This is a genomic window from Kitasatospora sp. NPDC059812 (assembly GCF_042732075.1).
GTDB lineage: Bacteria > Actinomycetota > Actinomycetes > Streptomycetales > Streptomycetaceae > Kitasatospora.
In genome coordinates, this window is sequence record NZ_JBHWIO010000001.1 from 1 (window position 1) to 52,682 (window position 52,682).

Genomic DNA, 52,682 nt, shown 5'->3' on the forward strand with positions numbered 1-52,682 from the left:
CCACACCCCCCCCGGCTCTCGCGCCCCCCCAGCGCCCCCGCCCCCCCCGCGCGTTCCGGCAGCGTCCGGAGGCCGGGCGGGCGAGCGCGGGGCGGCTCCCGCGCAGCGCCGTTTCCCCCGCGCGCATGCCTGTGACCTGCGCGTCAATCGGACATTGATTCACTTTTGATCGACTGTGAGCACCTTGGATGGGGCCGCTCCACCGGCTGGCCCCGCCCGCCCCACGACGTCGTGAAGAGAGTCCCATGCCGATCCATCTACTGCCCCAGCCGTCCCCCTCCGTGCCCGAGCAGGCGGCGTCCGGGGTCGACACCCGGGGCGCGGCCGTGCCCGTGCGGGCCGTCGGTGAGGAGCCGGTGACGGCCCGCTTCGCCGGACTGCGGCTGGTGCACGCCGCGCTGCGCCGGGACCTCGCCCGGCTGCCCAACGCCCTGCGGCTGCTCCAGCCCGGCGAGGACGACGCCGGCGAGGCGCTGCTGCGGCACTGGAGCTTCGTGACCGCGATGCTGACCTGCCACCACGAGCAGCAGGACAGCCGGATCTGGCCGATCGTGCGCCGCTTCGCCCCCGAGCTGCGGCTGCTGCTCAACTGGCTGGAGGCGGACCACCACAACCTCGACCACTCGTTCACCCGGGTCACCACGCTGGTGCGGATCGCCAGCCGGGACACCGGCAGCGCCTGGCCGGTGGCGTACGCGATGGAGGACCTGGCGGCCCGGCTGGAGACGCACCTGCGGATCGAGGAGCGCCAGTTGCTGCCCCGGATGGAGCGGGTGGTCCCGGAGGGCTCCCGGCTCGGCGGCCTGGGCGAGCTGATGGACCTGCTGCGCTCGGCGGACGGCCCGGGGACGGCGGACGCGCTGGCCTGGCTGCTGGAGGGCGTGGAACCGGCGCTGGTGGAGCGGCTGTTGGCCGAGTGCGACGACGACGTGGCCCGCAACTGGCCGCACTGGCAGGCCACCTACCAGCGCTGCATGGCGCCGCTGTGGGGCCCGGCCGGTGCGCTGGGCAGCGACCTGGGCGGTGTCGCCGACTGACCGCCGGTCCTTTTCGCGGCCCGTCGATCTACGCGCGTGGCATACCCCTGAGGCATATGCCGAGCCTCTCCGGAATCCGCTACCCGCAGTTCCAACTCCCCTCGCCCCCTAGGGGATTGGACCCATCACCCTCGGGGTTGCGGCTGTTCGGGCGCTCCGGGGCCGGCCAGGGGGTGCGTACCGCCGACGGCCGATGGCGGGGCGCGTCCGGGCGCCTACCGTCGACGCCATGACCACAGCGAGCACCCCGAACTCCCACCGAACCCCTGCCCGGCGCCGTTTCGGGCCCGCCGTCCACCGCCGGGCGCTCCTCGCCGCCGGCGCCGTCCTGGCCCTCGGCGCCGGACTGACCGCCTGCGACGGCGGTGTCGCGCTCTGCCTCGACGACGACAGCTGCGACGTCGTCGTCCGCACCGACGGCACCGACGCCTTCAAGGCCCTCCAGGTCTTCGGCGGCGACCGCACCGTGAAGATGACGGTCGGCCACATCACCGACAGCACGGTCGAGGTGGCGGTCGGCGACGAACGGAAGACCGTCGGCAAGGACACCGAGACCGCCGTCGGCACGGCGAAGGTCACCCTGCGCAAGGCGGACAAGGGCGACCGCTACGCCGAACTGCACGTCACCCACGGCTGACACCGCCCGCCCGCCTGCCTGCCCGCCCGCCCGACGCCTCCCCGGCGCCCGCTCAGGCCGTACCGACCGGCCGGGGGTGCGGCTCAGTCAGAGGCGAGCCGGAACTCCAGGTTCCCGAACCGGACCTGGTCGCCCGGCCGGACCCGCACCCCGCCCGCGATCCGGCGCCCGTTCACATGCGTGCCGTTGGTCGAGCCCAGGTCGTACAGCACCCAGCCGCCGCCCTCGCGCCGCAGTTCGGCGTGCCGTCGGGAGACCGAGGCGTCGTGCAGCCGCAGCCCCGAGCCGGGAAACCGACCGATCGTCAACTGCCCTGCCCCGGTCTCCGGCAGGCTCAGCCCGGGCAGCCGTTCGGTGCGCCAGGCCCGGCGCAGCCGGTCTCCGAACGCGGAGACCCGGCCGACCGTCCGCAACAGGAAGCGCTCGACCGGGCTCCCGGTCGGCAGCCCGGTCATCGCCTCGTCCAACTCGCCCCGGCTGGTGGCGTGCAGGACGATCTCCATCCGGCCGAGGAAGGTGTCGTGCGACAGCCGTCCGCTGCCCGCTCCGTCCTTGAGCACCCCGAGCGCCTGGTCCCGTTCGGCGTCCGAGGGACGGACCGCGCCGGAGGGCCGGACGGCGCCGGTGCGGAACTCAGGAGACGTCATGGCCCGATTGTCGGCTCGGCCGGCTCGGACTGTCCAGATCACGCCGGGTGCCGGCGCACGGTGAGTACGTCACTGCACTCCAGACGCCCGGTGCGCCACCGCGGTTCCGGGCGGCCGGGTGCCTGGGTGCCGGGGTGGGCAGAGCGGGGGGGCAGGGGGTCAGCCCTTCCGGGCGGCCGCCAGGATCTTCTCGGTGGTGTGCAGGAACCGGGAGGTGACCGCACCTCGGTAGGCCTTGCCGAACAGTTCCCCGGTGACCCACTTGCCGTCCCGCAGGTGGACCACCACGTACGCGGCGCCCGGGTCGGCGCCGACCACCTCGTGGTCGCCCTTCGGCGAGAGACGGGGGACGGCGAGGTCGGCGGGCAGCGGCTCGGAGAGGAAGGCCACGACCAGCCGGACGTCGGGCGTCACCTCGACGCCCTTGAACGGCTCGGCGGCCAGCAGCGCGGCCACCTCGTCGACCGTCCGCAGCAGCGCGGGCACCGGGTAGCCGAGGGACCGCTCCAGGTGCTCCTCGATGCGCCGGGTGAGGGCGGCGCGGTCCGGCTCGTCGGTGGTGAAGAAGACGTTGCCGCTCTGGATGTAGGAGCGCACGCCCCCGAGCCCCAACTCGGCGAAGAGCGCCCGCAGTCGCTCCATCCGCACCGTCCGGCCGCCGACGTTGATCGCCCGCAGGAACGCGATGTACGTGGTCGTGGTGGTCACCCCGCCAGTCTGGCACCGGCCCCTGACACCCGGAGGTCGCCCCTGGCGCCCGGCGGTTGTCGGTGCCCGGTGCCAGACTGGCGCGATGGTCACCTGGCAGGATTTCGAGCAGCAGGCACCCGAGCTGGCCCCCCTCGTGCGGGCCCGGTTCGAAGCCGAGAAGCACCACGTCCTGGCGACGCTGCGCAAGGACGGTTCGCCCCGGGTGAGCGGTACGGAGGTCGGCTTCGTCGGCGCCGACCTGATGCTCGGGTCGATGTACGGCTCGGCCAAGGCGCGCGACCTCCAGCGGGACGCCCGCTTCGCGCTGCACGCCCACCCGGGGGACGAGACGATGGCCGGCGGGGACTCCAAGGTCTCCGGCCGCGCGGTCGAGATCACCGACGAGGCCGAACTGTCCGCCTACGCGGCCGATCTGCCCGAGCCGCCGCCGACCGCCTTTCACGCCTTCCGGCTGGACCTGGAGCAGGTGGTGCACACCGCCGTGGGGGAGGGCCACCTGTGGGTCCTCAACTGGCACCCGGGCCGGCCGGTGCAGCGGATCCAACTGCACTGACCGGCCCCGGACGTCTCGGACACGTCGGAGGCTCCGGACGCGGCGCTGCTACGGCAGGACGGACTTGACCGCCTCGGGGGTCCGGGCCACGACGGCGTGGCCGTCGTCCGCGGTGATGATCGGGCGCTGGATCAGGATCGGGTGCTCGGCCATCGCCGCGATCCAGCGATCCCGGTCCGCCGGCTCCCGGGTCCACTTCCGCATCCCCAGGTCCTTGGCGACCTGCTCGTCGATGCGGGTGATGTCCCACGGCTCCAGGCCCAGCCGCTCCAGTACCTGCTCCAGCTCGGCCGAGGTCGGCGGGTCCTCCAGGTAGCGCCGCACGGTGTACTCGGCCCCGACGGCCTCCAGCGCGCCGAGCGCCGACCGACACTTGCCGCAGCGCGGGTTGATCCAGATCTCCATATCGGCAACCCTACCGAGCCGCCCGACGGCCGGGCGCCAACCCGCCCGGCCCGGCGCCCCCGCCGGACGCGCACCCGGGCCGACGCCGGGCGAGCCCCCGGCCCGGCCCGGTACCCCCGCCGGACGGGAACTCCGCTGCACCCTCCGGTGGTTCACGCAGCAGGAACGTGGCCTCTGGGAGGGGAGCACCGGATGGACGGCGCGGCGATCATCGAGGAACTGCTGACCAGCGAGGGCCGGGCCGACCCGTACCCGCTGTACGCGCGGGCACATGCGCTGGGCGCGGCGGTGCCCGCCGGGCCGGACACCTTCCTGGTGACCGGACACACCGCGGCCGACAAGGTGCTGCGCACCCCCGCCTTCGCCGTCGCGACCGCCGACATGATGGCCGAGCTGACCCCGGAATTCGCCGAGCACCCGTCGATGGCGCTGTTCGGCCGCTCGATCCTGCAGCGCAACGCGCCCGACCACCCCCGGGTCCGCTCGCTGATCGCCTCGGTCTTCACCGCCCGTCGGGTGGCCGCGCTGCGCCCGGCGGTGGAGGCGGCGGTCGCCGGGCTGCTGGACGAGATGGCCGAGCAGGGCGCCGACGGCTCGCCGGTGGACTTCATGGACGCCTTCGCCTTCCGGCTGCCGGTCGGGGTGATCTGCGAACTGCTCGGCGTCCCCGCGCGGGACCGCTACCGCTTCCGCGACCTCGCCTCCGACCTCACCGTCGCCCTGGAGTTCATCGACGACCGCTCCGAGCTCACCAAGGCTGACCAGGCCGCCGACGAACTGGCCGGCTACTTCACCGAGCTGGCCGCCGAGCGCCTCGCCCGCCCGCAGGACGACCTGGTCACCGACCTGGCCCGGATCGCCGCCGACGACCCGGAGCGGCTGCCCGCCCGAGAGCTGCTGGCCAACCTGGTGCTGCTGCTGGTGGCCGGCTTCGAGACCACCACCAACCTGCTCGGCAACGGCCTGGCCCTGCTGTTCCGCCACCCGGAGGCGGCCGCCGGGCTGCGCAGCGGCGCGATCACCCCGGCAGGCTTCACCGACGAGGTGCTGCGCTTCGACTCCCCGGTCCAGCTCACCTCCCGGGTGGCGCTGGCCGAGGGGCTGGCCGTCGACGGGCTGCCCGTGCCGGTCGGCAACGTGGCGCTTCTGCTGCTCGGCGCGGCCAACCACGACCCGGCCCGGTACGACCGCCCGGAGGTGTTCGACCCGACCCGGCGGGACAGCCAGCCGCTGAGCTTCGGCGGCGGCCCGCACTACTGCCTGGGCGCCCAGCTGGCCCGGCTGGAGGCCGAGGTCGCGGTGCCCGCCCTGCTCGACCGCTTCCCCCGGCTGGCCCAAGGCGGCGTGCCGGTCCGGCGGGACCGCCTGGTCCTGCGCGGCTTCGAGACCCTGCCGGTGATCGTCCGCTGACGACCGTCTCGCCGCTGACCGCCCACCGACCCGCCCGCCCGTCGGCCGGGGCGGGGCGGGTTCCGTCACCGTCCGTCGACCGGCCCTGACGCCCCGCTTCCGGGCCCGGTCGGCCCCGGAAACCGGGACGTTCGGCCATTCGTGGCCGGGTCCTCCGTAGGAGAGCATGGAGGGACGAACCGGTCATACCGGACCGGTCGGGCAGGAGGACTCCACCGTGCCCGTAGCACCCCGCCCGGAGCATCCGGCGGCCGTGGAACCCCGGGCACCGCGCTGGGTGCCCTGGCTGCCGGTGCTCCTGTTGCTGCTCGACCTGGCCGCCGAGGCGATCGTCCCGGACGCGGTCGCGGCCGGCTTCCTGCTGACCGCGCTGCCCGTGGTGGCGGCGTTCAGCTACGGCCCGGCGCTGACCGCCACCACCACGGTCGGCGCCCTGGCGCTGCAACTGGTGCTGGCCGTGCGGGCGGGCCACATCAACGAGCAGCACCACGTCTGGGTCTACATCGCCACGCTGCTCTCCGGGGTGATGGGCACCGCCCTGTCCTGGCAGCGGACCCGGCAGAACCGCACCCTGCTGCACGCCCGTACCGTCGCCGAGACCCTGCAGCGCACCGTGCTGCGCCCGGTGCCCGAGCGGGCGGGCGGCCTGCGGGTGGCCGGCCTCTACCGCCCGGCCCAGGCCGAGGTCCTGGTCGGCGGGGACCTGTACGAGGTGTGCGACACCCGCTTCGGCGTCCGGGTGCTGCTCGGCGACGTCCGCGGCAAGGGCCTCGGCGCCGTCCGTACGGTGGCCGACGTGCTCGGCGCCTTCCGGGCGACCGCACACGACACCCCCGACCTGGTCGACCTCGCCGACCAGCTGGACCGTGCCGTCCTGCGCGACGCCGCCGACCGGGGCGACGACGAGCTGTTCGTCACCGCCGTCCTGCTGCAGTACCGGCCGGGCTCCGACTGCGTGGAGATCGTCAACCGGGGCCACACCACCCCGCTGCTGCTCGCCGAGCACACCATCACCCCGGTGTCCTGCGCGGACGAGCTCCCGCTCGGCCTCGCCCACCTCGGGCCCCCCGACGAGCGCGGCAAGCCGACCGCCGTCGCCCTGCCCCCGGGCCACACCGTCCTGCTCTACACCGACGGCGTGAGCGAGGCCCGCGACGCCACCGGCGCCTTCTACCCGCTGGCCCCCCGGCTGGCCGCCCTCGGCACCACCTCGCCCGACCGGCTGGTCTCCTTCCTGGCCCAGGACGTCCACGAGTACGCCGGCCTGCTCGCCGACGACCTCGCCGTCCTGGCGCTCACCCCGGAGCGCCCGTAGGCCTTCCCCGGGTGAACTCCCGCAGCCCGAGCCCCCGGTTCCAGCCCTGCCCGCCTGCCTGCCCGCCTCCGACAACGCGCCAGTGGCGCCGCTGGGGGCGGCGCCACTGGTGTCGGTCGGGTGTTCAGTTGCCCGTCGTCGGTGTCAGCTGTGTCGTCCGGGTCGGCGGTAGACCATCGCGCACAGCGCCACACCGCCCAGGACGGCGAGGGCGCCGAGGGCTGAGATCAACGCGTCGGGCGCCGAGCCGCCGGTGTTGGGCAGCGTCCCGCCGCTCGCCGACGGACTCGCGCTGTGGGTCGGGCCGGCGGTCGGGGTCGTACTGCCGGACGGGGTCGCGGTCGGCGAGGGAGACGTCGACGCGGTCGGCGACGGCGTCGGCGACGGCGAGGACGTCGGCGACGGGGAGGAGGTCGGGGAAGGGGACGGCGACGGGGACGGCGACCCGGTGGGGGTGGTCGGCAGGATCACGCCCATGTCGAGGTCGAGGTCGCGCTGCCCTCCGCTGAGCGTGACGGTCTGGGTGATGCCGGTGGCCGGGTCGGCGTCCGAGTCCTTGGCCGGATCGGTGCCGACGCCCCGCTTGGTGACGGTGGCGCCGTCGGGCAGGGTGGACAGGTCGAACTGCACCGCGTAGCTGCCGTCGGGCAGGTGGTCGAAGAGGTAGTGGCCGTTCTGGTCGGTCACCGTGGTGACCGGCTTGCCGTTCTTGTCGCGGACGGGCTGGCCGTTGCCGTCGAGCAGCTTCACCGTGACGCCGGCGATGCCCGGGTCGCCGGGCTTCTGGATGCCGGAGCCGTCCATGTCCTGCCAGACGAAGTCGCCGAGCGCGTTGTCGGAGGGCTTGGTCTGCTTGACGGCGACGCCGACCTTGGCCGGCTCGGCGGGCAGCAGCTGGCGGCCGCCGGCGTCGGTGGCGGTGAAGGCGAAGCTGTTCCAGGCGTACTCACCGTCGGGGGCGTCCACCGAGGCGACCATGGGCCAGGTCAGGGTGAAGGCCTCGCCGGAGGGCAGGCTGCCGGGGCGGCGGACCCGGAACCAGGTGGCCGTTCCCGGGCCGGGGAAGGTGCTGCTCCAGGTGGCGCTGCTGTTGCAGCCGGTCCGGTTGACCAGGGCGGCGTCGACGCACGGGTTGGGGTCGGTGGTGTACTCGATCACCACGGTCGGGTCGCTGGTGGTGATCGGCTGGCTCAGCGACGGCGTCCAGGCACTGCCGCGCGGAGCGTCCTGGGTGAGGACGTAGTTGTCGCCCGGGGTGGGGAGCTTGTCGTAGGCGATGAAGTCGGTGACCGGGTCGGGCGAGTCGTTGCGGACGGTCATCCGGTAGGAGATCCGGCCGCCGGGAGTGGCGCTGCCGATGCTGACGTAGTCGGCGTCCAGGTCGCCCATGACCTCCTTGTACGAGCGCAGCACGCTCGGCACGTCCACCTGGATCCGGGAGGAGTCGTGGCACATGAGCTCGGAGGTGTCGCCGTTGCCGTTGAGGTCCAGCAGGTCCGGGACGCCGCTGTCGGAGCCGGAGAACATGCAGGCGACCGGCGCGGTCGGCCGGTCGACGGTCACGTAGATGTCGTTGGTCAGCTCGCCGGAGCGGATGCTGCTGGCGACCTGGACGTCGAAGAGCATCCGGTAGGCCAGCGCGTCGTGCAGGTACATCATGTCGGGCGCGCCGGGCGGCCATTCCATCCGGACGATCTGGCGGCCGTCCGGGCCGGGGGTGACGGTGATCGACTGGGGGGCCTTGGCATCCGGGTAGGCCGGGTCGGGCCGGGCCGAGCCCTCGACGTAGACGACACCGGCCGGGAGCACGTCGTACAGCACGAGCGGGCGGGTCAGGTCGCGACCGCTGCGGTTGTACGGGATCACCTGGAAGGTCGCCATGCCGCCGGGTGCGGACAGCTCGCCGGCGACGGTGGTCTTGGCCGCGCCGAGGTTGGTCGCGGCGGTGACGGTGGTCGAGGCGCAGGCGTTGGCGGCGGAGGTGCTGGTGCCGTCGCCGGCGGTGGTGTCCAGACAGTTGGTCAGCGGGCTGGGGGCCGGGCGCCCGTCGTGGCCGGGGGTGACGACCTGGGCGATCACCTGCACCGAGTTGCCCGGGCTCCAACCGGTCGGGATGGGGCCGTCCCAGGTGAACCTGAGGCCGTCGAGCCGGCGGCCGGCCGGGATGCCCAGCTCGTCGCGGGCCGGGTCGCCGGCGCCCTGGACGAAGGTGATCCGGCGGGTGCTGGAGCCGTCCAACGGGCTGGACGGGCTGAAGGTCAGCCAGGTCGGGTCGCCGTCGAGGCGGTACTGCAGGGTGAGCCCGATGCTGGTCGGGTTCCACGGCTCCAGCTGGAGGGACTGCGGGAAGAGCCAGTTGTACAGGCCGTCGGTGGTGCCGGCGCCGGGGTCGGTCATGGTCAGGCTGGTGGCCGGGCCGGAGGTGTTGGTGGCCGACAGGCTGAAGGAGTTGATGTCACCGGAGGTGACGCCGTCGCGCCACACCTTGCTGGCGGTCACCATCACACCGGTGGCCGGGGGCCGGAACTGGCCGGTGGTGGTGCCGGCGGTGTCGAGCTTGCGCTCGGCGTCCGGCCCGATCGGGTCGCCGTACAGGTCCACGGTGTTGTCGGAGGTCGTCCCGTCCGGGAAGTCGGCCTCCGGGTAGTTGACGACCAGCACGCCCGGCAGCCGGCAGCCGCCGCGGCCGTTGCCGGAGCGGAACTCCCCGATGTCGTAGCCCCAGGTGTTGGGGCCGGGCGCGACCTGGCTCCAGCCGGGCGAGCGGCCGGTGTCCACCACGGCGCCGGGCGGCAGGGTGTCCAGCAGCCGGCTGGTGTCCAGGTCGACGTTGGGCACCAGGTCGGTGGCGCAGGCGCTGAACTGGTAGGTGACGGTGCGCCCGTCGCCGCTGGAGGTCTGGATGCCCTTGGTCACCGTGTACTGCGGCTGCACCTGGGCCTTGGTGTCGGCGGAGGCGGTCTGGCTGGGCTCACCGGTGGCCGTCATGGTGGCCGAGTTGGTGGAGGCCGCCCCGTCGGGGGTGGTGAAGTTCGGGTACTTCATCGTCACCGTGATGGTGGCGGTGGTGCCCGGACTGAGGTCCTTGAGCCTGATGTCCATGGCGCCGCCCATCGCCCCCGCGGCGGGCACGGTGGAGGCGGCCTGGTCCACCGACGAGGGGTCGGGCGTCCAGCCGACGAACTGCATGTTCGACGGCAGGGTGTCGGCGATCCGCCCGTTGGTGCACTCGGTGATGGAGCAGGTGTACCGGAGGGTGTAGGTGACGTTCTCCCCCGGGGAGGCGGTCGCCTTGTCGACGGTTTTGGTGAAAGAGATCGCGGCCTGGGCCGGCGGCGCCAGCACGCTGCTGCCGAGCAGCGAACCGGCCAGCAGGGCCAGCACCGAGGCGATCCGCCCGGTCCGGAAGTGAATGCGCATCTGGGAAGTTCATCCGACCGCCCGACCGTCCTTCCCCCGACGCAACGCACACCCCCCCACTTCCACCCGATCGGCCGCACCCGCCGACAGGGCCCCGCCGCGCCCGAGAAGAGCGCGACGGGGCCCTGAACAGGCTCCATGCCCGCACCGGCAACCGCGATTTAGAGGTCGCAGTTCTGATCGAACATGCCTCTGGCCTGCGGAAACAGTGGCCGCATGGAAGATCATTTCACAACCAGTGCACACGCGGGGGCTTCGACGGATGAGATGAGTCGAGAAGTGCGGGGCAGTGACGAGGGATCGCGTTGGCTGGTCGCTGCAGGGCGCTACGCAGTGCTACCGAACTTCGAACCGGCTCGTATGCGCCGTCCACATTGCTCGCGTCATCCAGTGCCTCTGTGTTGAGGCGAAACGCCGGAATGCCGACCTCTCGAGGGTGTCAACCGGGGGAGGTCGGCATCGGCGTTCTTGCCGCGGCGACCAGCGGCTCTGCTCGGTCCTGCTCGGTCCTACTCGGTCCGCAGCGCGGTGGCGGTCCGCGACCGGGCCGCCCAGCCGGCCGGCAGCAGTGCCCCGAGCAGGGCGATCACGATCCCGCCGGCCAGCAGGGGGATGAGCAGCCCGGCGGTGTAGGTGTGGGTCACGTTCGGCGGCAGGTGTCGGCCGATCGCGTTCCCCATCGGGTTCAGCGTCGCCTTCTCCACCGCGACCCCGAGCGGGACCCCGATCAGCCCGGCGATCAGGCCGGTGAGTGTCACCGAGGTCAGGACCATCGCGATGGTCTGCTTGGGTGTCATCCCGAGGGCCTTGAGGATCCCCAGGTCATGGACCCGCTCCCGGGTGTCCTGCACCACCATGCTCAGCACCCCGAGCGCGGCGACCGCGATCATCATCAGCGTGAGCGTGGCCACCAGGGCGCTCATGGTGAGCACCACGATGTTTTTGCCCGAGCTCGAGTTCGACTGGACCGAGGCGTTCAGCGGGGTCAGCGCGGCGGCGGCCGAGGTGGACCAGTCCGATCCGTTGACGTTGTCGGTCAGCTCGACGTTGAACTGGTCGATGTGCGGGGGCAGACCGGCGGCGGTGAAGGTGGCCGCATCCGTCATGACGGTGTAGTCGCCCTGGTTGGTGTCGAAGTTGATGCCGACGACCTTCAGCGGCAGTTGCTTGTTCTGCTGCGTCACGGTGACGTCGTCACCGACGTGGATCCCCGCCGTCGTGGCCAGCTTGTCGCCGACCACGGCCTCGCCGGGCGCCGAGTACCAGCGGCCGGACACCAGCTCCAGGTGCGTCCAGGAGAAGTCGCCGGTGACCGTGAACACCTTCGGCGGTTCGCCGCCGGGCGGAGCGCCGACCATGGCCGCGCCGCTTTCGCCCCAGCCGAACGCGGCCTTCGTGCCCGGGATTCCGGCGAGCGCGGCGGCCACCTTGGCGGCGTCCAGGTGCGGGGTGCGCGGGTCGTTGGGGCCGTAGAGACCCCAGGGCACGCCCACGTCGGCTGTGGGTATCGCGATCTCCGACGCGACGTTGAAGCCTGAGGTGCTGGCGTCCAGGTACTTGTTGAACCCGGTCCCCAGCCCCACCGCGAACGTGGCACTCACCACGCCGAACAGCACCGCCGTACCGACCAGGACGGCCCGGGCCGGCCGGGCGAACGGCTGGGCCAGCCCCAGCGACATGGCCCGGGGCAGCGGCAGCCGCGAGGCCAGACGCTGCGCCGCCTGACCGCCCCCGGCCTTGGGGGCGCGGCCGACCACCAGGGCCCGCACCGTCGACATCCGGCCGGCTCGCAGTGCCGGGATCAAAGCTGTGACGCCGACGGTCAGCAGGGTGCCCAGCGATACCACGGCGCTGACCCACAACGGAATCGTGGTACGGGCCGCGCCGAGCTGCTTGGTGGCCCCGTCCAGGATCGGCACAGCCAGGAGGTTGCCGAAAACCGTGCCGAGCACCACGCCGAGTGTCGCCGGGATCATGGCCTGCGCGGTGTAGGCGCGGGCCACCTGCGAAGGGGTGAAGCCCAACGACTTCAGAATCCCGATGCGCCGGATTCCCGAGGCCACAGCCCCGCTGACCACGATCGAGATGATCAGCACCGACATGAACAGCCCGAGGATCCCGAAGCCGATCAGGAACGGCACGTAGGCCTTGGCGTTGCCGGTCGTCTGCTGCTCCGTGGTCAGGTACGACTGTCCGCCCTCGACCGCACCGGCCGGCGCGGCGGCGGCCACCGCCTGCTTGTCGGTGGCGATGTCGGTGGCGGTCCCGGCCTCGGCGAACCGGTAGAGCATCTGCTCGTCGGACTTGGCACCGGCGGCGGTGAGCCGCGCGAAACCGTCGGCGGTGGCGAAGGCGGTCGCGCTGTCGGTCACCGAGCCGCCGAAGCCGACGACCTTGAACGACGGCTTGCCCGGCAGGGAGGAGAACACCACTGAACTGCCGAAGCAGTCGGTGGCATAGTGCTGCCACGGCAGGGCGATCTCGTCCGGGCTCGTCGGCCAGCGCCCCTGGGTCAGCGCCAGTTGGTCCATCCCGGAGGTGCTGCCCAGGTCGGGCCGGGTGGTGACGGTGATCGGATGGTTGTCAGTACCGGCGAAATCGTTCTTGGGGCAGTCCGTGCCGATGGTTGTGTCCAGGGCGGCGGCGACCGGGTACGGCCCGGCCGCCTCGGTGACGCCGGCGGCGTGCGCGGTGGCGGCGGCCTGCGCGGCCGTGACCTTCGAACTGTCGAACTGGACCGCCAGGTGCGCCCCGTTCCGGGCACTGAAAGCGTGCTCGAACGGGGCCTGCACGACAGTCAGCAGACCGAGGGAGAGTACTGAGGACGTCACCGCGGCGAACGTGGTCAGGGCCATGACGATGGACTGGACCCGACGGCGGCCCACGCCGGAACGTACGACCTTGCCCAGGGCGCTCACCGGACCGCTCCCGCCGAGCTGTTGACGGTGGCGCCGCCGGCGGTGTTGACCACGTCCCGCTCGACCGCGCCGTCCACCAACTCGATCGTGCGGCGCGCGGTGCTCGCGGCCAACTGCACGTCGTGGGTGACCAGCAGGATGGTCTGGCCATCGCTGTTCAGCTCCAGCAGCAGCTGGCGCACGTCCTCGGCCGAGCTCGAGTCCAGGGCGCCGGTCGGCTCATCGGCCAGCAGCAGCGCCGGCTCGTTCATCAGGGCCCTGGCCATCGCCACCCGCTGCCGTTGCCCGCCGGACAGCCGCTGCGGATAGGCATTGACATGCCGGTCGATGTCCAGCGAGCCGAGCAGCTCGACGGCCCGCCGCTGCGCTTCGCGCTTGCCCATCCCGGCCAGCTGTGCCGGAACCATGATGTTGTCCAATACGGTCAGGTCGTCCAGCAGGTTGAAGAACTGGAAGATCATGCCGATGGAGGCCCGGCGGTACTTCGCCGAACCGGCCTCGCCGAGCTGGTCGACGCGGGTGCCGTCGACGGTCACGGTGCCACTGGAAGGCTTGTCCAGACCCGCGATCAGGTTCAGCAGCGTGGACTTGCCACTGCCGGAATGGCCGAGGATCGCCACGCACTCACCAGCCGCCACGGACAAGGTGACGCCGGCCAGTGCGGGCGGGCCGTCGTCGTACTTCTTCGTCGCGTCGCGGAGGTCGATCATCGGTGCATTCGTCATGACCATGAACCTAGGAACGGACCACGATCCACCGCGTCGGCCGGCGGATGTCACCTCTTCCCAGGTCATCGGCCCGGGGGCGTATCCGGCGTACATCCCCGGGGCGACGCGCAGAGCCGATGCCACTGAATACGATCTCCGTATGGAACAGCTTCTCCAGCGTCTCTCGGCATCGAAGCGCGTGACCTGGCTGACGTCACAGGCCGTGGTACTCGCCACTGCCTGCTTGTACGCGCTGATGCTCCCCTTGACGATGCCGACCCCTGAGAACGGCCTGTTCCGGTTCCCCGACCTCGAGCCCGCCCAGATGATCGGTCTGTACATCGTGCTCGCCCTGCCGGTTCTGCTGGTGCGCCGCCTGCCGGCGGCGGTCTTCGCGGCGGTCCTGGGCGAAACAGTCCTCGGCGACGCCTTCGGCGCGCGGCCCTCGATCGTGTTCGTCCTGCTCGTCGGCTTGGGCGGGTACCTCGCCGTCCGGCGGCCGAAGGCTGCCGCCGTCGGCTCCGTCGCGGGCGTCGCGGCCGCGCTCGTCAACGACATCCACACCCGCGAGCAGTCCGTCAGCGACGCGGTCCAGTGGGCCGGGGGGTTCGCGTTGTGGTTCGCGGTCGCGTGGGTCTTCGGGGGCGTGTATCGCAAACGCCGTGAATACCTCGAAGCCCTGCAGGAGCAGACCGCGGCCCGCGTCGTCTTGGCCGAGCGGCTGCGGATCGCCCGCGAGCTGCACGACAGCGTCGCGCACAGCATCGGGATCATCACGGTGCTGTCGGGAGCGGCGGCGCGGGTCGTGGAGACCAAGCCCGAGCAGACGCGGCAGGCGCTGACCGGCATCGAGACCACCAGCCGGGAGACGCTGCTGGAGCTGCAGCGCATGCTCGGGGCGCTCCGCCGCGCCGAGCCGGATGACGCCATGCCGCAGGCCGCTCCGCTGGCGCCGGCCAGCAGCCTGGCCGACGTCCCGCAGCTCGCCGAACGCACGGCCGGCGCCGGGGTGCGGGTCCATGTGACCTGGCGGGGCGAGCGGCGTCCACTGCCGCCGGAGATCGAACTGTCGGCGTTCCGGATCGTCCAGGAGTCGGTGACGAACGTGGTGCGGCATTCCGGTGCGCGGACGTGCCGGGTCGCGGTCGGTTACGAGCCGGAAGGGGTGACGATCGAGGTGGTGGACGACGGGGACGACGGTCTCGGCGGGCCGGGCCGTCCGAGGTTCACGGCGGGGGCCGGCGGCAGCGGCTTCGGCCTGCTCGGCATGCGCGAGCGGGTGACGTTGCTGTCCGGCCAGTTCAGCGCGGGCCGGCGTTCGGAGGGCGGATTCCGGGTGGCTGCGAGGCTCCCGGCATGAGCGTGCGGGTGCTGCTGGTCGACGACCAGCCGCTGATGCTGGTCGGGCTCGGGATCCTGATCGGCGACACCGACGACCTGGAGGTGGTCGGCCAGGCCGGCGACGGCCGCGAGGCGGTGCGCCTGGTGCGTGAACTGCGGCCGGACGTCGTGGTGATGGACATCCGGATGCCGGATATGGACGGGATCGAGGCGACCCGGCAGGCGACCGCCGAACCGGACCCGCCCAAGGTCTTGGTGCTGACGACCTTCGACGACGACGAGTACGTCTACGGCGCACTGCGCGCCGGGGCCAGCGGATTCCTGCTCAAGAGCATGGCCCTGGACGCGATCCTGGGAGCGATCCGCGTGGTGGCCGCGGGCGACGCGCTGATCGCACCGAGCGTGACCCGACGGCTGATCGCGGACTTCGCCGGGACGTCCCGCCCCGCGGCCCCCGAACCGGACGCCGAGCCCGCTGCGGACCCACGTCTCCTCGCGGGGATCACCGACCGGGAGCGCGAGGTGCTGGCACTGGTCGGACAGGGACTGTCGAACACTGAGATAGCCGAGCGGCTGGTGATCAGCGCGGCGACCGCGAAGACGCATGTCGCGCGCCTGTTCGCCAAGCTCGAAGCCCGGGACCGCGTCCACCTGGCGATCGTCGCCTTCGAAGCCGGACTCATGCCGCGTAGACGGTAGGGACAGGATCAGAAGAACGAGGCGGCGCTGCCCGAGCCGCCGGCACTACACAGAACTCCTGCGGAGATCGAACCCAGTGCACTCTCATTTCACATCGCGAGCCCCAGGGGTGTCGCAGCCGACCCCTCTCCAGGCGTTTCCGCAGGTCAGAACCTTGTCTGACCTGCGGAAACGATGAGAGGTCGAACTGCGTTTCCGCAGGTCGGAGGAGCTTCTACAGGTCGTAGTACAGCTCGAACTCGTGGGGGTGCGGGCGGAGGGCGATGGGGGCGATCTCGTTGGTGCGCTTGAAGTCGATCCAGGTCTCGATCAGGTCCGGGGTGAAGACGTTGCCGGCGAGCAGGTACTCGTGGTCGGCTTCCAGGGCGTCGAGGACGGCCGGGAGGGAGGCGGGCACCTGCGGGACGTTGGCGTGCTCCTCGGGGGCCAGCTCGTAGAGGTCCTTGTCGACCGGCTCCAGCGGCTCGATCTTGTTGCGGATGCCGTCGAGGCCGGCCATCAGCATGGCGGCGAAGGCCAGGTACGGGTTGGAGGAGGGGTCGGGCGCGCGGAACTCGATGCGCTTGGCCTTGGCGTTGGAGCCGGTGATCGGGATGCGGATCGCGGCCGAGCGGTTGCGCTGGGAGTAGACGAGGTTGACCGGCGCCTCGAAGCCCGGGACCAGGCGGTGGTAGGAGTTCACCGACGGGTTGGTGAAGGCCAGCAGCGAGGGGGCGTGCCGGAGCAGGCCGCCAATGTAGTAGCGGGCGGTGTCGGAGAGGCCGGCGTAGCCCTGCTCGTCGTAGAAGAGCGGCGAGCCCTCGGTCCACAGCGACTGGTGGACGTGCATGCCCGAGCCGTTGTCGCCGAAGATCGGCTTGGGCATGAAGGTGGCCGTCTTGCCGTTGCGCCAGGCGACGTTCTTGATGATGTATTTGAACAGCATCAGGTCGTCGGCGGCGTGCAGCAGGGTGTTGAACTTGTAGTTGATCTCGGCCTGGCCGGCCGTGCCGACCTCGTGGTGCTGGCGCTCGACTTCGAGGCCGGACTTGGCCAGTTCGAGCGACATCTCGGCCCGCAGGTCGGCGAAGTGGTCCACCGGCGGGGTGGGGAAGTAGCCGCCCTTGTACTTGACCTTGTAGCCGCGGACGTCGCCCTCGGCGGCGCCGGAGTTCCAGGCGCCGGCCTCCGAGTCGATGTGGTAGAAGGACGCGTTGGCGCTGGTCTCGAAGCGGACCGAGTCGAAGACGTAGAACTCGGCCTCGGGCCCGAAGAACGCGGTGTCGGCGATGCCGGAGGAGGCGAGGTAAGCCTCGGCCTTCTTGGCGACGTTGCGCGGGTCGCGGCTGTAGGCCTCGCCGGTGACCGGGTCCTGGATGAAGAAGTTGATGTTGAGGTGCTTCTCGACCCGGAAGGGGTCGAGCCGAGCCGTGGCGAGGTCCGGGACCAGGGCCATGTCGGACTCGTGGATGGCCTGGAAGCCGCGGATCGACGAGCCGTCGAACATCAGGATCTCGGACGGGTCGAAGGTCGCCGCAGGTACGGAGAAGTGCTGCATGACGCCAGGCAGATCGCAGAAGCGGACATCGACGAACTTCACGTCGTTGTCCTGAATGAACTGCTTCACTTCGGCGGCGTTGTTGAACATCCATCCTCCTCGGCGTGCGAATGGGGCTCACCCTAAGAACGGGCCGTTTCCGGCCGGTGACCCGGCCGTTTCATAAATGTTAACCACGCCCGCCGATCGGGTGGCAAAGATGTACGGGACGGGGCAAAACGCACCGCCGTCAGGCTCGGCTCTCCACAAGTGGTCTGGACCACTTGGAAAGCTCCGGCGGCACGATTCACCCGCCCGTGGCGTTCGGGGGAGCCGGTGGCGGCGCGGACGGGTCGCCCGGTTAGTGTGGATTCGTGGACACCAGAGAAGCGTTGGGATCGTGGATCGACGGCCCGAAGGCGGCCGCCGAGAAGATGGGAGCCGACTTCGGCTTCCGCGGCGAGCGCCTCGGCCTGCCCAAGGAGGGCCCCGGCTCGATCGCGGGCCCGGGCCGCCGGATCGGCGCCCTGTTCGTGGACGGCTGGCTGGTCGCCCTGATCGCCTACGGGCTGATCGGCAAGGGCAGCCCGGCCGAGGCGAACCTGTGGACCAGCCCGCTCTACTTCCTGGTCGCGGCGGTGCTGCTCGCCACCACCGGGACGACCGTCGGCAAGCGGCTGTTCGGCCTCCGGGTGATCCGCCTGGACGGCGGCCGTGCGACCATCCCGCAGGTGCTGCTGCGCACCCTGCTGCTCTGCCTGGTGGTGCCGCCGCTGGTCTGGGACCGCGACACCCGCGGTCTGCACGACAAGGCGGTCGGCACCGTCGAGGTCCGGATCTAGTCCGGATCTGTCGAGGTCCGGATCCAGTCCGGAACCCAGCCTGGATCCAGGGCCGGACGGCCTTGCCGCACAACACTGAACGGCCCCGCTGCGGGATCTCCGCGGCGGGGCCGTTCAGTGTTGTGGTCGGGGGAGCGTCAGCGGGCCTGGCCGCCCTTGGGCATCCGGGCACCCTTGGGCATCGGGCCCTTGGGGATCGGCGCCTTGGAGAGCAGGTCGCCCAGGGCGCGCAGACGGTCGTTGGTCTCGGTGACCTGGGACGCGGTGATGGCGCGGGGCAGTCGCATCAGGTGGATCTGCAGCTTCTTGAGCGGGATCTCGCCCTCGCCGGTACCCACCACGATGTCGTGCACCGGCACGTCGCCGACGACCCGGGCCATCTTCTTCTTCTCGGAGGCCAGCAGCTGGCGCACCCGGTTCGGGTTGCCTTCGCCGATCAGCGCGATTCCGGCCCGGCCCACCGCGCGGTAGACCGCGTCCTGGTTGCGGGTGACCGCGACCGGGGTGGAGTTGGAGCTCCAGCCGCGTCGGATGTTGTTCAGCACCGCCGCAACGGCGCCCGGCTGCCCCTCCATCTGTCCGAACGCCGCGCGCTCGGCCCGGCGCCCGAAGACGATCGCCATGGCCAGGAAGGCCACGATGAAGCCCAGGATGCCCAGGTAGATCGGGTGGTCGATTGCGAAGCCGATGGCGAGGAACACGCCGAAGGTCAGCAGGCCGACGCCGGCGATGATCAGGCCGATCTTGGTGTCGACCTTCTTGGTCATGGTGTAAGCCAGGCGGATCTGCTTCAGTCGCCCGGGGTTCTCGGATGTTTCCCTCGCCATAACGCTCATGGTACGTGGCACGGGTACGGGATATCCAAGCCCGGGTACCCGTTCGCCTCGATCCGTGACTCGTGTGCCCTGTGCCGTCGCACACAGCGACCGTCGGCCGCGGCGAACGGCCCCCGGCGCGGCCGCGTCGAGAACGTCACCGTCGAGAACCGCTGAGAACCATCGAGAACCGCTGAGAACCGCTGAGAACCGTCGAGGACGTCACCGTCGTGGCGGTGACGTCGTCGCCGCCCGCGCGTCGTGTCGGCGGTCCGCCGCGTACCGGCGGTTCTCGCAGACCGCCGCCCAGGCGTTGCGCCGGGCCTGCTGCTGGCCACCCGCCAGCAGGACGCTCTCGGCGAGCCGCAGCGCGACCCCCACCGACCGGATGCGCATCCGCATGCCGAACAGCTCCCCTCGTGGCTGAGAAGAATCGAACGATCGCAACGAGTCCATCGTCACCATCCCGTGTTACCAGGCGGTGACCAGGCAGTCAAAGTGCGGTGAAACCGAAAGGGCGGAGCCGAGGCTCCGCCCTTCGCTCGCGCACCGGATGGCTCAAAAGCACCGGATCAGCAGGATCATCAGAATCTGCCGGCTCAATCAGCCCGGCCGACCCAGCCGACTCGGCCGACCCGGCCGGATCAACCGGATCAGACCGCGGCCTGCGCGCGCCGCTCCAGCGCCTGCCGGTACAGCCGCCCGGCCCGGTAGGAGGAGCGCACCAGCGGGCCCGACATGACCCCGGCGAAGCCCAGCTCCTCGGCCTCCTGCTGGAGCTCGACGAACTCGTGCGGCTTGACCCAGCGCTCCACCGGGTGGTGGCGCAGCGAGGGGCGCAGGTACTGGGTGATGGTGATCAGCTCGCAGCCGGCGCCGACGAGGTCGGCCAGCGCCTGGCTGACCTCCTCGCGGGTCTCGCCCATGCCGAGGATCAGGTTTGACTTGGTCACCAGCCCGGCCGCGCGGGCCTGGGTGATGACGTCGAGCGAGCGCTCGTAGCGGAAGGCCGGGCGGATCCGCTTGAAGATCCGCGGCACCGTCTCGACGTTGTGCGCGAGCACCTCGGGGCGGGAGGAGAAGACCTCGGCCAGCTGCTCGGGCACCGCGTTGAAGTCGGGGATCAGCAGCTCGACGCCGGTGCGGCCGCTCTCGCGGTCGGCGGTCAGCGCGTGCACCTGGCGCACGGTCTCGGCGTACAGCCAGGCGCCGCCGTCCGGCAGGTCGTCGCGGGCGACGCCGGTGATGGTGGCGTAGTTGAGGTCCATCGTGACGATGGACTCGGCGACCCGGCGCGGCTCGTCCCGGTCGAACTCGGCGGGCTTGCCGGTGTCGATCTGGCAGAAGTCGCAGCGGCGGGTGCACTGGTCGCCGCCGATGAGGAAGGTCGCCTCGCGGTCCTCCCAGCACTCGAAGATGTTGGGGCAGCCGGCTTCCTGGCAGACGGTGTGCAGCCCCTCCTTCTTCACCAGCGACTGGAGGGCGTTGTACTCCGGCCCCATCTTCGCGCGGGTCTTGATCCACTCGGGCTTCCGCTCGATGGGGGTCTCGCTGTTGCGGACCTCCAGGCGGAGCAGCTTCCTGCCGTCGGGCGCGACAGCGGACACGTGCGACTCCTAGAACTAGACGGGGTACCCCCAGGGTACGCCTGTGGTTGTAAGGCCTTCGCGCGGCCTGTTGCCCCGCAATCGCAGGGCAACAGCGCTACTGGCCGGTAGATTCCCGGGGGGCAATCCGGAGTGGGGCCCGGGGAAGAGCCCGGGCGAGGACCCGGGCCCGGGTCAGCGGGTGAGCGCGGGTTCGGGCAGCTCGGCGAACACGTCCGCCAGGTGCCGCTCGACCACCGGCAGCGCCTCGCCGACGGTGAAGTCGCGCCCCAGTTCGCCGGCGAGCGAGGCGACGCCGGCGTCCCGGATGCCGCACGGCACGATCCGGTCGAACCAGGTCATGTCGGGGTCACAGTTGAGCGCGAAGCCGTGCATGGTGACCCCGCGGGCGACCCGGACGCCGATCGCGGCGAGCTTGCGGTCGTCGCCGCGCTGGCCGGCGTTGGACGGCGCGTACTCGGGGCCGGCCAGCCGCGGGTCGATGCCCAGCGGCAGGCCCATCCGCAGGGTCAGCTTGCCGATGTCCACCACCTGCGCCGGGTCCACCACGGCGTCCGGGATGGAATCGCCCAGCACCCAGACGCCGCTGCGGCCCTCGACCCGGGTGGTGCCGACGCCGAACCCGGCGCAGGCGCGGATCAGCGCCTCCTCCAGCCGGCGGACGTAGGCGACCACGTCGATCGGGTCGGGCAGCTTGACGATGGGGTAGCCGACCAGCTGGCCGGGGCCGTGCCAGGTGATCTCCCCGCCGCGGTTGACCTCGACCACCGGGGTGCCGTCGAGCGGCAGGTCGGCGGGGTTGGTGCGCTTGCCCATCGTGTAGACGGGCTGGTGCTCCAGCAGCAGCACGGTGTCGGGGATCTCGTCCGCGACCCGCAGCGCGTGCAGGCGCTGCTGCTCCTCCCAGGCCTCCTGGTAGGCGATGGCGCCCTCGCCTGTCCCCATTCGAACGAAACGCACGTTCTCGCTCACCGCTGCCGCTCCTTGCCAGGCGTTCGAGACCAACCTCGCCACTGTACGCCCACGCCCGTGCGGGCGGTTCAGCCGCCCGTACGGCCTGTACGCACGGCTGAACCGCCCGCACGGGCGGCCCGTAGGGACCGCGCCCGCAAGGACCCGTTCAGCCCCCCGCCAGCAGTTGCAGCCGCAGCGCCAGCTGGAGTTCGAGCGAGCGCTCGGGGTGGTTCCAGTCCGGGCCGAGCAGCGCCTCGACCCGGTCCAGCCGCTGGACGACGGTGTTCACGTGGACGTGCAGTTCGTCCTTGGCGCGGGTGAGGCTGCCGCCGCAGTCGAAGTAGGCGCGCAGGGTGCGGACAAGTTCGGTGCCGCGGCGGGTGTCGTAGGCGAGCAGCGGGCCGAGCGCCGAGCCGACGAAGCCGTCCACGTCGTGCCCGTCGCCGAGCAGCACCCCGAGGAAGCCCAGCGCGCGGGCCGAGGCGCCCTCCCCGGCGCGGCCGAGCACCCGCAGCGCCCGGACGCAGCGCAGGCCCTCGGCGTACGAGGCGGCCAGCGCGGGCGGGCCGGCGGCCGGGCGGCCGGCGCCCACGGTGACGGGGAACCCGGCCAGCCGGGCCAGCCGCTCGGCGGCCTGCCGTGCGGCCTCCTCCGGGTCGCCGGCCTCCGGCACCAGCAGCACCACCGCCTCGCCGTGCTCGGCGCTGACGCCCCGGGAGCCGAACAGGTACCGCCGGGCGGCGCCGGCCAGCCGGCCGCGGTCGGGGACGGGGGGTCCGGCGGGTTCGGCCGGTTCGGCGACCAGGACCAGGTGCGGGCGGGCGAGGTCGACGCCGAGCCGGCGGCCGCGCGCGGTGAGCCCGGCCGGATCGCGGTCGGGGGCGGTGAGCAGGTCGGTGAGCAGTTCGCCGCGGACCCTGTTCTCGGTCTCGGCCACCGAGCGGCGCAGCAGCAGGAGCAGCGCGGTCACCACGCTGGCCCGCTCGAACAGCCGCCGGTCGGCGTCGTCGAGGCCGGGGCGTCCGCGCAGCACCAGGGTGCCGAGCGCGTCGTGCCCGGCCAGCACCGCGCATACCCACAGCTCGCCGTGCCGGACGGACCGCCCCTCGGCCCGGGACGCGGCGACCGCCTCCGCCAGTTCGCCGGCGGGTGCGGACCGCCCGGCCAGCGGCTCGCCCTCGGCGTCGAGGACGGCTATCTCGCCGCCCAGCAGGGTCGCGACGGCGGCGGCGACGTCCGGCACCTCGGCGCCGCGCAGCACCAGGTCGGTGAGCCGGTCGTGCGCCTGCTCGGCGCGCTGGACGGCGGCCGAGTGGGCGCGGACCAGTTCGTTGGCGCTGTTCAGTTCGGCGAGCGCGGCCCGGGTGTCGGCCAGCGACTTGGCGGTGTCCAGGGCGATCGCGGCGTGCGCGGCCAGCGTGCACAGCAGCGCCACCTCGTCGGGGGAGAAGGCGCGGGGCGAGCGGTCGGCGGCGAACAGCACCCCGATGACCTCGCCGCCGAGCAGCAGCGGCACCCCGATGATCGCCACCAGGCCCTCGTCGAGCACGCCCGCGTCGATCGTGCCGGTGTGGTGGAACCGTTCGTCGGTGCGGTAGTCGGGGGTGGCGTACGGGCGGGCGGTCTGCGCGACCAGGCCGCCCAGGCCGTGCCCGAGGCTGAGCCGCAGGGTCTGGAACAGGACGGAGACCGAGCCGTCGGTGACCCGCATGTAGGTGTCGCCCGCGGCCTCGTCCGGCAGGGTCAGGTACGCGGTGTCGGTGCCGAGCAGCATCCGGGCGCGGCGGACGATCGCCTGGAGCACGGTGTCCAGTTCCCGGGAGGCGGCGAGGTCCCCGGCGGTGTCGAAAAGGGCGGTCAACTCAGCCTCCCGGCGCCGGTGTTGACGCAGCGTGCGGTGCACCCGCAGGGCCTGCCAGGTGGCGTCGTCGATCTCGGCGAGGACGGCGGCCGGCGCCCCGCGGCGGCGGGCGTCGGCCAGCACGTCGGCGAAGTCCTCGGTGGCGGCGCCGGAGGCGAGCAGGTCGAGCAGCCGCCGCAGCGCGGGCGCGGCGCTTTCGTGAGGGTGGTTCATGGTGCGTGCCGCCAATCGGCGTCGGGTCCGGCGGAAGCGCGATCGTAGCGGCTCGGCCGTCAGGCGGTGGCGGGCTTGGCCGCCACGGCGGCGCCCTCCGCCTCCACCGCCGCCTCGACGTCCGCCAGGTCGCTGCCCCTGGTCTCCCGCCCGCACAGCACCGCCAGCACGGTGATCGCCGCCGCGATCGCCACGTACACCGAGATCGGGGTGGCGTTGCCGTAGTCCTTGAGCAGTGCGGTCGCGATCAGCGGCGCGGGCGCTCCGGCGGCCACCGAGGCGAACTGGGCCCCGATCGAGGCGCCCGAGTACCGCATCCGGGTGGCGAACAGCTCGGAGAAGAACGCCGCCTGCGGTGCGTACATCGCGCTGTGGAAGACCAGTCCGACCGTCACCGCGACCACCAGCTGTCCGAACGACCTGGTGTCCACCAGCCCGAAGAAGACGAACGCCCAGATGCCCACCCCGACCGCGCCCACCAGGTACACCGGTTTGCGTCCGACCCGGTCGGACAGCGCTCCGAACAGCGGGATCAGCGCGAACTGGATCGCCGAGCCGATCAGTACGGCGTTCAGCGCGGTCTGCTTGGAGAAGTGCGCGTGGGTGACGGCGTACGTCAGCACAAACGTGGTCATCACGTAGTACGAGATGTTCTCCGCCATCCGTGCGCCCATCGCCACCAGCACCTCCCGCCAGTGGTTGCGCAACACCGCCACCAGCGGCGGCTGTTCGACGGTCTTCCGCTGCTGCTGGGCCGCCAGCGCCTGCTTGAACAGCGGCGACTCGTCCACCGCGAGCCGGATCCACAGCCCGACCCCGACCAGCACCGCCGACAGCAGGAACGGCACCCGCCACCCCCACGACAGGAACGCGTCCTCCGACAGCACCGCCGTCAGCAGCGACAGCACCCCCGCCGCCAGCAGGTTCCCGGCCGGCGCCCCGCCCTGCGGCCACGACGCCCAGAACCCGCGCCGCCGCTGGTCCCCGTGCTCCGACACCAGCAGCACCGCCCCGCCCCACTCCCCGCCGAGCGCGAAGCCCTGCACCAGGCGCAGCACCGTCAACAGCACCGGCGCCGCCGCCCCGATGGAGCTGTAGGTGGGCAGCACCCCGATCAGCGTGGTCGACCCGCCCATCAGCAGCAGGCTGACGACGAGCAGCTTCTTCCGCCCGACCCGGTCCCCGAAGTGCCCGAACACCAGCGCCCCGACCGGCCGCGCGGCGAACCCGATCGCGTAGGTGAGGAAGGACAGCAGCGTCCCCGTCAGCGGATCGGTGTTCGGGAAGAACAGCTTGTTGAACACCAGCGCGGCTGCTGTTCCGTACAAGAAGTAGTCGTACCACTCGATGGTGGTCCCGATGAGACTGGCGGCCACGACCCGAGGGAGTGAGCGGGTGGCTGCCGTGGCTGGTGCGGAGGCGTTCATGGTCACCACTTCCGGGCCGGGGGGAGGACGTCGCCCCGAGAGGCGTCGCCCCGAGGAATGTCGTCACAAGGGGCGCCGCCCCAAGGGACGTCGCCACAAGGTAGGGAGGCGCGTTCCCCGGGACTATGTGGGCCGCCCACATAGTCCCGGGGGTCGGCCTGGGGAGGGCGGCCAGGTGCCGCCGCTCAGTGCGCCGTCCAGCCGCCGTCGACGGGGAGGCTGGCGCCGGTGATGTAGGAAGCGGGCGGGGAGCAGAGCCAGAGGGCGAGTTGGGCGATCTCCTCGGGTTCGATGAGACGCTTGACGGCCGCGCGTTCGAGCATGATCTGCTCGACGACCTCGTCCTCGCGGATGCCGTGGGCGAGCGCCTGGCTCGCGATCTGCTTCTCCACCAGGGCAGTTCGGACGTAGCCCGGGTTGATGCAGTTGCTGGTGACGCCGTAGGGGGCACCCTCCAGGGCGACGGTCTTGCTGAGGCCCTCCAGCGCGTGCTTGGCGGTGACGTAGGCGGACTTGAAGGCGCTGGCCCGCAGGCCGTGGACGGAGGAGATGTTGACCACCCGGCCCCACTCCCGCTCGTACATGTGCGGGAGAGTGCGGCGCAGGATGCGGAACGGCGCCTCGACCATGACGCGTTGGATGAGGGTGAAGCGGTCTGGCGGGAACTCGTGGACGGGCGCGATGTGTTGGAGGCCGGCGTTGTTGACCACGATGTCGGCGTCGGCCGGCAGGGCCTCCACGGCCTCGGGGTCGGCGAGGTCCGCGACGACGGCGCGGCCGCCGATCCGCTCGGCGAGCTCCCGGGCCGGACCGGCCGCGAGATCGACGACGTAGACCCGGGCGCCGGCCCCGGCGAAGGCCTCGGCACAGGCCCGGCCGATGCCCGAGGCGGCCCCGGTGACCAGGGCCGTCCGGCCGTCGAGCGGGCGGGCTGTAGTGGTGTCCATGGCCGAGAACGCTAGGAAACCCGGGGGCCCGGCTCCCATGTGGTGGTCCACCACAGCATCCCGGTGGGCTGTGGTGTTCACCGCCACGATGGTCGATCGACGGTTCGACCGCGAAAGGCCAAACCCGCGCCGCCCGCGCTTCCCCACAATGGGCGCGATTGCTTCACCCGTTCGGAGGATTGCTCGGTCAGATCCACCCATAGCGCCCGAATGCTCGCTACATTCACGCCGATTCCCGACAGGGGGCGCCGCCCCAGGCAGCCGAAGTGCTGGTAGAGCCCGGTGCGACGTCCGAGAGGTGTTGACTGACATGCCCCAACGGCCTGCAACCGACAGCCCGGCGTACGGACCGCTCGACCCGCTCGGCCACCACCGAGGCCCGGTCGGCCGGACCCTGCCGGACGCCCCCGACGCCCTGACCGCCGACGCCCCGACCGCCGACGAACTGCGGCTGCCCGCGCAGGCCACAACCGACCGGCACGAACCCGCCGTCCCCGCGCCCGGGCCGGTCGGCGGCCACTCCGGGCACTCCGGCCCGTCCCCGCAGAACGGCCAACTCGCCGCGCTCATCGAGGAAGCCGGCTTCTCGCACGCGGGCCTGGCCCGCCGGGTCGACCAGCTCGGCCTGGAACACGGCCTCGACCTGCGCTACGACAAGACCTCGGTCACCCGCTGGCTGCGCGGCCAGCAACCCCGCGGCGCCACCCCCGCGCTGATCGCCGAGGTCTTCACCCGCCGCCTCGGCCGCCGCCTCACCGCCCAGGACCTCGGCCTGGACGCCTGCGCCCCGGTGTACGCGGGCCTGGAGTTCGCCGAGACCCCGCAGGAGGCGGTGGACATCGTGGCGAGCATGTGGCGCAAGGACAACGGCCCGCAGTCCGAACTGCGCCGGATCGCCTTCACCCCGGCGGGCCTGGTCGTCCCCAGCCGGGACTGGCTGATCGGCCGCACCGACGAGCGCGTCGCCCGGGACGGCTCGACGATGGTCCGCCCCGACGCCGCCACCGGTCCGCCCGCCGGTCCGTCCGCCGCCGCTGCCGGTACCGCCGGCACCGCAGCATCCGCCGTGACGGCGGCATCCGGAGCACCCGCCGCACCCGCCCAGAGCGTGCCCCCCGCGCCCGGCGCTCCCCCTCCGAGCCCGGCGCGCGGCCAGGCCCACCACGGGGCCCCCGGCATGCGCCCCGTGCCGGGCGCGGCCGGCCCCGCCGGGCCCACCATCGGCCGGGTGCCCACCCAGAGCCGGCGCCCGCCGACCGCCGTCGAGCCGCCGTACACCGAACCGGCCCGCGAGTCGCGCCCCGCCCTGCGGGTCGGCCGCGGCGACATCGCCGCCATCCGCGCCGTCGGCGACCTCTTCCGGGCGCTCGATCACGCCTACGGCGGCGGGCACGCCCGGCAGGCGCTGGTCCGCTACCTGGAGAGCGAGGCCGAGCCGATGCTGCGCGGCCGCTACGGCGAGCAGATCGGCCGGGCGCTGTTCGGCGCCGTCGCCGACCTGACCAGGCTGGCAGGCTGGACGTCCTTCGACATCGCCGCGCACGGCCTCGCCCAGCGCTACTTCGTCCAGGCGCTGCGCCTGTCCCAGGCCGCCGGGGACCGCGCGCTCGGCGGGTACGTCCTGGTGACGATGAGCCAGCAGGCCGTCCACCTGGGCCACGGCCGGGAGGCCGTCCAACTGGCCCGGGTCGCCCAGCAGGGCGTGGGCACCGCCGTGCCGCCGGTGGTCCAATCGCTGATGCACACCGCCGAGGCGCGCGGGCACGGCCTGCTGGGCGACGTCCGGGCCTGCACCACCGCCCTGGTGCGCTCCGAGCGGGCACTGGCCGCTGCCCGGGTCGGCGACGAACTGCCCTCCTGGGCGCGGTACTTCGACGAGGCCCAGCTCTCCGACGAGTTCGCTCACTGCTACCGCGACCTCCAGCAGTGGCGCACCTCCGCGCAGCACGCCGAGAAGTCGCTGCGGCTGCGCTCACCCGCCTACGCGCGCAGCCGGATCTTCTGCCGGCTGGTGCTGGCCACCGCCCGGCTCGGCATGGGGGACCTCGACGAGGCCTGCACCATGGCCACCGACGCGCTGCGGGCGGCGGGGGAGATGCGCTCGGCCCGCTCGCTGGAGTACGTCCGGGACTTCCACCGCCGCCTCACCCCCTACCGGGGCAGCCCGGTGGCCCGTGCCTTCGAGGAGACGGCCCGCCAGGCCGGCGTGATCTGAGGACCTGTCGCAGAGGGGCCGGTCGGGCGAGCTCCGGCGGCCCTGGAAACCCGTCCGGCCCGGGTCCGCCCCGGGCCGAAGGGCCCATCCGCCCGGCGACGGCTCCGGGCGCCCCGGTGACGGGCTGGAGCATCCCGGCGACGGCTCCGAGCACCTCGGCGACGGGCGGGAGCGAAGCGGGTCACCAGCTCTCGGCCCGGACGCGCGGCTGCCCGGCCTCCGGCGAGGGCGGCCGGACGCCGCCGCGCACCCGCTGCGCCACCAGCGGGAACACCAGCACCGAGAGCATGCCGGCGCCGACCAGCGCGGCCGCCGTCGAGGACGGCAGGTGGCCGTCGTCCACCTCGATGGTGGTGATCACCACGACCAGCGGCAGCGCCGTCGCGCCGTAGAGCCCGAGCGCCGTGCGGTCCCGCCGGCCGAGTCCGGCCGGGGCGAGCAGCCCGGCGGGCAGTCCGCGCACGGCCAGGAGCAGCAGCAGGAACACCGGGACGAGCAGTATCGTGCCGGGGTCGTCCAGCAGGGCGGACAGGTCGAAGTTCATCCCGCTGACCACGAAGAACACCGGCACCAGGAAACCGAAGCCGATGCTCTCCAGCTTGGCCTCGATCACCTCCTCCTCGGCCCGGCGGATGTCGGAGAGCAGCAACCGGGAGACGATCCCGGCAGTGAAGGCGCCGAGCAGCATGTCCAGGTCGAGCCAGATCGCGGCGGCCACCATGACGGCGAGCACCAGGATCACCGCCCGGACGGCGAACTGCCCGGAGGTGCGCAGGGTGCGCTCGATGAGCCGGGTGGCCCAGGCGGGCCGGGGGCGGCGTGCGCCGAGGACCGCGACGGCGGTGATCACCGCGAAGGCGCCGAGGATGACGGCCGTCCGGACCGGGGAGTTGCCGCTGAGCAGGATGGCGATCGCGATGATCGGCCCGAACTCGCCGACCGCCCCGGTGGCCATCACCAACGAGCCGAAGGGGGTGGGCAGTTCGCCGGAGTCGCGGAGGATCGGCAGGATGGTCCCGAGGGCGGTGGTGGTGAGCGCGAGCCCGGCGAAGGCGCCGTTCAGCGGGTCCCGGTTGACCAGCGCGCCCACGCCGAGCGCCACCACGAGCGAGACCAGCCACGCGGTGCCCGCCCGTTTCAGCGGGCCGCCGCGCAGCTTGGCGAAGTCGATCTCGTACCCGGCCAGGAACATCAGCATGGCCAGGCCGAACTGGGAGAGCGCGTTGACCAGGTCGTCGACGCGCGCCCAGTTCAGGACGTCGGGGCCGATCAGGACGCCGAGCAGGATCTCGAACACGACGGTCGGGACGGCGATCCACCGCAGCAGGCGGTCGGCGAGCAGCGGCGCGGCGACGGCCGCGGCGGGGATCAGGATCAGGGCCACCGGCTGGACGGCGGCGCTCACCGCGCAACCGGCCGGACGGTGTAAATCATCCGATGAGCGGTCATGTCGGCATCCTGGCATGCCGCCGGTCCGTCACCCACCGGCGGGCCGTCAGCGTGTCCCGGGAGCCAGACCGAAAGCCCGCCGGGCCGGGAGCCGGGCCGGGAACCAGGCCGGGAGCCCGTCAGGCCGACCCCGACGGGCTCAGGCCGCCGCCTCGGCCTCCCGGGCGTTGGCCGGGACGCCGAGGTCGCGCAGCACCGCCTGCGCGGCCCGCCGCCCGGAGACCAGCGCGCCCTGCACGGTGCTGGTGTCCCGGTGGTCCCCGGCGACGTACAGCCCGGCCAGCACCCGCACCGGGCGCCGGGGGTTGTGCGGCGGCGGCATCGCGGGCAGCGCGTCCGGGACGTGCCGCACGTTCAGGAACTGCCAGCCGGTGGTCGAGGCGCCGTAGAGCTCGGCGAGCCGGGCCCGGACCGCCGGTTCCAGTCCGGCCGGGCCGCCCGCGTCGAAGGAGCGCCGCCCGAGCACGGTGGTGGCGATCAGCGCCTGTCCGGCGGGGGCGTAGGAGGGGTGCAGTTCGCTGAGCACCAGCGAGTGCGAGACCAGCGGCGGCTGCCCGCCGGGCCGGTCGCCGTCGAGCAGCAGGACGGCCTCGCCCAGCGGGGTGCGGTCGGCCGCGTGGTAGAAGGTCGTGACGGGGTGGAAGTCCGGCAGCCGTAGCCCGGGCAGCAGTTCGGCGGCGGAGCGGGCGTCGGTGGCGAGGACGACGGCCTGGGCGCCGATCCGCCCGTGGGCGGCGGTCTCCACGCCGTCGGCGGTGATCGAGGTGACCTGCACCCCGGTGCGTACGGTGCCGGCGGGCAGGGTGGTGGCCAGCTGGGCCGGCACGGCCGCGATCCCGCCGGCGGGCAGACAGAGCCGTCCGCGCGCGTAGGAGCGCAGGACCAGGTCGGCGATCCGGCTGCTGGTGCCGAGGGCGGGGTCACTGAGCAGCGCGCTGAGCAGTGGCCGCAGGAAGCCGTCGAGGGTGCGCGGGGCGAGCCCGTGGCCGGCCAGCGCGCGGGCGGTGGTGGTCTCCGGGCGGGCCTTGAGCCGGCTGGCGGGGGTGGTGGCGAGCCGGCCGAGCCAGCTGCCGAGCCGGGCCTTGTCCAGCGGGCTGCCGAGTGGGGCGCGGGTGGCGGCCTGCCGGGCGGTGGTGAGCTGCGGGTCCCCGGTGCGGTAGCGGCGGCCGCCGCTGTGCACGAGGACTCCGGGGGCGAGCGGGCGCAGGTCGAGGCGGTCGAGGTCGAGGACGCGGCGGAGTTCGGGGAAGGCGGTGTTCAGCAGGTGGCTGCCGTCGTCGAGCCGGAATCCGTCCAGTTCGCGGGTGGCCATCCGGCCGCCGATCCGGTCCGTGGCCTCAAGGATCTGCACGGTGAGGCCGCGGCCGGTGAGCGTGCGTGCGGCGGCCAGGCCGGCGAGTCCGGCGCCGATGACGATGACGTCAGGGTCGGACGGGCGGCGGGCGCGGCGGGTGAAGTCGTATGTGGGCACTGGCGTGCTCCCTCCCTGGTCCCGGGGCTCCGGCCGACGCAGGCAGCGGGGTGCCGGGACACGGTCCGACGGTGTGATGCCCAGTCAGTGTGAGCATCAGACAAGCGCATCGGGCCCGATCCAAGGGTCGAGAGGGGGCGTGCGGCACCGGGCGGGAGCGCGGTCACGGACAGTGCGCCGTTGGGGCCGGGTTCCGGGGTTGGCGGGCGCGCACGGTCACCGGGGGCGTGCGACGCGCCCGGTGTGTGCTCCCATGCGCCCCCTCCCGGAGCCCCGTCCGACCCCCACCCGATCTCCGCCCGGCATATGCCCCTGGCCAGCGTGAATGCCGTAGCCGCCGTACGCAGCGGGACGTACCGGAGCCCCGCCGTGCAGCCCGTGCCGGAAACCCGCGGCGGACGGCAGGGTTCCGCGCCACCGGTCGCCCCCACCGCCACGCACAGCGCCACGCACAGCGCCACTCACAGCGCCGCGCGCACCGCCGCGTCCACGTCCGGGTGCGCGAAGCGGAAGCCCGCGTCCAGCAGCCGCCGCGGCACCACCCGGTGGCTGCCGACCGCCTCGACCGCCAGCTCGCCGAGCACCACCTTGAGCACCGCCTCAGGCACCGGGAACGGAGTCGGCCGCCGGAGCACCCGCCCGAGCGCCGCCGTCAGCTCGGCGTTGGTGACGGGATCGGGCGCGGTGAGGTTGACGGCGCCGGAGAGGTCGTCCCGGTCGATCAGGAACCGCAGCGCGGCGACCTGGTCGGCCAGCGAGATGAAGCTCCAGTACTGCCGCCCGTCGCCGAGCCGCCCGCCCAGCCCCAGCTTGAACAGCGGGAACAGCCGCGCGCCGGCCCCGCCGGCCGCGGACAGCACCATCCCGGTGCGCGGGTGGACGACCCGGATGCCGGCGAGCTCGGCTGGCCGCGCGGCCGCCTCCCACTCCACGCAGACCTCGGCCAGGAAGTCGTCGCCGGCGGGGGAGTCCTCGTCGATCACCCGGTCGCCGGTCTGCCCGTACCAGCCGACGGCGGAGGCGCTGACCAGCACCCGGGGCGGCTCCTTGAGCGCGGCCAGTGCGACGGCCAGCGTCTCGGTGCCGAGTGCCCGGCTCTCCCGGATCTCCCGCTTGTAGGCGTCCGTCCAGCGGTGGTCGCCGACCCCGGCGCCGGCCAGGTGCACGACCGCCTCGACCCCGGCCAGCCCGTCCTGCTCGACCTGGCCGAGCAGCGGGTTCCAGCCGATGGCCGTGCTGCCGTCGGGCTGCGGGCCCGTCCTGGAGCGGCGCCGGACCAGCCGGACCACCTCGTGGCCGTCCGCCAGCAGGGAGCGGACGAGAGCCGAGCCGATCAATCCCGTGGAGCCTGTGACAGCGATGCGCATGCGTCCATCCTCCCAGTTCCCAAAGCCCTGTCATGTCGGCATGCGCCTCACTAGCATGACGCGCATGCACGAGGACGATCTGATCATCCGCCCAGCTCAGCCCGAGGACGAGGTCGAACTCGCCGTTCTCAACCGTGCCGCCTGGTCCCCGCTGGCCGACGTCTCCCCGCAGCCGCCCGAGGGGGACGGCGTCTTCGACGAACGGCACGCCCCGGAGCAGTACCTGCTCGCCCTCCTGGACGGCCGGGTGGTCGGCTACGTCCGCCAGGTCCCGCCGACCCCGCTGGCCAGCAACCGGCACGTCCGGCAGATCCAGGGCCTGGTCGTCGACGGCACGGCCCGCGGCCGGGGTGTCGGCCGGCGCCTGGTCGAGGCGGCGCGCGAGGCCGCCCGGGCCGCGGGCGCGCGCAGGATGACCCTGCGGGTGCTCGGCTGGAACGCCCCGGCCCGCCGCCTCTACGAGGGCTGCGGCTTCGTCGTCGAGGGCTTGCTCGCGGAGGAGTTCCTGATCGACGGGTCGTACGTGGACGACGTCCTGATGGCCCGCAGCCTGGCGCACTGACAAGCCCGACCGGCCTTTCCGCCCACCGAAACTGACGGCGCGTCAGGCCTGGCGGGCGGTGCAGAGTCGTGACCGATCCGCTCTGTCTGGACCAGCACCCCGCCGGGTACCGTACGGCCGTGAGCAACTCGACGCCCCCCGGGTGGTACCCGGTCCCCGGTGCGGACGGCACCCCCGGTCACGAGCGCTGGTGGGACGGCAACGCCTGGACCAGCGAGGTGCGCCCGCTCCAGGGCGGCGCCGGCCAACTCGCCGACGCCCCCACCCAGGGCTGGCAGCCCCCCGGCCGGCAGCCCGGGTACGGCTACGGCGGCCCGCAGGACGCCCCCGGCCACGGCTACCCGGGCAGCGCCCCCGCCCCGGGCTACGGCTACCCGGGCCAGGACGGCTACTACCCGGCCCAGGACGGCTACCCCGCCCAGGGCGCGGGCTACGGCTACCCGGCGCCGGGCTACCCGCCGCAGCAGCCGGCGCCCGGCCGGATGAGGCCCGGTCTGGTCGTCGGCATCGCGGTCGCCGTCCTGGCCGTGGGCGGGATCGTCGCCGGGATCGTGCTCAGCGGCGGCGGCTCCCCGCAGGCCGACCCGACCCCGAACCCGACGGTCACCATCACCCGGGGCGCCGGCCCCGCCCCGAGCCCCACGGCGGGAACGCCCGCCCCGACGCCCGCACCCAAACCGGCGCCGACCGTCAGGAGCACCGTCCCGGACACCCAGCACGCGATCACCGTCCCGGTGCTCGACGGCTGGGACGTGGCGCCCGACTCCCCGCACTCCACGGTCTACCTGGGCACCGGCCGCTACACCTGCCCGGACGGCAACTCCTGCATCCGCGGCCAGTTCTCGGTCGAGACCGACACCGTCCAGGGCGTCACCGCCAAGACGGCCGCCGAGGCCACCATGCCCGCGTACGCCGGCCAGATCTTCACCGGGATCAGCTCGCACACCGACTCCGGCTCCGGCTACACGACCGTCGCGGGCGTGTCCGGCTACGCCGTGCGCTGGCACATCCGCACCGCGGACGGCACCCAGGGCTACGTCCTGCTGGCCGCCGTCCCGGCCAAGGGCGGCGGCTTCGTGGTGTTCGAGGGCGGGGTGGACGACACCCCGAGCGCGCCGGACGCGTCCGTGCTGGACCAGATCCTCAGGGGCATCAAGCAGGACGGCACGTCCGGCGGCGGCAGCACCGCCTGACGCGTCCGGCGCCGCTCACGCCGTGGGCGTGTCTGACGCGCCGTTCGGCCGGACAGAACCTGTGGCCTGCCCTAATCCCCGTAGCGCTCCCAGAGCTTGGGAAACCGTTTCGCCATGACGTCCGGGTCGTCGAAGTCCAGCGCGGCCCCGGCCGGTCGGCCGGACTGTCGCCCGCCCACCTCGGGCAGCGGCAGCCCGGTCAGCTGCTCGTACGCCTCGTCGGCGGCGTAGCCGAGGTCCTCGGCCTCGCCGTCCTCCTCCTCGTCGAACTCGGGCAGCAGGTCCGCCAGGTCGTCCGGCTCGAACAGAGCGCCCTCGAAGACGTCCCGGCCCTGGCCGATCAGCCAGCAGCGGAAGTAGTCGAAGGTGTCGTCGGAGGCGCCGTCAAGCAGCAGGTAGGCGGCGCCCCAGAGGTCGTGGCGGTAGGCCCGCTGGAACCGGGCCTCGAACAGCCGGGCGAAGTCGATGACGTCGTCCGGGGTCAGCTGGACCAGCCGTTCCACCAGCCGGTCGGCCTGCTCGTCCGGATCGCCGTCGGCGTCCTCCCGGGTCTCGTCGATCATCTGCCAGAAGTCGGTCTCGTCCATCACCGCTCCAGCATCCCCGTTCGCCAGCCCCCGCGCATGCCATGGCCCGGCGAAACGCTGGTGATGTTCGACGCAGCCGGGCGCGGGTCGGAGACGACCAGGCGCGGCCAGGAGCAGGCGGACGGCAGGCGGACCCCGGCAACGGCGGAGCCCCGCGCCGTCCAGGGACGACGCGGGGCTCCGTGCAGCCGAAACCGCGGACCTGCAGTGGTGCCTTACAGGCCGAGCTCGACCTCGAACTCGCCGGCCTCCAGGATCTCCTTGACCGCGACCAGGTAGCGGGCGGCGTCGGCGCCGTCCACCAGGCGGTGGTCGTAGGAGAGCGACAGGTAGGTCATGTCGCGGATGCCGATGGCGGTGCCGCCGTCGGCCTCGATGACCACCGGGCGCTTGACGGTGGCGCCGATGCCCAGGATGGCGACCTGGTTCGGCGGCACGATCACGGTGTCGAACAGCGCACCGCGCGAGCCGGTGTTGCTGATGGTGAAGGTGGCGCCGGACAGCTCGTCCGGGGTGATCTTGCTGTCGCGGACCTTGGTGGCCAGCTCGGCGGTCTTCTTCGAGATACCGGCGATGTTGAGGTCGCCCGCACCCTTGATGACCGGGGTCATCAGACCCTTCTCGGAGTCCACCGCGATACCGATGTTCTCGGTGTCGAAGTAGGTGATGGTGCCCTCGGCCTCGTTGATCCGGGCGTTGACGACCGCGTGGGTCTTCAGCGCCTGGGCGGCGGCCTTGACGAAGAACGGCATCGGGGACAGCTTGACGCCCTCGCGGGCGAGGAAGCCCTCCTTGGCCTTGCCGCGCAGCGACATGATCTTGGTGACGTCCACCTCGACCACGCTGGTCAGCTGGGCCTGCTCGTGCAGGGCCTTCAGCATGTTGTCGCCGATGACCTTGCGCATGCGGGTCATCTTGACCGTCTGGCCGCGCAGGGCGGACGGCGCGGCGGCGGCCTTCGGCGCAGCGGCCGGAGCGGCGGCGGCGACCGGGGCCGGGGCGGCCTTGGCGGCCTCCGCGGCGGCGACGACGTCCTGCTTGCGGATGCGGCCGCCGACGCCGGTACCGGCGACGGAGGACAGCTCGACACCGTGCTCGGCGGCGAGCTTGCGCACCAGCGGGGTGACGTAGGCGTCACCGGCGTCGGCCACCGGGGCAGCCGGCGCGGCCGGGGCGACGGGAGCCGGGGCGGCAACCGGGGCCGGAGCGGCGACCGGAGCCGGAGCGGCCACCGGGGCCGGGGCGGCGGCGACCGGAGCCGGGGCAACCGGAGCCGGAGCAGCCGGAGCGACCGGGGCGGCCGGAGCGACGGGGGCCGGGGCAACCGGGGCCGGAGCGGCGGCGACGGCACCCGCGGCACCGATCAGCGCGAGCTGGGCGCCGACCTCGGCGGTCTCGTCCTCGCCGACCAGGATCTTCACCACGACACCGGCGATCGGCGACGGGATCTCGGTGTCGACCTTGTCGGTGGAGACCTCGAGCAGCGGCTCGTCGACCTCGACCGTCTCACCCTCGGCCTTCAGCCAGCGGGTGACGGTGCCCTCGGTGACCGACTCGCCCAGTGCGGGCAGCAGGACCGGGGTGGCGTCGGCGGCCGGAGCGGCAGCCGGAGCCGCCGGGGCGGCAGCGGCGACCGGGGCGGGGGCGGCGGGCGCCTCCACGACCGGGGCCGGGGCGGCGACGGGCGCGGCCTCGGCGACCGGGGCCGCAGCGGCGACCGGGGCACCGGAGCCGTCGTCGATGATCGCCAGCTCGGCGCCGACGTCGACGGTCTCGTCCTCGCCGACCTTGATCGAGGCCAGGATGCCGGAGGCCGGCGACGGGATCTCGGTGTCGACCTTGTCGGTCGACACCTCGAGCAGCGGCTCGTCGACCTCGACACGCTCACCCTCGGCCTTCAGCCAACGGGTGACGGTGCCCTCGGAAACGCTCTCGCCCAGCGCGGGCAGTGTTACTGAGACCGCCATGGTTTCAGCGACTCCTATCAAGTCTTGCGTACTGGAAATGGGGGGTGGTGGCGTGATCAGTCGTGCGCGTGCAGCGGCTTGCCGGCCAGCGCCAGGTGCGCCTCGCCCAGGGCCTCGGACTGGGTCGGGTGCGCGTGGATGAGCTGCGCGACCTCGGCCGGCAGGGCCTCCCAGTTGTAGATCAGCTGAGCTTCGCCGACCTGCTCGCCCATGCGGGCGCCGACCATGTGGACGCCGACCACGGCGCCGTCCTTGACCTGGACGAGCTTGATCTCGCCGGCGGTCTTCAGGATCTTGCTCTTGCCGTTGCCGGCCAGGTTGTACTTGAGGGTGACGACCTTCTCCTTGCCGTACAGCTCGACGGCCTTGGCCTCGGAGATGCCGACGGAGGCCACCTCGGGGTTGGAGTAGGTCACGCGCGGGACGCCGTCGTAGTCGATCGGCACCGGCTTGAGGCCGGCCAGGCGCTCGGCGACCAGGATGCCCTCGGCGAAGCCGACGTGGGCCAGCTGCAGGGTCGGGGCGAGGTCGCCGACGGCCGAGATGGTGGGCACGTTGGTGCGCATGTACTCGTCGACCAGGACGTAGCCGCGGTCCATCGCGACGCCGTTCTCCTCGTAGCCGAGGCCGGACGAGACCGGGCCGCGGCCGATGGCGACGAGCAGCAGGTCGGCGTCGATCTGCTTGCCGTTCTCGGTGGAGACGCGGACACCGGCCTCGGTGTACTCGACGCCCGAGAAGCGGGCCTTCAGCTCGAACTTGATGCCGCGCTTGCGGAACGCGCGCTCCAGCAGCTTGGAGGAGTTCTCGTCCTCCAGCGGGACGAGGTGCGGCAGCGCCTCGACGATGGTGACCTCGACGCCGAAGGACTTCCAGACGGAGGCGAACTCGACGCCGATCACGCCGCCGCCGAGGATGACGGCCGACTTCGGGATGCGGTCGAGCTTGAGCGCGTGGTCCGAGGAGATCACGCGGTTGCCGTCGATCTCCAGGCCCGGGATCGAGCGCGGCACGGAGCCGGTGGCCAGGAGGATGTGGCGGCCCTCGATGCGCTGGCCGTTGACGTCCACCGAGGTCTGCGAGGAGAGCTTGCCCGCGCCCTGGATGAAGGTGACCTTGCGGGAGGCGACCAGGCCCTGGAGGCCCTTGTACAGGCCGGCGACGACGTCGTCCTTGTACTTGTGGACGCCGTTGATGTCGATGCCCTGGAAGGTGGCCAGAACGCCGAACTCGGCGGCCTCCTTCGTCTCGTCCGCGATCTCGGCGGCGTGCAGCAGAGCCTTGGTCGGGATGCAGCCGCGGTGCAGGCAGGTGCCACCCAGCTCCCCCTTCTCGACCAGGGCGACGCTCAGGCCCAGCTGAGCGGCGCGGAGCGCCGCGGCGTAACCGCCGCTTCCGCCTCCGAGAATGACTACGTCGAAAACGGTGCTGGCGTCGTTCGCCACGTCACGTCCTCCATGCAATGGGGTGGGTCGCCGGGCCGGTCGCGGTCCGGTGGGTCGGAAGCCTTTGTGAGGCGCCCAGTCGTGCCGGAAATACATCTTCGCACTTGTTCGCGGTGGCTGATGTCCGGGTCCACCCCAGGGGTGTCCCACAGAGCGGTCACCGGGGCGGGAATACCCCCGACGGAAGGGCATCATTGCAGCTCAACGCGGGGTTGACAGCCGCCGGACGGGCGTCGGGGCGGCCCTGCGGCGCCGCGTCTTCCGCAGGGTGGAACAAAGTTTCGCCCGCAGCGAACAGAGGTGCGGGGCGAGGTCCCGGCCTACTCGCAGGTAACCGGCGCCGGAACGTGACGGACCCGCGACGGGCCGACAGCGGACCCGCGCGCGAACCCACGGCGAACCCAGTGTTCCCCGCCCCCCCCCCGCGGGGGGGGCCCGGCCCCCCGCCCCCCCCCCCCCCCTCGACTCGGGTGCCTGATCAGGCCTTGCCGCCCGCCGCGGTCTGCTCGGCGAACCGGACCAGGGTGCGCACCGCGCTCGCGGTGCCGCCCTTCGGGGTGTAGCCGAACGGCGCGCTCTCGTGGAACGCCGGGCCGGCGATGTCCAGGTGCGCCCAGTCGATGCCCTCGGCCACGAACTCCTTCAGGAACAGGCCGGCCACCAGGCCGCCGCCCATCCGCTCGCCCATGTTCGCCAGGTCGGCGATGGTCGACTCGGTCATGCCCTTGCGCAGCTCGGCCGGCAGCGGCATCGGCCAGGACTGCTCGCCGACCTCGCCCGAGACGGTGTGCAGGGTCGCGCGCAGCTCGTCGTTGTTGGACATCACGCCGAAGGTGCGGTTGCCCAGGGCCAGCACCATGGCGCCGGTCAGGGTCGCCACGTCGACGATGACGTCCGGGTTCTCCTCGCCGGCGCGCACGATCGCGTCGGCCAGCACCAGACGGCCCTCGGCGTCGGTGTTCAGCACCTCGACGGTCTTGCCGCCGTACATGCGCAGCACGTCGCCGGGGCGGGTGGCGGAGCCGGACGGCATGTTCTCGGCCAGCGCCAGCCAGCCGGTCACGTTGACGGCCAGGCCCAGGCGCTTGGCGGCCACCACGGCGGCGAACACGGCGGCGGCGCCGGCCATGTCGCACTTCATGGTCTCGTTGTGGCCGGCCGGCTTCAGCGAGATGCCGCCCGAGTCGTAGGTGATGCCCTTGCCGATGAAGGCCAGCGTGGCCTTCGCCTTCGGGTGGGTGTAGGCCACCTTCACCAGCCGCGGCGGGTTGGCCGAGCCGTTGCCGACGCCCAGCAGGCCGCCGAAGCCGCCCTTGAGCAGCGCCTTCTCGTCGAGCACCTCGACCTTGAGGCCGTGCTCCTTGCCGGCCGCCTGGGCGATCGCGGCGAAGCTCTTCGGGTTCAGGTCGTTCGGCGCGGTGTTGACCAGGTCACGGGCCCGGTTCATCTCCTCGCCGACCGCGGCGGCGCGCTCCACGGCCGCCTTGGCGTCCTTGCTGCCCTTGCGGGGGGCCAGCACGACCAGCTCGCCGACCGGCTCCTTGCCGCTGCCGTCGGCCTTGTAGGTGCCGAAGGCGTACGAGCCGAGCAGGCCGCCCAGCGCGACGGCCTCGACCTCGTCCGCGGACTCGGCCGGCAGGGCCAGCGCGGCCTTCTTGGCGCCGGCCAGGGTGCGGGCGGCGACACCAGCGGCGCGGCGCAGCGCCTCCAGCTGGTAGCCGGCCTCGGCGGCCTCGCCGAGGCCGACCGCGAGCACGAGCGCGGCCTTCAGGCCGGCGGGGGAGGGCACCTTGACGGCCTCGCCCTCGGCGCCGGTCGCGCCCAGGGTGCTGAGGACCTCGGTCAGCTTGCCCTCGAACGCCTCGTTCACGGCCTCGGAGCCGGGGGCCAGCACGATGCCCTTGGGGCCCTTGGCGACACCGACCACCAGGGCGTCCGCGCGCAGCGAGGCGGCGGAGGAGGTGCTCACAGACAATGCAGTCACGTAATGCGTCCTGTTCTTTCGCGGTCCACGGCCGGTTGCGGCGAGGCTGCCGCACCGGCGCAACCCGCCGTCGCAGGCCGGACCGCCCGGTACGCTCCGGGTCCGGGCCCCCTGGCGCGCGCACCCGCGCAGGTCGCGGCCACGCACACCAGAGGCCCCGGCTCCTCGGGTCAGGCCGGGCGGGCAGGACCTGCGACGGTGCAGGGCTGCGGTGCTCCCCGCATGGTAGTCCGCATGGTGGGATCACGCGCCGCCCGGTGTCAGCCGAGCAACGCCAGGGCGAACAGCGAAGCGGTCGCGGCGGTTTCCGCCATCGCGCCGAGCACGTCCCCGGTGATTCCGCCGAACCGCCGTACGCAGCGCCGGAGCAGCAGCTGGGCGCAGCCGACGCCGAGCGCAACGGCCGTGGGGAGACGAAGGGTTGACGATCCGTCAAACAGTCCGAGGGCGGCCAGGGCGAGCGCCGCGGCGGCCGTCCCCGCGACCGTTCCGGCGGGTGCCACGGTGCCCGCCACCATCGCGCCCAGGCCGCCCGGCCGGGCGGCCGGCACCGACCGCAGGCAGCCCCAGGCGAGCGCGCACCGCGCGGTCACCGCCGACGCCAGCACCGCGAGCGCGCCGCGTGTGGTCGACTCGGCGAACTGTCCGGCCAGCGCGGCGATCTGGGCCAGCAGCACGAGAAGGAGGGTCAGGACGCCGAACGGGCCGATGTCGGACTGCTTCATGATGCGCAGAGCGTCCTCGGCCGGCTTCCCGCTGCCCAGGCCGTCGGCCACGTCCGCCAGACCGTCCAGGTGCAGCCCCCGGGTGAGCGCGGCCAGCACCCCCACCGCCGCCACCGCCCCGAGCAGCCCGCCGGCCCGCCAGGCCACCAGTGACCCCGCCCCGGCGGCCGCCGCGCCGAGCACCAGCCCCACCACGGGGGCCGCGGTCATCGCCCGCGCGGCCGCGGCCCGGTCCCACCGCTCCACCCGCACCCGCAGCACGGACAGCGTCCCGAACCCGAACCGGAGCCCCTCGGCCCAACTGGCGCCCTGCACGACGTGTTTCCCTCCGAACGGAAGCGCCCCGTCCGATGTGCCGGACGGGGCGCCCATGATCCTGGTGCCACAGGTTGCCGCGGGTTGCTACAGCCGCCGCAGCAGGTCCGCCGCCGAGGGCAGCTTCGGCTGCTCCTTCGGTGCCGACGGCACGAACGGCCGCGGGGCCTCGTCCGCGAGCGCGTCGCCCGCGGCCTGGAGCAGCGGCAGGGCCAGCAGCGCGCCGAGGCCCTCGCCCATGGTGATCCCCTGGTCCTGCAGCGGCGTCAGGGTGAGCCGGTCGTAGGCCTTGGCCTGGGCGGGCTCGCCGCTGGACTGCCCGGCCCGCCACCACTCCGGCGCCCGGAAGGCGATCCGCTGTGCGACCAGCGCGCAGGCCGCCGAGACGACGCCGTCCAGCACCACCGGGAGCCGTCGCACCGCGGCCTGGAGCAGGAAGCCGGTGATCGCCGCGAAGTCGGCCCCGCCGGTGGCGCCGAGCAGCGCCAGCTGGTCGCCGAGGACGGGCCGGGCCCGCCGCAGGGAGTCGCGGATGGTGGCGCACTTGACCATCCAGACCCGGTCGTCGACGCCCGAGCCGCGCCCGGTGACGGCGGCCGCGTCCGTTCCGCACAGTGCGCCGACCAGGACGGCGGCGACGGTGGTGGCGCCGACGCCGAGGTCGCCGAGCAGCACCAGGTCGGTGCCGGCGTCGGCCTCCTCGTCGGCGACGGCCATGCCGGCCCGGAAGGCCCGCGCGGTCTCCTCGGGGGTGAGCGCGTCCTCGACGTCGATCCGGCCGGAGCCGCGCCGGATCCGGTGGGTGACCACGTCGTCCGGGAAGTCGGCGGGGTCGGCGTCCACCGCGACGTCGACGACCCGCACCTCGGCGCCGTAGCGCCGGGCCAGCCGGGTGACCGGCGCGGTGCCGTCCAGGACGGCGCGCACCCGCGCGGCGGTGCCGCCCTTGGCGGGCAGCCGGGACACCCCGAGCGCGGCCACGCCGTGGTCGGCGGCGAACAGCAGCACCTTGGGGGCCGACACCGGCCGCACGGGGGATCGCCCCTGTACGGACGACAGCCAGCTGCCCAGCTCCTCCAGCTTGCCGAGCCCGCCGCGCGGCCGGCCGGCCTCCTGCCAGCGTTCCTCGGCGGCCCGTCGGGCGCTCTCGTCGGGGCGCTCGACGAGCGAGGAGAACGTATCGAGATCCACGGTCGTGTCCATCGTCCGGAAGGCTACACGCCGCAGATGTTCAGGCGGCGGCTGGCTTGACGGTCAGAACCTGCCCGGCCACGACCAGCAGCACACGCTCGGAGGCGTCCGCCACGGCCATGTTCAGCCGGCCCAGGGTGTCGCGGAAGCGCCGGCCTGCGGCGGTCGCCGGGACGACGCCCATCCCGACCTCGTTGCTGACCGCGACGGCCGTGCGCCCGGTGGCCGCCCAGGCCCGCGCCAGGGCCTCGCAGCGCCGCTGGACGGCGGCCTCCCCACCCGCCGCCCAGACCGCGTCGTCCCAGGCGCCGCACTCGTCCATCACGGCGGTCAGCCACAGTGCCAGGCAGTCGACCAGCACCGGCGCCGGGTCGGCCCGGTCGGCCAGCACGGCCTCCAGGTCGCAGGTCTCGGCGGTGCGCCAGCTCGCCGGCCGCCGCTCGCGGTGCAGCGCGACCCGCTGGGCCCACTCGGCGTCGCCGTCCCGGGTGCCGCCGGTGGCCACGTACAGGACGTCCGGGTGGTCGGCGAGCAGCTGCTCGGCCCGGGTGGACTTGCCGGAGCGGGCGCCGCCGAGCAGCAGCGTGCGGGGGAGCGGGTGGTGGATCGCCATGCCGCCCATCCTGCCCGACCGGGCATCCGGAGCGTCCGGCCAGGCATACGGAAGATCGGGCCGGGCAGGCTAAGGTGCGCAGCACGCAGGCAGCGTCGTCGGTGGGAGGAGCCGGGCATGGTCTGGACGTGGCGGTACGAGAAGTCGGACGGCACCGCGGTGGTGCCGGAGGGCGCGCAGGAGGAGTTCGCGGGCCAGGGGGACGCCGAGACCTGGATCGGGGAGTCCTGGAAGCAGCTCGCCGAGGACGGCATCGACACGGCGGTCCTGCTGGACGACGACCGGGTGATCTACTCGATGAGCCTGCACGAGGCGTAACCGCTGTCGCGGGGCCGCTACTTGGCCCCGACCACGTGCAGCAGCGCGGCGACCTGCCGGTACGGGTCGGTGCGGCCGGCCCGGTCCTCGGCCTCCAGCAGCTGGGCCAGCTGCCGCCCGTCCACCGGCGGGGCCGCGTCGTCGGGCGCGTTGTCGGTGAAGACCCGTACGCCGTACCAGTGCTTCAGCGGCACCGACACCTCGGAGAGGGTGACGGTGAGGTCGGCGAGGCGGTCGGCGCGGGCGGCCAGCCCGAGCCGGTTGTAGTACCGGTCGCTCTCGAAGGCGTGCAGGGCGGCCCGCCAGTCCCCGGCGGCGGCGGGCCGCAGGGCGAGCGCGTCGCGGTTGCGGACCAGCAGCGAGAGCAGCCCGCCCGGGGCCAGCAGCCGGGCCAGCGAGGCGATCATCGGGTCGGGGGCGGGCAGGTACATCAGGACGCCGTGGCAGAGCACCACGTCGAAGCTGCGCGGGCCGAACCAGCGCCCGCACTGGTGGGCGTCGCCGCTGAGCAGTTGCAGCCGGCCGGCGACCTCCGGCGGTTCCTCGGCGAGCGCCCCCTGGGCGACGCCGAGCGCGACCGGGTCGGAGTCGATGCCGGTGACGTAGTGGCCGGCCCGGGCCAGGCGCAGCGCCTGGGTGCCCTGGCCGCAGCCGATGTCGAGGACGCGCTGCGCGGTGCGGCCGGCCAGTTGCTCGGCGAGCTGCCGGGAGACCAGCTCCTGGCGGACGAAGTTGCGCAGTCCGCCGAGCCGGTCCAGCCAGGCGCCGGTACCGCCGGCGAAGGAGCCGCTGCGCGAGGGCAGCCGGCGCTCCTGGCCGATCCGGTCGTGGCCGCCGTCCCCCTGCCCCGGCAACGCGTACAGGCCGGGCCCCTCCCAGGAAGGCGGGGCCCAGCCGGAGTCCACCGGTTCGGCGGTCAGGGCTTCTCCCCGCGCCGCACCTGCGGCTTGGGCAGTCGCAGCCGGCGCATCTGCAGGATGCGCATCAGGCCGTAGGCGACCGCGCCGCGGGTGTTCTGGCCGGCGAAGCGCTCGGCGAACTGCTTGCGCAGACCGAAGCCGAGGCGGACGAAGTCCAGGATCACCAGCACGAAGAACAGCAGGAACAGCAGCGTGGACAGCAGCTGGATGGCGGGCACCTTGATGATGCTCAGCACCAGGATGACCACGGCGGCGGGCAGGAAGAACTCGGCGAGCGACCAGCGGGCGTCCACGTAGTCGCGGGCGAACTTGCGCACCGGGCCCTTGTCGCGGGCCGGCAGGTGGCGCTCGTCGCCCTCCATCAGCGCGGTGCGCTGCTTCTCGCGCTCGGAGCGCATCCGCTCGCGGGCCTGGCGGGCGGCCTCCTTGCGGTCCTTGGGCACCGTCACCCGGGTACGCCGGTTGGCCTCGGCCTCGCTGCGCTTGGGCGTTGGCCGGCCCTTCTTGGCCTGGGGGTGGCGGGTCTCGTCCGGCTTCTCCAGCACGGTGGCGGAGGCGGCTGCATCATCTGAACGGCGTCGGAACACACCACCAGCGTACGGGGTGCCGGGCGGCTTCTCGGGGTCCCCTCGGACCCAAACGCGTATCGATCCGCGAGGTCGGCCGCCCGCCGGGGTTTCCCGGCCCCTTCCCGTAGGGGATCAATCGGATGGACTATGGAGGGGATGAGAGGCGGATCCACCCGGGGGAGGAGGAACTCCGCTGGTCGCTGTAGCAGTCTTGTAGCAGGCAGGTGCACTGCGGCGACGGGCTCGCTGCACATACACTCGTCGTGTCTGGTATCGAGATAGAGACCGCAGGCCGGAGAAGGGGGCACCCGAGGCCCATGAGCGACGGAATCATGAAGCGTATGGGGTTGATCTTCCGCTCCAAGGCGAACAAGGCCTTGGATCGGGCGGAGGATCCCCGAGAGACGCTCGACTACTCCTACCAGAAGCAGCTCGAACTGCTGCAGAAGGTACGGCGTGGCGTCGCGGACGTCGCGACCTCGCGCAAGCGCCTGGAACTCCAGCTGACCCAGCTCCAGCAGCAGTCGGCGAAGTACGAGGACCAGGGCCGCAAGGCGCTGTCCCTGGGCCGTGAGGACCTCGCGCGCGAGGCGCTGACCCGCCGGGCCAACATGCAGTCCCAGATCACCGACCTGGAGACGCAGTACCAGGCCCTTCAGGGCGAGGAGGAGAAGCTCACGCTCGCCTCCCAGCGGCTGCAGGCCAAGGTGGACGCCTTCCGCACCAAGAAGGAGACCATCAAGGCCACGTACACCGCTGCTCAGGCGCAGACCCGCATCGCCGAGTCCTTCTCCGGGATCTCGGAGGAGATGGGCGACGTCGGCCTGGCCATTCAGCGGGCCGAGGACAAGACGGCCCAGATGCAGGCCCGGGCCGGTGCGATCGACGAGCTGCTGGCGTCCGGTGCGCTCGATGACGCGAGCGGTCTCGGCCGCAAGGACGACATCGAGGCCGAGCTGGAGCGAGTGGCCGGCGGCACCGACGTCGAGCTGGAGCTGGCCCGGATGAAGGCCGAGCTGGGGGGCCCGTCCTCCGGTCCGGCCGCGATCGAGCAGGGCAAGCCGCAGCAGCCGCAGGCCCACCCCCAGCAGGACACCCCGCGCATCAACTACAACAAGTGATCTGAGCTCCATCCCACGAACCAGGGAGACGCACGGCATGATCATGAGGGTCATGGGTGAGGGGCAGTACGAGGTGGGCGATGACCACCTGAACCTGCTCAACGAGCTCGACTCCGAGCTCGTCACCGCAGTGGAGTCGGGGGACGAGGAGCACTTCCGTCGCGCCTACGGCAAGCTGCTGGACGCGGTGAAGCAGTTCGGCACCCCGGTGCCGCTGGATTCACTGGCGCCGTCCGAGCTGATCCTGCCGAGCGCCGAGGCGACGATCGACGAGGTCCGCGAGCTGTTGATGGCCGACGGCGAGGGTGTGATCCCGGGCTACCCCGAGTAGCCGCCGCGGCCGGTGCCAGACGAAAGGGCGGGTCCCCTCCGGTGGGAGGGGACCCGCCCTTCGTCGTGTCGTCGTGTTCCGGCGGCCGGGTCGGGCCGGGCCGGCTACGGCAGGGCCAGCATCCGGTCCAGCGCCGCCTTGGCGTACTTCTCGGTCTCCGGGTCGACGGTGATCACGTTCGGCACCCGGCCCTCGACCAGCGACTCCAGCGCCCAGACGAGGTGCGGCAGGTCGATCCGGTTCATGGTGGAGCAGAAGCAGACCGTCCGGTCCAGGAAGACGATCTCCTTGTCCGGGTGGGCCTTGGCCAGGCGGCGGACCAGGTTCAGCTCGGTGCCGATGGCCCACTTGGAGCCGGGCTCGGCGGCGTCCAGCGCCTTGATGATGTACTCGGTCGAGCCCACCATGTCGGCGGCCGAGACGACCTCGTGCTTGCACTCGGGGTGCACCAGCACGGTGATGCCGGGGATCCGCGCGCGCACGTCGTTCACCGAGTCCACGCTGAACCGGCCGTGCACCGAGCAGTGGCCGCGCCACAGGATCATCTTGGCGTCCCGCAGCTGCTCGGCGGTCAGGCCGCCGTTCGGCTTGTGCGGGTTGTACAGGACGCAGTCGTCCAGCGAGAGGCCCAGATCGCGCACCGCGGTGTTGCGGCCGAGGTGCTGGTCGGGCAGGAACAGCACCTTCTGGCCCTGCTCGAAGGCCCACTCCAGGGCGCGCTCGGCGTTGGAGGAGGTGCAGATGGTGCCGCCGTGCCTGCCGGTGAAGGCCTTGATGTCGGCGGAGGAGTTCATGTACGAGACCGGGACGGTGACGTCGGCTATGCCGGCGTCGGTCAGCACGTCCCAGCACTCGGCGACCTGCTCGGCGGTGGCCATGTCGGCCATCGAACAGCCGGCCGCGAGGTCCGGGAGGACGACCTGCTGGGCGTCGCCGGTCAGGATGTCGGCGGACTCGGCCATGAAGTGCACGCCGCAGAAGACGATGTACTCGGCCTCCGGGCGGGCCGCGGCGTCGCGCGCGAGCTTGAAGGAGTCGCCGGTGACGTCGGCGAACTCGATCACCTCGTCGCGCTGGTAGTGGTGTCCGAGGATGAAGACCCGGTCACCGAGCGCGGCCTTGGCAGCGCGGGCGCGCTCGACGAGGTTCGGGTCGGAGGCCGGGGGGAGGTCGCCGGGGCACTCGACGCCGCGCTCGCTGTTCGGGTCGGCCTCGCGGCCGAGCAGCAGCAGAGCGAGCGGCGTCGGAGTGGGGTCGACGCCGTGGGTCTCGGTGATGGTGGTGGTCACGGGCGGGTGCCCTTCTGTGCGGCCGATCAAGCCTGAAGCCTTTTCGTCTATCTGACGCTATCTATGATAACCGGTTAGCGTCAGAGTGACGATGGCCATCCTGTCGATGTGACGAGAACCGCTCGCCGAATCGGACCCCCGGCGGAGCCGGATGACCGTTTTGGGGTGGTCCTCGCGTGGCCGAATCGATATCCGGCCGGGCCCGGGTATGGCTGAGGCCATGAAGGCAATCGCGATCAACCGCTACGGCGGCCCCGAAGTCGTCGAGTACACCGACCTGCCCGACCCCAAGATCGGCCCGGACTCGGTCCTGGTGCAGATGCGGGCGGCCGGGGTGAACCCGGTGGACTGGAAGATCCGGGACGGCGCCCTGGACGGCCTGCTGGACGCGCACTTCCCGCTCGTCATGGGCTGGGACCTGGCCGGCGTGGTCCGCGCCGTCGGCGGCGGCGTCACCGAGTTCGCGCCCGGCGACGAGGTCTACGGCTACGTCCGCAAGGACACCGTCGAACACGGCACCTACGCCGAACTCGTCTCCGCCCCGGTCCGCACCCTCGCCCGCAAGCCGGCCGCACTGGACTGGGCCCAGGCCGGCGGCCTGCCGCTGGCCGGGCTCACCGCGCTGCAGAGCCTCAAGGCGCTGCGGCTGCGGGCGGGGGAGACCCTGCTGGTGCACGCCGCGGCCGGCGGGGTCGGGCACCTGGCCGTCCAGATCGCCCGGGCCCTCGGCGCCCGGGTGATCGGCACCGCGGGCGAGCGCAACCACGACTACCTGCGCGGCCTCGGCGCCGAGCCGGTGCTCTACGGCGAGGGCCTGGCCGACCGGGTCCGGGCGCTCGCCCCGGGCGGGGTCGACGCGGCCCTCGACCTGGTCGGCCACGGCGCCGTCCCGCTCTCGGCGAGCCTGGTGGCGGACCAGAGCCGGATCGCCTCGATCACCGACTTCGGGGTGAAGGCCCTCGGCGGCCACTACGTCTGGGTCCGCCCGGACGCCGCGGACCTCGCCGAGCTGGCCGCGCTGGCCGACGACGGCCGGCTGACCGTCACCGTCGCCTCCACCTTCCCGCTCGCGCAGGCGGCCTCCGCCCAGGCGCTCAGCGCCGAGGGCCGCACCCGAGGCAAGATCGTCCTGCTGGCCGACTGACGGCGGACCGGCTGCCGACCGGCGGCGGACCACCGGCCGTCATCTGCGAGCGGTGAACTTGCTCCTGACATCCGCCAGAATGGTTGGCGAACCGTTTCGGCAGCCGCCCCTACCGCCCTCCGTCCGAGGGCCGCCGCCCGAGGCCGCAACCGACCCGTACGACCCGTGGAGCCCCGCACCGATGACCAGCAGCCGAGCGCACGAGGTGGTCGGGGCCGACCTGGACGAGACCGACCGGCTGCTGCTCGCCCGGCTCGGCCGCGACGGCCGCGCCTCGTACGCCGAGATCGGCCTCCAGGTCAACCTCTCCGCCACCGCCGTGCGCCGCCGGATCGACCGGCTGCGGGCGCGCGGCGTGGTGCGGGGCTTCACCGTGGTGCTCGACCCGTCGGTGCTCGGCTGGCAGACCGAGGCCTTCGTCGAGGTCTACTGCCGCGAGCGGACCGCCCCCGAGGAGATCCTCGCCAGCCTGCGCCAGTTCCCCGAGGTGATCGCCGCCTGGACGGTCACCGGCGACCCGGACGCCCTGGTCCACCTGCGAGCCGCCGACATGCGCCACCTGGAGGCCGTCATCGAGCGCATCCGCCGCGAGCCCGGCGTCCAGCGCAGCCGCTCCTCGGTCGTCCTCTCCCAGCTCATCGGTTGAGGCGCGCCCCGTCCGGCCCCCTCCGGCCGGTGCGCAGGAATCCTGCGCGGACCGGCCCGAAGACGCCCGAAAGCTGCCTGACCAGCCGGGTTCCGACGCGCGGCGAACCCCTCCCGCTGCCTACGCTGATCACGTCCGGTCCACGCGGTGAACCGCCCCGCCGACCGGGCATCCCCCGACACCCCACAGCCGAGAGGGACAGCCGTGTCCGCAGCCCCCGACCGCATGCACCGGCCCGACAACGAACTGGTCGACCTGGTTTTCGACTACATGCGGGACCGGCTGCAGTACGACCCCGTCCCGCTCGACCACCCCGGTGACGGCGAGCACCTGCGCGCCCAGCTGGCCGGTCTGCTGAACGCGGACGGCAACGCCCCCGCCGACGTGCTCAAGCTCTACGACCACGAGCTGTCCCGCGCGGTGATCTCCGCCGACAGCCCGCGCTACCTGTCGTTCATCCCGTGCGCCCCGACCAAGGCCGCGCTGCTCTTCGACATGGTGGTCTCCTGCGCGTCCCTGCAAGGCATCTCCTGGCTGGAGGCGGCCGGCGCGATCGCCGCCGAGAACCAGGTGCTGCGCCTGATCGCCGACCGCGCCGGCCTGCCCGCCTCGGCCGGCGGCACCTTCGTCTCCGGCGGCTCCGCGGGCAACCTCTCCGCCCTCGTCGTCGCCCGCGACACCGCCCGCCGCAAGCTGGGCGTCGGGCCGGAGGCGCGGCTGCGGATCGCCGTCGCCGACCAGGTCCACTCCTCGGTCAAGAACACCTTCAACATCATCGGCGTCGAGGCCTTCAAGGTCCCCACCGTGAACCGCCGGTTCACCGGCGAGGCGCTGCGCGCCGCGCTGGCCGCCGACCCGAACCCGGAGACCGTCATCGCGGTCGTGGGCACGGCCGGGACGACCAACGAGGGCATCGTCGACGACCTCAAGGGCCTGGCCGAGGTCGCCCGCGAGCGGGACCTGTGGTTCCACGTCGACGGCGCCTACGGCGGCGCGGGCCTGTTCGCCCCCTCGGTGCGCGAGCGCTACAACGGCATCGAGCACGCCGACTCCTTCGTCGTCGACCCGCACAAGTGGCTGTTCGCCCCCTTCGACTGCGCCGCGCTGATCTACCGCAACCCGCAGCTCGCCCGGGCCGTGCACACCCAGGACGCCTCCTACCTCGACGTCCTGCACACCGAGGGCGACGAGTGGAACCCCACCGACTACGCCTACCACCTCACCCGGCGCGCCCGCGGCCTGCCGCTGTGGTTCTCCCTCGCCGTCCACGGCACCCAGGCCTACACCGACGCCATCGAGGCCGGCCTCACGCTCGCCCGGGACACCGCCCAGCTCATCCGCGACACCGACCACCTGGAGCTGCTGTTCGACCCGCAGCTCTCGGCCGTCTGCTTCAAGCGCAAGGGCTGGACCAACGAGGACTACTACCGCTGGTCGCAGCAGCTGCTCGCGGACCAGATCGGCTTCGTCACCCCCACCGGCTGGGACGGCGAGACGGTCGCCCGCTTCGCCTTCCTGCACCCGGGCACGACGATGGACATGGTCCGGGAGATCCTGGACACCATGGCCTGATCGGCCCCCGGTGACCCGTGGCCCCCGTCGGAGCAGGCAGCCGGCGGGGGCCACGTCGTCCCGTCGTCCGATCGTCCCGTCGTCCCGTCGTTCACAGGAAGGCGCCGCTCGGCAGGTACGGCGCCGGCGGCCGCATCCCGCGCAGCCCGACGAAGCCCCGGCTCTGCGGGGTCAGCCCCACCTCTAGGCCGACGTCCAGCGCCCACTCCTGCTCGGCGGTCAGGAACTCCACCCGCGCCTCGACCCCGTCCGGCACCCGGGCCAGCGCCTCGCGCAGCAGCCGGGCGGCGATCCGCTTGGTGGTGGCCGCCAGCAGCTTCACCTCGCCGCCGTCCCGGTAGCAGTAGCCGCTGCCGGCCAGCGCGTCGGCGATCAGCAGTTCCTCGAAGTGGCCCAGCATCAGCTCGTGGTCCGGGCCGTGCGCGGACCCGCGCAGCCGCCGGTCCACCGAGTCCAGCAGGTGCCGGTGGACGGCGCCGCCCCGGTGCACCGGGATGTCCCCCGGGTCGAGCAGCCCGGCCCGGTCCACCCGCCCGGTCAGCCGCATCGCCGGGTGCAGGGTGAACCCGGCCAGCCGGTAGCGGCGGACCGCCGCCGGGGACGCCGACGCGCAGACCATCCCGCGCAGGCAGCCCCGCGAGTGCGCCGCCGCCCGTTCCAGCAGCAGCCGCCCGACGCCCTTGCCCTGCGCCTGCGGCCGAACCGCGAACAGGGACGGCGCCCACAGGCCCTCCCGGCGCATCGACAGCACCGCGCCGACCGGCTCCCCGCCGCTCTCCGCCAGCCAGCAGCCCGCCGGATCGGTGCGCGCCAGATGTCTCGTCCGGGCCAGCTGCAGCGGGGTCGGCACGGCCGCCGGACCGGGCAGGGCCGGATCGGCGAACGCGGCGAGGGAGAGCTCCTGGACGGCCTCCGCGTCGGCGGCGGTGTCCCTGACCTGGCGCAGGATCATGGCCACCATCCTGGCGTCCGCCGGCCCGGCTCGGGGCCGGTTCCCCGGATTCCGCGGCTCGGGCGGTGACCCGCCCTCCCGGGTTGTGCGAGCATGGGGAGCGTAGGGGACACGGGTGGCACACCCGGCCCACGGAAATTCCGCCACCAGCAAGCCGACGAAGACAATCGCCGTTCGGGAAATGAATCCGGACGGCCGTTGGTTGGCACTGTGGGCAAACCGTCGTCAAAGACCGGGAGAAAGCAGATGACCGTCCAGGACGAGACCACCGTCGAGAGTGGCATCCTCCTTACCGATGCCGCCGCGGCCAAGGTCAAGGGCCTGCTGGAGCAGGAGGGCCGCGACGACCTCGCACTTCGCGTCGCCGTCCAGCCCGGTGGCTGCTCCGGCCTGCGTTACCAGCTGTTCTTCGACGAGCGCTCGCTCGACGGCGACGTGCTCAAGGACTTCGACGGTGTCAAGGTCGTCACCGACCGGATGAGCGCCCCGTACCTGGGCGGCGCCACCGTCGACTTCGTCGACACCATCGAGAAGCAGGGCTTCACGATCGACAACCCGAACGCCACCGGCTCCTGCGCCTGCGGCGACTCGTTCAGCTAGGCCTAAGCAGCACCGCTCGACGCTCGTTCGAGCCGCGGTACGGAGGCGGGGGGGGGGCGGGGTGCCGCCCGGCCCGCCCCCGCCCCCCCCCCCCGCCGGGCGGGCGCCGGGAGGGGGGCCGCCGCGACGCGCCGCCGGCGCGGGGCGGGCGCGC

General features: G+C 72.9%; 45 protein-coding genes and 1 pseudogene. 18 read left to right on the top strand and 28 right to left on the bottom strand.

The window, feature by feature from the left end; all coding sequences use genetic code 11:
* The first annotated feature begins 245 nt into the window (after positions 1-245).
* Together ACFV6D_RS00005 and ACFV6D_RS00010 are read left to right on the top strand one after the other, a co-directional pair.
* Positions 246-1,037 carry a hemerythrin domain-containing protein gene (locus tag ACFV6D_RS00005; RefSeq protein ID WP_380557244.1) on the top strand — a complete coding sequence of 264 codons (792 nt, stop codon included), beginning with the start codon at positions 246-248 and terminating at the stop codon, positions 1,035-1,037.
* Between the two features lie 229 nt (positions 1,038-1,266).
* Complete coding sequence (locus ACFV6D_RS00010) at positions 1,267-1,674, top strand: hypothetical protein (protein ID WP_380493887.1); 408 nt, start codon at positions 1,267-1,269, stop codon at positions 1,672-1,674.
* Positions 1,675-1,757: 83 nt separating this feature from the next.
* Here the strand turns inward: ACFV6D_RS00010 and ACFV6D_RS00015 are convergent, their stop codons facing one another.
* On the bottom strand, positions 1,758-2,321 hold the full coding sequence (locus ACFV6D_RS00015) for a DUF1707 and FHA domain-containing protein (RefSeq protein ID WP_063347333.1): 564 nt from the start codon (positions 2,319-2,321) through the stop codon (positions 1,758-1,760).
* Between the two features lie 159 nt (positions 2,322-2,480).
* Complete coding sequence (locus ACFV6D_RS00020) at positions 2,481-3,029, bottom strand: DUF1697 domain-containing protein (RefSeq protein WP_244293337.1); 549 nt, start codon at positions 3,027-3,029, stop codon at positions 2,481-2,483.
* Positions 3,030-3,114: 85 nt separating this feature from the next.
* On the opposite strand from ACFV6D_RS00020, the gene ACFV6D_RS00025 reads away from it, so the two are divergent.
* Positions 3,115-3,585 (top strand): pyridoxamine 5'-phosphate oxidase family protein, encoded by a 471-nt coding sequence (locus tag ACFV6D_RS00025; RefSeq protein WP_380374633.1) that lies wholly within the window; start codon positions 3,115-3,117, stop codon positions 3,583-3,585.
* A 48-nt stretch (positions 3,586-3,633) separates the two neighbouring features.
* Here ACFV6D_RS00025 and ACFV6D_RS00030 read toward each other — a convergent pair whose 3' ends face one another.
* Positions 3,634-3,990 carry an arsenate reductase family protein gene (locus tag ACFV6D_RS00030; RefSeq protein ID WP_063347331.1) on the bottom strand — a complete coding sequence of 119 codons (357 nt, stop codon included), beginning with the start codon at positions 3,988-3,990 and terminating at the stop codon, positions 3,634-3,636.
* 192 nt (positions 3,991-4,182) lie between these two features.
* On the opposite strand from ACFV6D_RS00030, the gene ACFV6D_RS00035 reads away from it, so the two are divergent.
* The gene (locus ACFV6D_RS00035) at positions 4,183-5,400 is read left to right on the top strand and encodes a cytochrome P450 (RefSeq protein WP_380557247.1); all 1,218 of its coding nucleotides are present in this window, start codon (positions 4,183-4,185) and stop codon (positions 5,398-5,400) included.
* A gap of 217 nt (positions 5,401-5,617) precedes the next feature.
* Positions 5,618-6,715, top strand: coding sequence for a PP2C family protein-serine/threonine phosphatase (locus tag ACFV6D_RS00040; protein ID WP_380336636.1), 1,098 nt, complete (start codon positions 5,618-5,620; stop codon positions 6,713-6,715).
* 144 nt (positions 6,716-6,859) lie between these two features.
* Here the strand turns inward: ACFV6D_RS00040 and ACFV6D_RS00045 are convergent, their stop codons facing one another.
* From ACFV6D_RS00045 to ACFV6D_RS00055, 3 genes are all read right to left on the bottom strand, one after another.
* Positions 6,860-10,135 (bottom strand): SdrD B-like domain-containing protein, encoded by a 3,276-nt coding sequence (locus ACFV6D_RS00045; protein WP_380557250.1) that lies wholly within the window; start codon positions 10,133-10,135, stop codon positions 6,860-6,862.
* A 509-nt stretch (positions 10,136-10,644) separates the two neighbouring features.
* Positions 10,645-12,990, bottom strand: a complete 2,346-nt coding sequence (locus ACFV6D_RS00050; RefSeq protein WP_380557253.1) for an ABC transporter permease — start codon at positions 12,988-12,990, stop codon at positions 10,645-10,647.
* Positions 12,991-13,049: 59 nt separating this feature from the next.
* Entirely contained in the window at positions 13,050-13,778 is a 729-nt protein-coding gene (locus ACFV6D_RS00055) for an ABC transporter ATP-binding protein (protein ID WP_063347326.1), read from the bottom strand.
* Positions 13,779-13,920: 142 nt separating this feature from the next.
* On the opposite strand from ACFV6D_RS00055, the gene ACFV6D_RS00060 reads away from it, so the two are divergent.
* Together ACFV6D_RS00060 and ACFV6D_RS00065 are read left to right on the top strand one after the other, a co-directional pair.
* Positions 13,921-15,120, top strand: a complete 1,200-nt coding sequence (locus ACFV6D_RS00060) for a sensor histidine kinase (RefSeq protein WP_208869065.1) — start codon at positions 13,921-13,923, stop codon at positions 15,118-15,120.
* Positions 15,117-15,800, top strand: coding sequence for a response regulator (locus ACFV6D_RS00065; protein ID WP_380423223.1), 684 nt, complete (start codon positions 15,117-15,119; stop codon positions 15,798-15,800). The genes ACFV6D_RS00060 and ACFV6D_RS00065 overlap by 4 nt, the downstream gene beginning before the upstream one ends.
* A 214-nt stretch (positions 15,801-16,014) precedes the next feature.
* Here ACFV6D_RS00065 and glnA read toward each other — a convergent pair whose 3' ends face one another.
* Positions 16,015-17,427: a type I glutamate--ammonia ligase gene (gene glnA / locus ACFV6D_RS00070; protein ID WP_063347323.1), complete on the bottom strand. Its 1,413-nt coding sequence runs from the start codon at positions 17,425-17,427 to the stop codon at positions 16,015-16,017.
* Positions 17,428-17,690: 263 nt separating this feature from the next.
* On the opposite strand from glnA, the gene ACFV6D_RS00075 reads away from it, so the two are divergent.
* Positions 17,691-18,158, top strand: a complete 468-nt coding sequence (locus tag ACFV6D_RS00075; protein ID WP_350885262.1) for an RDD family protein — start codon at positions 17,691-17,693, stop codon at positions 18,156-18,158.
* 137 nt (positions 18,159-18,295) lie between these two features.
* Here ACFV6D_RS00075 and ACFV6D_RS00080 read toward each other — a convergent pair whose 3' ends face one another.
* From ACFV6D_RS00080 to ACFV6D_RS00110, 7 genes are all read right to left on the bottom strand, one after another.
* Positions 18,296-18,985 carry a DUF4191 domain-containing protein gene (locus ACFV6D_RS00080; protein WP_063347321.1) on the bottom strand — a complete coding sequence of 230 codons (690 nt, stop codon included), beginning with the start codon at positions 18,983-18,985 and terminating at the stop codon, positions 18,296-18,298.
* Positions 18,986-19,195: 210 nt separating this feature from the next.
* Positions 19,196-19,375, bottom strand: coding sequence for a hypothetical protein (locus ACFV6D_RS00085; protein WP_063351061.1), 180 nt, complete (start codon positions 19,373-19,375; stop codon positions 19,196-19,198).
* A gap of 251 nt (positions 19,376-19,626) precedes the next feature.
* Complete coding sequence (gene lipA, locus ACFV6D_RS00090) at positions 19,627-20,580, bottom strand: lipoyl synthase (RefSeq protein ID WP_063347320.1); 954 nt, start codon at positions 20,578-20,580, stop codon at positions 19,627-19,629.
* A 174-nt stretch (positions 20,581-20,754) separates the two neighbouring features.
* Positions 20,755-21,525 (bottom strand): lipoyl(octanoyl) transferase LipB, encoded by a 771-nt coding sequence (gene lipB / locus ACFV6D_RS00095; protein WP_063347319.1) that lies wholly within the window; start codon positions 21,523-21,525, stop codon positions 20,755-20,757.
* 175 nt (positions 21,526-21,700) lie between these two features.
* Positions 21,701-23,608: a GAF domain-containing protein gene (locus ACFV6D_RS00100; protein ID WP_063347318.1), complete on the bottom strand. Its 1,908-nt coding sequence runs from the start codon at positions 23,606-23,608 to the stop codon at positions 21,701-21,703.
* A 59-nt stretch (positions 23,609-23,667) separates the two neighbouring features.
* The gene (locus ACFV6D_RS00105) at positions 23,668-25,035 is read right to left on the bottom strand and encodes an MFS transporter (RefSeq protein WP_063347317.1); all 1,368 of its coding nucleotides are present in this window, start codon (positions 25,033-25,035) and stop codon (positions 23,668-23,670) included.
* Positions 25,036-25,220: 185 nt separating this feature from the next.
* Positions 25,221-25,982, bottom strand: a complete 762-nt coding sequence (locus tag ACFV6D_RS00110) for a 3-hydroxybutyrate dehydrogenase (protein WP_380336586.1) — start codon at positions 25,980-25,982, stop codon at positions 25,221-25,223.
* Between the two features lie 310 nt (positions 25,983-26,292).
* Here ACFV6D_RS00110 and ACFV6D_RS00115 point away from each other — a divergent pair, with 310 nt between their 5' ends.
* Positions 26,293-28,197: a regulator gene (locus ACFV6D_RS00115; protein WP_380495263.1), complete on the top strand. Its 1,905-nt coding sequence runs from the start codon at positions 26,293-26,295 to the stop codon at positions 28,195-28,197.
* A gap of 181 nt (positions 28,198-28,378) precedes the next feature.
* Here ACFV6D_RS00115 and ACFV6D_RS00120 read toward each other — a convergent pair whose 3' ends face one another.
* The 3 genes from ACFV6D_RS00120 to ACFV6D_RS00130 form a co-directional block, all read right to left on the bottom strand.
* The gene (locus tag ACFV6D_RS00120) at positions 28,379-29,602 is read right to left on the bottom strand and encodes a cation:proton antiporter (RefSeq protein ID WP_063347315.1); all 1,224 of its coding nucleotides are present in this window, start codon (positions 29,600-29,602) and stop codon (positions 28,379-28,381) included.
* Between the two features lie 183 nt (positions 29,603-29,785).
* Positions 29,786-31,117, bottom strand: coding sequence for an NAD(P)/FAD-dependent oxidoreductase (locus ACFV6D_RS00125; protein ID WP_380336580.1), 1,332 nt, complete (start codon positions 31,115-31,117; stop codon positions 29,786-29,788).
* Between the two features lie 461 nt (positions 31,118-31,578).
* The gene (locus ACFV6D_RS00130; protein WP_380557256.1) at positions 31,579-32,484 is read right to left on the bottom strand and encodes a TIGR01777 family oxidoreductase; all 906 of its coding nucleotides are present in this window, start codon (positions 32,482-32,484) and stop codon (positions 31,579-31,581) included.
* 55 nt (positions 32,485-32,539) lie between these two features.
* Here ACFV6D_RS00130 and ACFV6D_RS00135 point away from each other — a divergent pair, with 55 nt between their 5' ends.
* Together ACFV6D_RS00135 and ACFV6D_RS00140 are read left to right on the top strand one after the other, a co-directional pair.
* A complete protein-coding gene (locus ACFV6D_RS00135) occupies positions 32,540-33,046 on the top strand; it encodes a GNAT family N-acetyltransferase (protein WP_380557259.1) in 507 nt (168 codons plus the stop codon).
* A gap of 119 nt (positions 33,047-33,165) precedes the next feature.
* A complete protein-coding gene (locus ACFV6D_RS00140; RefSeq protein WP_380557262.1) occupies positions 33,166-34,239 on the top strand; it encodes a DUF2510 domain-containing protein in 1,074 nt (357 codons plus the stop codon).
* 71 nt (positions 34,240-34,310) lie between these two features.
* Here ACFV6D_RS00140 and ACFV6D_RS00145 read toward each other — a convergent pair whose 3' ends face one another.
* From ACFV6D_RS00145 to cobU, 7 genes and pseudogenes are all read right to left on the bottom strand, one after another.
* Positions 34,311-34,826 carry a DUF4240 domain-containing protein gene (locus ACFV6D_RS00145; RefSeq protein ID WP_350885237.1) on the bottom strand — a complete coding sequence of 172 codons (516 nt, stop codon included), beginning with the start codon at positions 34,824-34,826 and terminating at the stop codon, positions 34,311-34,313.
* Between the two features lie 215 nt (positions 34,827-35,041).
* Entirely contained in the window at positions 35,042-36,793 is a 1,752-nt protein-coding gene (gene sucB, locus ACFV6D_RS00150) for a 2-oxoglutarate dehydrogenase, E2 component, dihydrolipoamide succinyltransferase (protein WP_380557265.1), read from the bottom strand.
* A 56-nt stretch (positions 36,794-36,849) separates the two neighbouring features.
* Positions 36,850-38,238 (bottom strand): dihydrolipoyl dehydrogenase, encoded by a 1,389-nt coding sequence (gene lpdA / locus ACFV6D_RS00155; RefSeq protein ID WP_063347308.1) that lies wholly within the window; start codon positions 38,236-38,238, stop codon positions 36,850-36,852.
* A 478-nt stretch (positions 38,239-38,716) separates the two neighbouring features.
* Positions 38,717-40,222, bottom strand: a complete 1,506-nt coding sequence (locus tag ACFV6D_RS00160) for a leucyl aminopeptidase (RefSeq protein ID WP_380336568.1) — start codon at positions 40,220-40,222, stop codon at positions 38,717-38,719.
* Between the two features lie 260 nt (positions 40,223-40,482).
* The gene (locus ACFV6D_RS00165; protein ID WP_380557268.1) at positions 40,483-41,262 is read right to left on the bottom strand and encodes an adenosylcobinamide-GDP ribazoletransferase; all 780 of its coding nucleotides are present in this window, start codon (positions 41,260-41,262) and stop codon (positions 40,483-40,485) included.
* An 87-nt stretch (positions 41,263-41,349) separates the two neighbouring features.
* Positions 41,350-42,465: a nicotinate-nucleotide--dimethylbenzimidazole phosphoribosyltransferase gene (locus tag ACFV6D_RS00170; RefSeq protein ID WP_063347305.1), complete on the bottom strand. Its 1,116-nt coding sequence runs from the start codon at positions 42,463-42,465 to the stop codon at positions 41,350-41,352.
* Between the two features lie 28 nt (positions 42,466-42,493).
* Positions 42,494-43,096 (bottom strand): annotated as a pseudogene (gene cobU / locus ACFV6D_RS00175) (bifunctional adenosylcobinamide kinase/adenosylcobinamide-phosphate guanylyltransferase); the annotation flags it as partial.
* 87 nt (positions 43,097-43,183) lie between these two features.
* Here cobU and ACFV6D_RS00180 point away from each other — a divergent pair.
* Positions 43,184-43,384 carry a hypothetical protein gene (locus ACFV6D_RS00180; protein ID WP_063347303.1) on the top strand — a complete coding sequence of 67 codons (201 nt, stop codon included), beginning with the start codon at positions 43,184-43,186 and terminating at the stop codon, positions 43,382-43,384.
* Between the two features lie 17 nt (positions 43,385-43,401).
* On the opposite strand, the gene ACFV6D_RS00185 is transcribed toward ACFV6D_RS00180, so the two are convergent.
* Together ACFV6D_RS00185 and ACFV6D_RS00190 are read right to left on the bottom strand one after the other, a co-directional pair.
* The gene (locus tag ACFV6D_RS00185) at positions 43,402-44,142 is read right to left on the bottom strand and encodes a class I SAM-dependent methyltransferase (RefSeq protein WP_107453016.1); all 741 of its coding nucleotides are present in this window, start codon (positions 44,140-44,142) and stop codon (positions 43,402-43,404) included.
* A gap of 158 nt (positions 44,143-44,300) precedes the next feature.
* On the bottom strand, positions 44,301-44,891 hold the full coding sequence (locus tag ACFV6D_RS00190; RefSeq protein ID WP_063347302.1) for a DUF3043 domain-containing protein: 591 nt from the start codon (positions 44,889-44,891) through the stop codon (positions 44,301-44,303).
* Positions 44,892-45,190: 299 nt separating this feature from the next.
* Here ACFV6D_RS00190 and ACFV6D_RS00195 point away from each other — a divergent pair, with 299 nt between their 5' ends.
* Together ACFV6D_RS00195 and ACFV6D_RS00200 are read left to right on the top strand one after the other, a co-directional pair.
* The gene (locus ACFV6D_RS00195) at positions 45,191-45,994 is read left to right on the top strand and encodes a PspA/IM30 family protein (RefSeq protein ID WP_079135541.1); all 804 of its coding nucleotides are present in this window, start codon (positions 45,191-45,193) and stop codon (positions 45,992-45,994) included.
* Between the two features lie 37 nt (positions 45,995-46,031).
* Complete coding sequence (locus tag ACFV6D_RS00200; RefSeq protein WP_063347300.1) at positions 46,032-46,325, top strand: hypothetical protein; 294 nt, start codon at positions 46,032-46,034, stop codon at positions 46,323-46,325.
* 104 nt (positions 46,326-46,429) lie between these two features.
* Here the strand turns inward: ACFV6D_RS00200 and nadA are convergent, their stop codons facing one another.
* Complete coding sequence (gene nadA, locus ACFV6D_RS00205; protein WP_380557271.1) at positions 46,430-47,614, bottom strand: quinolinate synthase NadA; 1,185 nt, start codon at positions 47,612-47,614, stop codon at positions 46,430-46,432.
* A 220-nt stretch (positions 47,615-47,834) separates the two neighbouring features.
* Between nadA and ACFV6D_RS00210 the strand changes: the two genes are divergently transcribed.
* From ACFV6D_RS00210 to ACFV6D_RS00220, 3 genes are all read left to right on the top strand, one after another.
* Positions 47,835-48,758 carry an NADP-dependent oxidoreductase gene (locus tag ACFV6D_RS00210; protein ID WP_380557274.1) on the top strand — a complete coding sequence of 308 codons (924 nt, stop codon included), beginning with the start codon at positions 47,835-47,837 and terminating at the stop codon, positions 48,756-48,758.
* A 181-nt stretch (positions 48,759-48,939) separates the two neighbouring features.
* Positions 48,940-49,404, top strand: a complete 465-nt coding sequence (locus tag ACFV6D_RS00215) for an Lrp/AsnC family transcriptional regulator (protein ID WP_063347298.1) — start codon at positions 48,940-48,942, stop codon at positions 49,402-49,404.
* 204 nt (positions 49,405-49,608) lie between these two features.
* Positions 49,609-50,976: a pyridoxal-dependent decarboxylase gene (locus ACFV6D_RS00220; RefSeq protein ID WP_244293334.1), complete on the top strand. Its 1,368-nt coding sequence runs from the start codon at positions 49,609-49,611 to the stop codon at positions 50,974-50,976.
* A gap of 91 nt (positions 50,977-51,067) precedes the next feature.
* On the opposite strand, the gene ACFV6D_RS00225 is transcribed toward ACFV6D_RS00220, so the two are convergent.
* A complete protein-coding gene (locus ACFV6D_RS00225) occupies positions 51,068-51,928 on the bottom strand; it encodes a GNAT family N-acetyltransferase (protein WP_063347296.1) in 861 nt (286 codons plus the stop codon).
* A 246-nt stretch (positions 51,929-52,174) separates the two neighbouring features.
* On the opposite strand from ACFV6D_RS00225, the gene erpA reads away from it, so the two are divergent.
* Positions 52,175-52,528 carry an iron-sulfur cluster insertion protein ErpA gene (gene erpA / locus ACFV6D_RS00230; protein WP_030391519.1) on the top strand — a complete coding sequence of 118 codons (354 nt, stop codon included), beginning with the start codon at positions 52,175-52,177 and terminating at the stop codon, positions 52,526-52,528.
* Positions 52,529-52,682: the final 154 nt, after the last annotated feature.

Coding starts and splice junctions, on each gene's coding strand:
- ACFV6D_RS00005 (WP_380557244.1), top strand. CDS start 246: ATGCCGATCCATCTACTGCCCCAGCCGTCCCCCTCCGTGCCCGAGCAG.
- ACFV6D_RS00010 (WP_380493887.1), top strand. CDS start 1,267: ATGACCACAGCGAGCACCCCGAACTCCCACCGAACCCCTGCCCGGCGC.
- ACFV6D_RS00015 (WP_063347333.1), bottom strand. CDS start 2,321: ATGACGTCTCCTGAGTTCCGCACCGGCGCCGTCCGGCCCTCCGGCGCG.
- ACFV6D_RS00025 (WP_380374633.1), top strand. CDS start 3,115: ATGGTCACCTGGCAGGATTTCGAGCAGCAGGCACCCGAGCTGGCCCCC.
- ACFV6D_RS00030 (WP_063347331.1), bottom strand. CDS start 3,990: ATGGAGATCTGGATCAACCCGCGCTGCGGCAAGTGTCGGTCGGCGCTC.
- ACFV6D_RS00035 (WP_380557247.1), top strand. CDS start 4,183: ATGGACGGCGCGGCGATCATCGAGGAACTGCTGACCAGCGAGGGCCGG.
- ACFV6D_RS00045 (WP_380557250.1), bottom strand. CDS start 10,135: ATGCGCATTCACTTCCGGACCGGGCGGATCGCCTCGGTGCTGGCCCTG.
- ACFV6D_RS00050 (WP_380557253.1), bottom strand. CDS start 12,990: ATGGCCCTGACCACGTTCGCCGCGGTGACGTCCTCAGTACTCTCCCTC.
- ACFV6D_RS00055 (WP_063347326.1), bottom strand. CDS start 13,778: ATGACGAATGCACCGATGATCGACCTCCGCGACGCGACGAAGAAGTAC.
- ACFV6D_RS00060 (WP_208869065.1), top strand. CDS start 13,921: ATGGAACAGCTTCTCCAGCGTCTCTCGGCATCGAAGCGCGTGACCTGG.
- ACFV6D_RS00065 (WP_380423223.1), top strand. CDS start 15,117: ATGAGCGTGCGGGTGCTGCTGGTCGACGACCAGCCGCTGATGCTGGTC.
- glnA (WP_063347323.1), bottom strand. CDS start 17,427: ATGTTCAACAACGCCGCCGAAGTGAAGCAGTTCATTCAGGACAACGAC.
- ACFV6D_RS00080 (WP_063347321.1), bottom strand. CDS start 18,985: ATGGCGAGGGAAACATCCGAGAACCCCGGGCGACTGAAGCAGATCCGC.
- ACFV6D_RS00085 (WP_063351061.1), bottom strand. CDS start 19,375: ATGCGGATGCGCATCCGGTCGGTGGGGGTCGCGCTGCGGCTCGCCGAG.
- lipB (WP_063347319.1), bottom strand. CDS start 21,525: ATGGGGACAGGCGAGGGCGCCATCGCCTACCAGGAGGCCTGGGAGGAG.
- ACFV6D_RS00100 (WP_063347318.1), bottom strand. CDS start 23,608: ATGAACCACCCTCACGAAAGCGCCGCGCCCGCGCTGCGGCGGCTGCTC.
- ACFV6D_RS00105 (WP_063347317.1), bottom strand. CDS start 25,035: ATGAACGCCTCCGCACCAGCCACGGCAGCCACCCGCTCACTCCCTCGG.
- ACFV6D_RS00110 (WP_380336586.1), bottom strand. CDS start 25,982: ATGGACACCACTACAGCCCGCCCGCTCGACGGCCGGACGGCCCTGGTC.
- ACFV6D_RS00115 (WP_380495263.1), top strand. CDS start 26,293: ATGCCCCAACGGCCTGCAACCGACAGCCCGGCGTACGGACCGCTCGAC.
- ACFV6D_RS00130 (WP_380557256.1), bottom strand. CDS start 32,484: ATGCGCATCGCTGTCACAGGCTCCACGGGATTGATCGGCTCGGCTCTC.
- ACFV6D_RS00135 (WP_380557259.1), top strand. CDS start 32,540: ATGACGCGCATGCACGAGGACGATCTGATCATCCGCCCAGCTCAGCCC.
- ACFV6D_RS00145 (WP_350885237.1), bottom strand. CDS start 34,826: ATGGACGAGACCGACTTCTGGCAGATGATCGACGAGACCCGGGAGGAC.
- sucB (WP_380557265.1), bottom strand. CDS start 36,793: ATGGCGGTCTCAGTAACACTGCCCGCGCTGGGCGAGAGCGTTTCCGAG.
- ACFV6D_RS00170 (WP_063347305.1), bottom strand. CDS start 42,465: ATGGACACGACCGTGGATCTCGATACGTTCTCCTCGCTCGTCGAGCGC.
- ACFV6D_RS00180 (WP_063347303.1), top strand. CDS start 43,184: ATGGTCTGGACGTGGCGGTACGAGAAGTCGGACGGCACCGCGGTGGTG.
- ACFV6D_RS00195 (WP_079135541.1), top strand. CDS start 45,191: ATGAGCGACGGAATCATGAAGCGTATGGGGTTGATCTTCCGCTCCAAG.
- ACFV6D_RS00200 (WP_063347300.1), top strand. CDS start 46,032: ATGATCATGAGGGTCATGGGTGAGGGGCAGTACGAGGTGGGCGATGAC.
- ACFV6D_RS00210 (WP_380557274.1), top strand. CDS start 47,835: ATGAAGGCAATCGCGATCAACCGCTACGGCGGCCCCGAAGTCGTCGAG.
- ACFV6D_RS00215 (WP_063347298.1), top strand. CDS start 48,940: ATGACCAGCAGCCGAGCGCACGAGGTGGTCGGGGCCGACCTGGACGAG.
- ACFV6D_RS00225 (WP_063347296.1), bottom strand. CDS start 51,928: ATGATCCTGCGCCAGGTCAGGGACACCGCCGCCGACGCGGAGGCCGTC.
- erpA (WP_030391519.1), top strand. CDS start 52,175: ATGACCGTCCAGGACGAGACCACCGTCGAGAGTGGCATCCTCCTTACC.